The sequence below is a fragment of the Streptomyces sp. NPDC005423 genome (assembly GCF_040606415.1).
In the GTDB taxonomy this organism is placed as follows: Bacteria; Actinomycetota; Actinomycetes; order Streptomycetales; family Streptomycetaceae; genus Streptomyces.
Map to the genome: position 1 here is coordinate 55,404 of NZ_JBEXET010000007.1, position 57,168 is coordinate 112,571.

Below are 57,168 nucleotides of genomic sequence, written 5' to 3' on the forward strand. Positions count from 1 at the left end.
GCTGACGTCCACGCCCTCGGTGCGGGTGGCCGCGGCGGCGCCGGGGGAGCGGCTCTCGCCGTCGTGGGCCAGGACGCCGATGCCCAGGTAGGCGGAGCCGCGGACGGGGACCGGGAGGGGCTCGGGGGCGGCGGAGGCCGGGAGCGCGGAGGCGGAGGAGAGGGCGAGACCGAGGGCGGCGAGCAGGACTCCGGCGGGTGACAGCCGCCGGGGCCGGCGGGATCTGCGCACGGGCATGGCGTGCCTTTCGACGGTGCGGTGGGGGGAGGGGGAGAAGCTGGGGCCGGCCGATGCTCCGCCGTCGCGGTATCGGCATGGGCATGCCAGTGAGGGGGTGGTAGAAGAAGCTACGCACGCGCCGCACCCGGTGGGAAGGGGGTCCGGGGGCCGCCGTTGGTCTAGCCCTGCGAAATACTGTCGGAGCTGCGGCGATGACGGTGGTTGGCGGAAACTTTCACGATCGGGAAAGCAGAGCATGGGTGCTGACGTGCACGAGGGCGGAAACGGCGGCGAACGCCGGACCGGACCCGGTCTGACGCCGAGTGGTGTGGACCGCGAATACCTGTCCCTGGAACGGGAGTTGACCTTCCTGCTGCGGCGCGCCCGGGCCAACCAGGGCGAGATGGCCCGCGAGGTCCACCCCGACCTGGAGTCCGCCGCGTACGGGCTGCTGGTCCGCCTGGACGAGTACGACCGGCAGCGGGCCACCGAACTGGCGGCCTACATCGGCGTCGGCAAGGCCACCATGTCCCGCCAGTTGCGTGCCCTGGAGGAGCTGGGCCTGGTCGCCCGCGAGCCGGACCCGGCGGACGGCCGCGCCTGGCTGGTCCACCTCACCGACGAGGGCCGTAGCCGCGTCGGCCACGTCCGCGAGGCCCGCCGTGCGCGCTACGTCAGCCAGCTCTCCCACTGGGACCGGCGCGAGGTGGCCGAACTGGCGCGCCTGCTGCACGAGTTGAACGGGGTCATGGAGAAGTAGGGAGCAGCGCACAGGTGTTGGCCCGGCGGCCCGGCGGCCCGACGGTCCAAGGCGGTTCAGAGTTCGGCGTACACGACCGTCGCGTCGTCGTGCGTCTTGCTGCGGCGCAGGAACTCCCGCCCGCTGTCGGTCCGTTCGAGTCGCCGCACCCGCTCGACCAGAGCCCGCCCGCCCTCCTCGCGGACGACACCGAAGCAGTCCGCCCAGTCGCCCTGCCGGAACGTGTCCACCCAGCGGGTCGCCCCGTCGGTCAGCGCGGCCAGGGCGCGGACCCCGGCCCGCGGGAGCGTGCCCGTCACCGCCCGCTTCGCCACCGACGGGTCGGCCGCCGCGGTGAAGAAGCCGCCCTCCCGGTTGCGCAGGGTGGCGTCGACCAGCGCGTCCGTGGCCAGGGCGGACCGGGGCAGGCGGGAGAGCCGGTCGTCCAGTACGGCGGTCACCGCGCCGGACGGCGCCTCGACCAGCAGGGCCGAGTCGGACAGCACCAGGTGCTCGACACCCTCCGGTGACCAGCGGGCCAACACCACGGTGGCCTGCGGTGTACGCGGGTGAGAAAGGTCACAGGTGCCGGCGTGGGCCTCGGAGGTCCGCAGAATCGCCCGGTACAGGATCTCCGACAGCGTCAGATCCCGGGCGGAAACGGTCAGTTCACCCAGGGCGCCGCCCAGCCGCGCGGTGAACCAGGGGACCGAATGCAGACAGCCTGTCTCTCCGCGGGGCGGTGTCACGCCGTCCAGCACCACGAGTGCGCCGCCCTGTCCCCCGGCCGGGAGCGCCACGCTCGCGAAGTCCTCGTTGGGGCGGGCGGGATCACCGGGCTCCGAAACAAGTTCCGTATGCATTCGGCCAGTCTGCACGACCCCTTCACAACGCCCACAAAGGGCTGGCGCCGCTCACCGAACCCCTGCAGCCATGCAGGTCAGGCGCCGGGTTTGGGGTGGATTGGCGGACTCCGCCGGGGCGTGACGGCGAATCCTGCCAAAGGCCGCCGCCCACGTCCAACCGGACCCCGCGCGGGGGTGTCGCACAGGCCGCCGGAACTTGCCCCTCAACTCCCCGACCCTGTTCACTCCTTCGGGTGGCGGGTCGGATGATGCGGGACCACTGCCCATCAGCACTGGGAGGGTCGGGGACCGTAACCGGGAGTGCGCGGCAGTGCGACAGCAGATGACAGAGCGTCACCCGGGTCCTTGGGTATCACGAGTCAGGAATGCGAGCACCGGTGCAGAAGAAGCGGCCTCGGCGCCCAGACAAGCGGACGGCCCCTCAGCCGGCCACCACCGGTGACGCCATGACCGGCCCCACGGGCGGGGGACGCGCCACCCACGTACGCAACCGGCTCGTCGTGGCCGTCGCCGTCGTGGCCGCCGCCATCGCGGCGGCCGGCGCCCCGGTCCTGCTCACCGCCTCCGGGCAACTGAGCGACTCCCAGGACCTGGTGACGCTCGCCGGACAGACCCAGGACGCGCTCGCGCTGGCCCACTCCCTCGCCGACGAACGCGACGAGGTCACCTCGTACATCGCCGCCGGACGTCCCAAGGAACTGGCACCCTCCGAGGACCGCAGCGCCCGGGTCGACCGCCAGGTCGAGGAGTTGCGCGCCGGCGCCGACACCCCCGCGACCCTGCGCGCGGACCTCGACGAGGTCGCCTCCGTCCGGCGCTCCGCGCTCAGCGGCAGGAACAGCGCCCTCGAAGCGCACACCGCGTACTCCGCCGCCATCACCGAACTGCACCGCATGGCCGAGGAGTTGGCCCAGCGGACCCCGCCGCGCGCGGGCTCCGGCGGCTACGCCCTCGCCGAGCTGGACACCGCCGTCCAGCAGGCCGCGGCGGCCCGCGGACTGATCCTCGCCGCCCTGAACGTGCCGACGAGCACCCGGACGGTGATCAGCCCCACCACCGGCCTGCCCGTCACCGCGACCACCTCCTCGGACGCCGACACCAAGCGGCGCGACGCGCTCAGCGCCGCCGCCCAGCAGGCCCGGCTCCGCTCCGACGCGGCCCTCTCCGACTTCCGGGACACCGCGCCGAAGAGCGCCGTCGCGGGGTACGACTCCACCGTCACCGGACCCGAGGTCAACTCCGCCGCGAAGTACCTCGCCACCCTCACCGACCAGCCCACGCTCTCCGACAGCGACCTGAGCGCCAGCGTCCGGAAGGCCGACGCGGCGCTCTCCTCCCGCGTCGACCTGATGCGCGGCGAGGAGTCCGCCCTCTACGCGAACCGCTCACGGGAACTCGCCGGTCTGCGCGACGACGACGTCACCGCGCTGGAGCGCCGCGTCGCCGCCCTCGGTGTCCTCATGCTGCTCGCCGTCGGCATCACCACCGCGATGGCCCGCAGTCTCACCCGGCCGCTCTCCGTGCTGCGCCGCGGTTCCGCCCGGCTGGCCGGCGCCGGGGACCCCGCGGCCGAGGAGCCGATCACGTTCACCGGCCGCAACGACGAGTTCGCGCAGGTGGTCCGCTCGGTCAACACCCTGCACGCGCACGCCGTGGCCCTGCACGAACGCGTCGCCACCCTGGAGGCCGACCGCAAGCACCTCGTCGGCCAGCGGCAGAAGATGGCCGACGCCCGCGAGGAGCTGCGCTCCGAACTCAGCGACTCCGCCGCCCAGTTGGAGCGGCTGCGGACCAGCATCGGCTCCACCTTCGTCAACCTCGCGCTGCGCACCCTGGGCCTGGTCGAGCGGCAACTCGCCGTCATCGAGGGCCTGGAGGAGCGCGAGCAGGACCCCGAGCGGCTCTCCACCCTCTTCAAGCTCGACCACTTCGCCACGGTCATGCGTCGGCACAGCGAGAACCTCCTCGTCCTCGCCGGCACCGAACACGTCCAGCAGCACGCGGGCCAGGTCCCGCTCGTCGACGTGGTCCGGGCGGCCGTCAGCGAGATCGAACGCTACGAGCGCGTCCGTATCGCCGCGCTCCCGCCGCACGCCCACGTGGCCGGCTTCGCCGCCGACGACCTGAGCCACCTGCTGGCCGAACTCATGGAGAACGCCAGCTCGTTCTCCCCGCCGGACCTGCCCGTCGAGGTCTCCGGCTGGCTCCTGGAGAGCGGCGAGGTGATGCTCTCCGTCCAGGACGAGGGCATCGGCATGACCGAGGAGCGGATGACCCGGCTCAACGCCCGCCTCGCCGAGTTCGACGCGGAGTCGCCGTACGACGAGGAGGGCGAGCAGGGGCTCGGCCTCGGGCTCTACGTCGTCGCCCGCCTCGCCCACCGCCACGGCGTCCGGGTCCAGCTGCGCGAGCAGAAGCAGGGCGGCACCGCGGCCGTCGTGGTCCTGCCCGGCCCGCTCCTCGCCGCCTCCCCGAGCTCGGCCGCCCCGGCCGCCGCGCCGGTCTCCGGGGGCGCCCACGCGTACTCCCTGCCCGGCGCCGACGCCGAGGTCAACTCCAATGTCCTGCACGGCCGTTCGCCGGCCGACGGCGACCCGCTGGTCGCCCTCGCGGAGCAGGCCGTACGCGAGCACACGGAGCCGGAGCCGGAGCGGGAACCGCACACGGAGCCGGACCCCCGGCCCGACGCCGAGCCGCGGGTACGCGTCGCCGAGACGACGATGGAGCTGCTGCTGCCCACGGCCGACGACGAGGCCGTGCACGAGCGCCCCGCCGACGACGAGGCCGTGCACCAGAGCCCCGCCGATGACGAGGACCCCGTCACGGACAAGGGCCTCCCCAAGCGCACCCCCAAGATCACCCAACGGGCCCAGGCCCCGCGGCAGCGGAGCGGCGCACTGGACGCGGACGCCCTCCGCCGCCGGCTCGGCGGCTTCCGTCAGGGCGCACAGGCCGGCTACCGCGACGTCGAGGCGGAGATCGCCGAGCGGACGGGGCAGAACCCGGTACCGGCGACGGCGCCGGAAACAGCACGTGCCGAGGAATCCACGGGGGGCACTGTCGAGGAGGCAAGCAGTTGACCGCGCCCAGTACCTTCGGACTGAGCAGTGAAGCCCGCAACCTGCACTGGCTGCTGACCAATCTCGTCGAGGAGGTGCCAGGCATCCAGTCGGTCGCGGTCGTCTCCTCCGACGGTCTGCTGCTGCTCTCCTCCGACCCGGGGCGGAACGCGGAGGCCAGAGAGGCCCGCGAAGGCAGGCGCGCCGGCCCGCGCGGCTCCGCCGCCGACCTCGCCACCATCGTCTCCGGCATCGGCAGCCTCACCATCGGGACCGCCAAGCTGATGGAGTACGGCACGGTGAAGCACACCATGGTCGCGATGGAGGAGGGCAGCCTCTTCGTGATGTCGATCAGCGACGGTTCGCTGCTCGGCGTGCACGGCTCCGCGGACTGCGACATGAGCGTCGTGTCGTACCACATGGCGCTCTTCGTCGGCCGGGCCGGTCACGTCCTCACTCCGGAACTCCGCAGCGAACTGCGGAACTCCCTGGATTCCGAGCCGACCGGGAGCGCCCGATGAGCAGTACGCCCCAACGGCTCCCCGTGCGCGGCGGCGACCGCAAACCCGCCCGTGTACGCCCCTATTCGCTCACCGGCGGCCGGACCCGCTTCGGTCACGTACTCCTGGTGGAGACCTTCGTGGCCAGCACGGCGGCGCTCGAAGCACCGGAGGAGCGACGTGAGTTGACGAACGGCTCGCTCAACACCCGGGTCATGCCGGAGATGCGGGCCATCGTCGAGATCTGCCGCCGTATGCGCACGGTGGCGGAGATCGCCGCGCTGCTGAAGATGCCGCTCGGTGTGGTCCGCGTGCTGCTGAGCGACCTCGCGGACCAGGGAAAGATCCGTGTGTACGGAACCGGAACAGGTCACGGCCCGGGCCGTCCTGACCGCGCTCTGCTGGAAAGGGTGCTGAGTGGACTCCGCCGTCTCTGACGCCGCCTACGGCGTCTCCCCGCTCCTCGACGAGGAGGAGCACCTGCGGCCCTGGCAGACGGACCGCACCCGTGCCCCCGTCGCGACGAAGATCGTGATCGCGGGCGGCTTCGGCGTCGGCAAGACCACCATGGTCACCGCCGTCTCGGAGATCGAGCCCCTCCAGACGGAGGCGCTGATGACCCAGGCCAGCGAGGAGACCGACGACCTCTCGGCCACCCCCGGCAAGCTGACCACCACCGTGGCGATGGACTTCGGCCGGCTCTCGCTCGACGACGACCTGGTGCTCTACCTCTTCGGTACGCCGGGCCAGCAGCGGTTCTGGTTCATGTGGGACGACCTGGTGCGCGGCGCGATCGGTGCCGTCGTGCTGGCCGACACCCGCCGCCTGAAGGACTGCTTCCCCGCGCTCGACTACTTCGAGAGCTGCGGACTGCCGTACGTCGTCGCGGTCAACCACTTCGACGGCAGCGACCGCTTCGACCCGCAGGACGTGCGGGAGGCGTTGACGATATCCACCGACGTACCTGTCATGATCATGGACGCGCGGCGCAGGATCTCGGCCATCGAGACCCTGCTGGCGCTCGTCGGCCACGCGCTGGACGTCACCCCCGAGTAGCAGGAGAACAGCACCCGTATGCGGAAGATACTCGTCGTCGGAGCCGGTCAGGCCGGTCTCCAGCTAGCCCTCGGACTCCAGTCGCACGGGTACGAGGTCACCCTGATGTCCAACCGGACCGCCGACGAGATCCGCACCGGGCGGGTCATGTCGACGCAGTGCATGTTCGCCACCGCGCTGCGGCACGAGCGCGAGCTCCAGCTGAACTTCTGGGAGTCCCAGGCCCCGAAGATCGAGGGACTCGGCGTCTCGGTCGCCGCCCCCGGCTCGCACGACCCGGGGCCGGCGCAGCGCGTGATCGACTGGGTGGGCAGGCTCGACGGGTTCGCGCAGTCGGTCGACCAGCGGGTGAAGATGGCCGGCTGGATGGAGACGTTCGCCCAGCGCGGCGGGCAGCTCGTCATCCACGGCGCGGCGGTGGGCGACCTCGACTACTTCTCCCGCGCCTACGACCTGGTCCTCGTCTCGGCCGGCAAGGGCGAACTGGTGTCGCTCTTCGCCCGCGACGCCGAGCGCTCCCCGTACAGCCAGCCGCAGCGCGCCCTCGCCGTGGCGTACGTCCACGGCCTCGCTCCGCGTCCGGAGCACCCGGAGTTCGACGCGGTCCGCTGCAACCTGGTGCCGGGCGTGGGCGAGTTGTTCGTCATGCCGACGCTGACCACCTCCGGGCGCGCGGACATCCTGTTCTGGGAGGGCATACCCGGCGGCCCGCTGGACGTCTTCACCGGCGTCAAGGACCCGGCCGAGCACCTCTCCCTGACCCTGGAACTCATGGAGAAGTTCACGCCGTGGGAGTACGCGCGGGCGACCGACGTCGAACTCACCGACGCCGGGGGCACGTTGGCCGGCCGGTACGCGCCCACGGTCCGCGAGCCGGTGGGCCGGCTGCCCGGCGGCGGACTGGTCCTCGGCGTCGCCGACGTCGTCGTCACCAACGACCCGATCACCGGTCAGGGCTCCAACTCCGCCGCCAAGTGCGCCGCTTCGTACCTCGCCTCGATCCTGGAGAACGGCGAGAAGGAGTTCGACGAGGCGTGGATGCGGAACACCTTCGAGCAGTACTGGGGTACCGCGCGGCACGTCACCAAGTGGACCAACGCGATGCTGGGCCCGCCGCCGGAGCATGTGCTCGACCTCATCGGCGCGGCCGGTCGACTCCAGCCGGTGGCGGACCGGTTCGCCAACGCCTTCGACGACCCGGCCGACTTCGAGGACTTCTTCTACGAGCCGGAGAAGACCGGCGCGTACCTGGACTCGGTGACCGGAGCCTGACGGCGGCCGGCCCCGGGCGAGCCCGGGGCCGCGCGGGCGGGGTCTCAAATGCCCTGCGCCTCAGGCGTGTTGGTCCTGGCCCGGTTGATCCGGTTGATCCGGTGCCGGCAGGTCCGGGCGTACGGCTCCCAGGATCGGGTACGCCGCGATCGGGGAGACCTGGATCTTCTCGCCGGTGCGGGGGGCCTGGATGACCTCGCCGTTGCCCAGGTACATCGCCACGTGGGTGGCCTCAGGGAAGTAGACGACCAGGTCGCCCGGGCGCAGCTGGTCCAGCCCGACCTTCGGCAGCCGGGCCCACTGTTCCTGGCTGGTGCGCGGGATCGGGGTGCCCGCCCGGTCCCAGGCCGCGGAGGTGAGGCCGGAGCAGTCGTAGGAGTCCGGGCCCTCCGCCCCCCACTCGTAGGGCCGGCCGAGCTGGAGCCGGGCCCACCGCACCGCGCGGGCGCCCTGTGCGGTGGGCCGGCGCTCGGCGCCCAGGGCGCCGGAGGTGACGAGGTGGCGCTGCGCCGTGTCGACGCCGCTCCGCTCGGCCCGCGCGAGCGCGGTGAGTCGGCCGGCGGAGAGGGAGGCGAGGAGTCTGTCGACGTCGTCGAGGCGGGCGCGGACGGCGTCGCGGTCCTTCTTCCGCCGTGCGGTGAGCGTGAGTTGGCCGTCGAGCGCCTTGCGGGCGGCGCGGGCCAGCTCGTCGCTGCGCTTCTCGCGGCCGGCCAGCCGGCCCACCGTCTTCGCCCGGTCCCTCGCCAACTCCCCGATGAGATGGCCCTCGTCGAGCGCGTGCTGCGGATCGCGGGCGAGCAGCAGGCGTACGTAGGGGGAGAGGCCGGTGCTGCCCTGGTACTGCTGACGGGCCAGCCGGCCGGCCGCGCCCCGGCTGTCGGCGAGCGAGAGCCGGGCCCGGGCGAGCGCGGTGTCGAGGCGGGCGACCTCGGCGCGCCGCTCGCGCAGTCTCTCCTCGGTGGCGTCGTACGTCTCGGTGGCCCGTTCGGCGTCCCGGTACAGCCCCTGAAGGTCCGTCAGCAGTTCGGCCACCGAGCGCTGTCCGGGCTCCGGCGGCCGAGGCGCGGCGCTCGCGGGCAGCGGCGCGAGGGCGGTGCCGGCCGCCGTCGCCGCCACGCAGACCAGACGGAGAAGCCTTCCTGACACGTCATCACCTCCGGTACGGAGCGCGGTCCTTCCGCTCCCCACCGCGAGCATCGGACGCCCGTGCCGGGACCGCGCGCGGGGTGCGCGGTTCGGCGCAACCCGGTCACCCGTCGGTGTCCTCCGGCTTGCCGCCCGGCGTGGCGTCCGGCGCGGTGCCGGATCCGGCGGCCGGCCTGGACCAGGGCCACCTGGGGCCGGCGCTCCGCGCGCCCTCGGGGTCGTAGGCGTACTTCCAGCCTCTGGGCAGACCCAGCCGCCTGCTGTGACCCCGGGGGACCCGCCGGTAGACGAGGACGGTGGGCGGGCCGCCGGCCGCGTCGGGGACCGGGATGCGGTACGTCTTGGGCGGGGTGCCGGTGGTCCCGAGCAGTACGGGCAGCACGCGCCCGTCCATGGGGCCGCCCTCGAACGGGGTGTCTTCGCTCTTCACGCCCCCAGTGTCAGCCATCCGCCGCGAGGCCCCGCACCAGCGCGGCGGTCTGCGGGTCGCGGGCGGCGGTCACCGTGAGCACGGCCACGAACTGCTCCACCAGCCAGTCCCGCAACTCCTCGGCCGGCGGCTGCTTCTCCTCGTCCAGCCAGATGAGGGAGGCCGCCTCCACCGCCGTGATCCACATCCGTACGGTCATCCGGAGGCGGGGGCCGGGCTCCGTGACGCCGAGATGGCTGAGGATGTGCGCGGCGGCGGCCCGGCGAACACCGTCCACGATGGCCGTCGTACGGGACGTCTCGACGACGCTGCCGCCCTGGAGCAGCGCGCTGAACCCGGCGTCGTGCTGGTCGACGAAGCCGAGGTAGCGGTCGAGGGCGCGGGAGAGGCGGCGGAGCGGGGGGCCCTGGCGGGGCTCGTCGAAGCACTGCCGGAGCTCCTCGGCGGCGGACCGCAGGGCGGCCTCGTACAACTGCTGCTTGCCGCCCGGGAAGTACCGGTAGACCAGCGGACGCGAGACCCCGGCCGCCTCCGCCACGTCGTCGAGGGAGACCTCGTCGGGCGCGCGGTGCGCGAAGAGGGTCAGCGCCGCCGCGAGCAGTTGGCTGCGCCGCTCCTCGACACTGAGCCGGCGGTAGGCGGGGGTGGGAGCCTGCGGGGTCATTCCCGCAGCGTAACCGCTCCGCCCCGGCCGGCCCGGGGCCCTGCTCAGGCGAGGAGTCCCGACGCCTTCCACAGCCGGCGGCCCGCACCCCGCAGCACACCGATGTCGTCCAGGAAGTCCGTCAGACGCTTCGCTCCCGTCCGCATGACCTCCCGGCGGTGGCCGCTGGCCTGCGCCTGGGCGACGGCCTCGCGCTTGTCCAGGCCGACGTTGGTGTAGACGTCGGGGTTGACGAAGGCGACCGAGAAGACCCGGGCGAACTCGCCGGAGGTGATCCGGGTGAACTCCTGTGACCAGCGCGGCGCGGTGATCATCTGGCGGCGCAGTTCCTCACGGGCGTACCGGACGTGGCGGGCCTCCTCCACGACGTGGATGCGGGTCACGCCGCGGACCAGGGACTGGACCCGCTCGTCGGGGAAGGTGAGCCGCTGCATCCAGTCCAGGACCTCCTCGCCGAGCAGCGTGGCGGTGAAGGAACCGGGCGTGGTGGAGATGGTCTTGAAGAGGCGGCCGAGGTTCTGGTGGGCGCGGCTGACCGGGTACCAGGGCGTGCCGCCGCGCGAGATCAGCCGGGCGAACATCTTCGAGTGCCGGCACTCGTCCTCGATCTCGGTCAGCGCGTACCGCACGTGCGCGCTGGTCGCCGCCTTGTCGTAGACGTGCCGGACGAGCAGCTGCATCAGGATCAGCTCGAACCAGATGCCGAGCGAGGCGAGCGCGGCGGCCTCGTGCTGGGACAGCAGGATCCGCTGCTCCTCGCCCATCCGCTTCCACAGCGGGGTGTCGTAGAGCGAGACCAGCTCCGGCGGCCAGAACCACTTGCCCTCCTCGAAGGGCGCGTCCCAGTCCAGTTCCTTGTCCGGGTCGAAGGAGTGCTTGGCGGACGAGGCGAGCAGCCGCTCGGCCACCTGCTCGCGGTCCTTCAGCAGCCCGAGCGCGTCACGCAGTCCGTCGAGCGCGTCCGCTTCCGTGAGGGGAGTCATGGTCTTATGAGACTGCCTGTCAGCAAGCTCGTCAACCCTCTCGCGGGACTTGTTGACTCGATGTCTACCGCGGTCCCCTAGACCTCGCAGCCCAGTCCTTCCGGCAGGGCCACCGGTGCCACCGGCTCCGCGCCGGTCGCCCGGAACGACGTACGGAGGGTGAAGGCGTACGGGGCCGGGCCGTGGGCGCGCAGATGGAGCAGACGGTCCTCCGCCTCGGCCACCGTGGGGCGGTGGCCCGCCGGAACCCACCACAGCACCCCCGTCGCCTCCCGCAGCCGCTCGAACCACTCGCGGCGGCGGGCGAGGAGCTCCCGGTGCCGCCCCTGGTACATGAAGGCCGTCAGGGCGTCGGTGTCCCGCCACACCGACATGTTGACGATCAGCCACTCGTCCCCGAGGACCGGCACTCCCCCAGCCTTCGGCCGGGGGGACCCCCACGTCGCGTTGCCGGAGTCGCTCTGCAGCCGCCAGCGGAAGCCGTCCGAGGTGTCGGCGACCGCGTTCACCGGGTCGAGGGCGTCGACGAAGTCCCTGAGTTCGGCGGAGTCCAGCGGAAAGGCGAGGCGGGCGACATTGACCTGGGCGAGTTCGTACGACACGGCAGTCGGCTCAGTCATGACCGCACGCTAGGCCCCGGATGGTGACCCCCGGTACCCCCCCCCGCCTCACGGAGCGAGCACCGCCTCCATCACCGCCTTGGCGATCGGGGCAGCGTCCCCGCCGCCGCTGATCTCCCCGCGGTGCGCCGACGCGTCCTCCACCACCACCGCGACCGCCACCTTCGGCCCGGCGTCCCGCTCGCCCTGCGCCCAGGAGACGAACCAGGCATACGGGGTACCGGAGTTGCCGATCCCGTGCTGCGCGGTGCCGGTCTTGCCGCCGACGGTCGCGCCGGGGATCGCCGCGTTGGCGCCGGTCCCCTCGGTCACCACGCCGGTCATGAGCTCCCGCATCCGCGCGGCCGTCGCCGGGCTCATCGCCTGGCGGACCGGGTGCGAACCGGCCGTGAAGACCGTGCCGCCGCCCGACCGGACCGTCCGCTCCACCAGGTACGGCGACCGCAGCAGGCCGCCGTCGGCGACCGCCGCCGCGACCATCGCCATCTGCAACGGCGTGGCCCGCGTGTTGTACTGGCCGATCGACGACAGGGCGAGCTGCGCCCTGTCCACCGAGGTGTCGAAGGTGCTGGCGGAGACCGCGAACGGCACCCGCAGCGCGGTGTCGTTGAAGCCGAGGGCCGTCGCCGTGGCCCGCATGTGCTTCAGCCCCACGTCCACGCCGAGTTTCGCGAACACCGTGTTGCACGACCACTCGAAGGCGGACCGCAGCGGCGCGTCGGCACACCCGTCGGCCTCGTTCGTCAGCTTCGTCGAAGTGCCGGGCAGCGTGAACGGGTCCGGTGACCTGGTCGCCGCGTCCAGGTCCGTGACGACCCCCGCGTCCAGCGCCGCCGCCGCGGTGACCACCTTGAACGTCGAACCCGGCGGATACGTCTGGCGCACCGCCCGGTTGAGCATCGGCCTGTCCGGGTCGCGGTTGAGCCGCGCCCAGGCGCGCCGCGCCACCGGGCCGTTGCCCGACAGCGGCCCGGGGTCGTAGGACGGGGTGGAGACCAGGGCGAGGATGCGGCCGGTCGACGGTTCGATCGCGGCCACCGCGCCCGTGCGCCGGCCGAGCCCCTGGTACGCCGCTCGCTGCGCCGCCGCGTCGATCGTCGTGACGACGCTCCCGCCGGGGTTCCGGGCGCGGGTCAGCTCGTTCCACAGCGGGAGCGGCGCGAGCACCGGGTCGGTGCCGGAGAGCACCCCGTCCTCGGAGTGCTCCAGGAGCGTCGTGCCGTACTGCTGCGAGGCGAAGCCGGTCACGGGCGCGTACAACGGGCCGTCCCGGTACGTCCGTTCGTAGCGGAGCTGCTCGCCGGAGTCCCGGGAGCCGGTGACCGGCCGGCCGCCGACCAGGATGGCGCCGCGCGGCTGGTGGTAACGGGCGATGGACGGGCGGCGGTTGGCGGGATTGTCATCGTAGGAGCGGGCCTGGAGGAGCTGGACGCGGGCGGCGTTCACCAGGAGGGCGGCCAGGAGCAGCGCGCAGAAGACGGCCGCGTGCCGGACGCAGCGGGTCATGCGGAGACCTCGGCCCGGTCGGCGCGGGGGGTGCGGGCCGCGTCACTGACGCGGATCAGCAGCGCCACGATCGTCCAGTTGGTGACGACCGAGGAGCCGCCCTGGGCGAGGAACGGCATGGCCATGCCCGTCAGCGGGATCAGCCCGGTCACCCCGCCCGCGATCACGAAGACCTGGAGGGCCACGATCGACGCGAGCCCGGCCGCGAGCAGCCGGCCGAAGGGATCGCGGAGCGAGGGCGTGACCGCGCCCGGCGGATGCGGCGGCCCCGGCTCGAAGCGGCGGGCGGGCTCCATGCCGGCCCGGTAGCCGCGCTCCACGAGCAGGCCGTAGAGGAGGATGATCGCGCAGAGGCCGGCCAGGCCCAGTTCCTCGCCCGCCGTGGCCAGGATGAAGTCCGACTTGGCGGCGAAGCCGATGAGGACGGAGTGGCCCCGGCCCAGGCCCGTGCCGAGCAGGCCGCCCGCCGCGAACGCGAACAGGGACTGGGCGAGCTGGTTGGGGCCCTGGCCCGCCTCGATCGACGCGAACGGGTGCAGCCAGTCCTCGACCCTGCTGTGCACGTGGGGTTCGAGCCGGCCCACGGCGACCGCGCCGAGCGAGGCGAGCAGCAGACCGACCACGATCCAGCCGGTGCGGCCGGTGGCGACGTAGAGGAGGACCACGAAGAGGCCGAAGAAGAGGAGGGAGGTGCCCAGGTCGCGTTCGAGGACCAGGACGCCGACGCTCAGCAGCCAGACCGCCACGAGCGGGCCGAGCACCCGGCCGGTGGGCAGGCGCAGGAACCAGACCCGGCGGCCCGCGTAGGCCAGCGCGTTGCGGTTGGCCGCCAGGTACGCGGCGAAGAAGACCGCCAGCAGTACCTTCGCGAACTCGCCCGGCTGGAGGGAGAATCCGGCGATCCGGATCCAGATCCGGGCGCCGTTCACCGCCGGGAAGAAGACCGGCAGGGTGAGCAGGGCCAGCGCGGTGACCACGCTCACGTAGGCGTAGCGCTGGAGGACCCGGTGGTCGCGCAGGGCGAGGACCACCGCGATGAAGAGCGCCACGCCCAGCGTGGACCAGACGAGCTGGGCGGGCGCCGCCCGGTCGCCCGGTGTCTCCAGGTCGAGCCGGTAGATCAGGACCAGGCCGAGGCCGTTGAGGAGCACGCCGATCGGCAGCAGCAGCGGGTCGGCGTGGGGGGCGCGCAGCCGGACCGCGAGGTGCGCGAGGAGGGCGAGCACGCCGAGCCCGGCGCCGTAGCCGGTGGCGCCGGGCGGGACGGTGCCGTTCCTGGCCAGGCCGACAGCGCAGTAGCCGTACACGGAGAGGAGTACGGCCACGACGATGAGGCCGAGTTCGGTGCCACGGCGCCGGGGGAGGCGTACAGCGGGCGTGGGAGGGTCCGCTGTGACGGCGGTTCCGGCCTGAATCATGTCCGGAACTTACCGAAATGGTGCTTCTTGTGACGTATGCGCACCGGGTGTGCCGTGTGTGTCTCCGCCCCCGGGGCCGGCGGCGGGGTCAGCACCAGCGCGGCGCGGCTCCGATGTTGTCGATGTAGCGCGCCGAACCCCAGGCCCAGGTGCCGTCCGTGAGGAGGTACCAGAGCGGGTTGCCACGCACGGAGTCGCCGCCGGTCTTGCAGAAGATCGAGACCCGCTGACCGCGGTGGACGTACCGGATGACCCGGCTGCCGCGGTCCGGCCGGGAGCGCAGGGCCAGCGAGTCGGCGGTGACGACGCCCCGGTAGAGGCGCGGGTCGCGGTCGTGGTCGCCGCGCCCGTCGGAGTCGCCCCGGTGGCCGGAGTCCCCGTCGCCCCGGCTCCAGTTGTCGTCCTGGCGGCTGACGCCCGGGTCGTCGTCGCCCCAGCCGTCGTCGGCCGCGGCGGGGGTGACGGCGGCGGCGGTGACGAGGGCACCGGCGGCGGCCGCTATGGCGAGGCGGTTGAGGGAGGAGCGCAGGGACATGGGGGATACCTCCACGAATGGGGCGAAGCTGACTAAGCGCCACATTAGGAGGAGTCGGCGGGAGCCGCCCGTCACACTGGGCCATCGGGGACGGCCGCCCCGGGCAGCGTCAGTGTCGCCAGCGCCCCGCCACCGGCCGCGTCGGTGAACTCCAGCCGCGCGCCCAGCACTTCGGCCTGGCCGAGCGCGATGGTCAGCCCCAGCCCGTGGCCGCGCGCGCCGCCCTCCGTACGGAACCGCTGCGGCCCGTGCTCCAACAGATAGTCCGGATACCCGTCCCCGTGGTCCCGCACGGTCACCACCGGCCCGTCCACCGTCAGCTCCACCGGCGCCCGCCCGTGCTTGTGCGCGTTGGCGAGGAGATTGCCCAGCACCCGTTCCAGCCGCCGCCGGTCCGTCTCCACCCACGCGTCCCGTACGACCCGCACCTCCGTGCCGCTGCCCGGCCCCCCGGCCACCCGCTCGGCCAGCGCGCCAAGCCGCTCGGTGTCCAGCTCCAGCCGCTCCCGCCGGGTGTCGAGCCGGGAGATCTCCAGCAGGTCCTCGGTGAGCGTGCGCAGCGCCGCCACCCGGTCCCGCACCAGTTCGGTCGGGCGGCCCGGCGGCAGCAGCTCCGCCGCCGCGTGCAGCCCGGTCAGCGGAGTGCGCAGCTCGTGCGCCACGTCGGCGGTGAACCGCTGCTCGCTCAGCAGCTTGCCCTGGAGCGAGGCGGCCATCGAGTCCAGCGCCGCCGCCACCGCGCCCACCTCGTCCCGCGACCGGGCCGGGTCCTTGCTGCGCGGATCGCCGACCCGCGCGTCCAGATCGCCGGCGCTGATCCGCCGGGCCACCTGGGCCGTCCCGTGCAGCCGCCGCGTCACCCGGGCCACCGCGAACGCGCCGACCAGCAGGGTCGCCCCGATCGCCAGCGCCGACGACCAGACGATCGCCCGGTCCAGACCGTCGATCGTGCGCGCGCCCAGCGAGTAGTCCACCGCCACCGCGAGCACCCGCCCCCCGTCGGCCGGGCCCGCCGCCCACATCGTGGGGCGCCCCCGGCGCGTGGCGACCATCGTGCCCCGGTCCCCCTCCGCCGCCAGCCGGCGCAGCGGCCCCGGCAGCTCCGCGGAGTCGACGCTCGCGCCGCGCCCGAGCGAGTCCCCCGCCTCGTACGCAGAGGTCGCCTCCGTCAGCCGCGCCAGCGCCAGGTCCCGGGCCTGCCCCACGGTCTGGTCGGTCACCGAGACATGCACCAGCACCCCGAGCAGCGCGGCCAGCGCGCAGCACATGACGGTGATGAACACCGCGGCCTTCATGGCCAGCGTCCCCGCCCACCGGGGCCGCGCGAACCTCATCGCCCGCTCGCCGAGGGCGTCGGGACCGGCGAGCGGTGTCCCCGGTGCTTGCCGCGCGGCCCGGTCCGCAGGAACTCGTCGTGGGTGAGCAGCATCGCCTTCTGCTGCGCGTCCCAGGTCCACTGGACGCGGTACTCGTACCCGGCCAGCTCCGACGGCGAGCGGATGATGACCGAGCGGCCGGCCAGTTCGACCCCGCTCACCGCGTCGTCGTTCGCCATCACCCGCACGAGCCGGTGGTGCTCCACCGTGTAGACGCGCACCGCCGTCATCCGGGTCGGCAGCAGCCGGAAACCCAGCGTGAGGTCGTCGCGCCCGTCGCCGGTCAGGTCCCGGTAGTAGGGCTTGAGCACGGGACACCCGCTCCGCTCCGCGTCCTTCGCGCAGTCGCCCATCCGCGCGGTGGTCCCCCGGTACGGAGCCTTGGCGCCGGAGTAGTCGCGGGGATGCGCCGCGATCTCGGCCCGTACGACCGTCACCGGGTCCACCCCGCGGACGTCGTCCCCGGGGACGGTGACGCCCTTCACGGTCTCGGTGTCGGCCTCGTCGAAGTCGTAGGCGGGGGAGGAGGCGGGTGACAGGCCGGGCCAGAGCTTCGCCGGGCTGGTGGCCGTCGGGGTCGGGCCCGCGCCGCGCAGGGCGCCGGTGTCGCCGCAGGCCGCCGCGGTCGCCAGCAGCGGGGCGACGAGGAGGGCCGTGACGACGGCGCGCGCGGGTCTCCGTGGCGGCGCGGGGCGGCTGGCGGGCACTGTTCTCCTGCGTCGGAAGGGGCGGGAGGGGCGGGAGGGACGGGACGGGTGTGAGGGGCGTGGGGCTGCGACAGGGGCGCCGGTGCGATGCCCCGCACACCTTATTCGTAGGGAAGTCCTCTTTGTTCGTCCCGGCCGCGGGGCGGCGGGACTCCGCACGGGCCGGGCGCGGACACGGCGGACCCGCACACCGGCCGGGGAGGCGACTACTCGGCCAGCTCCTCCAGCAGCCGGGCCGTGGGCAGACCGGCCCGCAAGTACTCGACGAAGAGTTCGTTGTGCAGGGCCCAGGGCGAGCGGCGGGTGCGGATCAGACGTATCGCCTCGTCGGCGGAGCGGCCCCGGCGGACGAGGGCGTGGGCGACGACAAGCCCCGAGCGGTTGTAGCCGTGGTAGCAGCGGACCAGGACGGTCCGGCCCTGGTCCAGCGCCTCGCACGCGGCCCGCGCCAGCCGCATCACACCGGTCAGCTGCGTCCCGTCCAGCGGTCCGTCGGGGATCGGCCACACATGGTGCTCCACACCCGGGTCCGGCCCGTGCCCCGGCAGCCGCAACAGGGTCAGCACCAGCCCGAACTCATCGCGCACCACGGCGAGTTCACGCTCCCCAGAGCTGCCGGTGAACTCGTGCCCGCCCATCCACAGACCGGGCACGATCTCGCTCCACGGGCTCTCCGGAGCGGGTACGTCGGGTTGCTTCCTGCGGGTCCGCAACGGCGCCTCCCCAAGCCCCTGCACCTCGTCCCAAAGGTAACCGGGTTCTTGCCCCCGAGCACCCCGCCTGTTCCCATGGTCGGGAGGTGATGGTGCATGACCGGACTGCGCGTCGTACCGACCCGGCGCCATGGACAGGAGCGGCTCTACGTCTGTCTCGGCGACGGACGGAACCTCGCCTGGTACGACCGTGAGGCGGCCCGCGTCAACCTGCTCAGCGAGGCGAGCCGGGACGCGGTGCTGGAGGCGCTCGGCCCCTTCCTCACCGGCCCGGTGACGGTGGGCCCGCCCCCGGTGCCGACCCCGGCGGAGCTGGCCCGCCTCACCCTCCCGCCCGACGACGACCTCGCGCCCAACCGTCCCGGCGAGGCGCTGCACCTCGCCCTCGACCGCGACCCGGCCCCCGCGTACCGGCTGCGCCCCGACCCGCGGCGCCGCGCGCTCGCCGCCGAACAGGCGGTCGGTGAGGCGCTCGACCGGCTCGACGGCGCGGGCTGGCACACCCTCCACTCGATCCCGCTGCCCGGCGGCGACCGGCTGCACCACCTGGCGATCGGCCCCGCAGGTCTCTTCGCCCTCCACACCGTCCATGCCCGCAAGCAACGGGTCACCGTCACCGACCCCATGGTCGCCGTGGGCCGCCACGAACCCGACCCGCTGCTCCGCCGGGTCCGCGCCGACGCCGACCGCGCGTCCCACGCCCTCACCGCCGAGGTCCACCCGGTCCTCGCCCTCGTCGGTCCGGCGGACGTCCGCGTGACGGCCCCGCTCCGCTCCGTCCGGGTCCTCCAGGACACGGACCTGCCGGACCTGGCCCGCGTGGGCGGAGTCCTGAAACCGGCCGACATCGAGGCCCTGCACGCGGCGGCCCGCGACCGGCGGACGTGGGGGAGGGGGTGAGGGGCGGGAGCGGTGGGGTGCGGTCCGTTTCGGGGCGTGGGCCGGCGTCATCCAGCCCGTCCGGCGTTCGACGACGAGGCCCGTGCGGGGCCGAAGCGGGGGTGCGGGGGCAGCAGCCCCGGAAACGGGGTGAGCGACGCCGGAGCACCCGCGACGCCGCACGCCCACCCCCGGCGTGACAGCTACCGCACCCGTCCCGCCCCCTCCGGGTCGAGCAACGGCGCCATGAGATCCCCGACCTCGCTCAGCCGCTGCGCCATCTCCGGTGCCAGGAAGCCGAGTTGACCACCCGCACGACCCGACTCCACCTCCTCCCACGTCACCGGCGCCGACACCCCCGGCTCCCGCCGGGCCCGTACCGTGTACGGCGCGGCGGTCGTCTTCCGCGCGGCGTTCTGGCTCCAGTCCACGAACACCTTCCCCGGGCGCAGACTCCGCGTCATCCGGTGCACGACCAGCTCCGGCATGACGGCCTCCGCCTCGACGGCCAGCGACTTCGCGTACGACGTCGCCCGCGCCGAGGGCACCGGTTCCACCGCCGCCAGCACATGGAGCCCCTTCGCTCCGGAGGTCTTCGGGTACGCCGCGATCCCGTCCGCCGCCAGCCGCTCCCGCAGCCACAGCGCGACCTCCGCGCACTCGACGACCGTCGCCGGCGCCCCGGGATCGAGGTCGAAGACCAGCCGGTCGGCCAGCTCCGGCGCCCCGATCACCCACTGCGGGGTGTGGAACTCGGTGACGAGGTTCGCCGCCCACATCAGCGACGCCAGGTCCTGCACCAGCACCATCCGGGCCGGGCCCGCCGACCGGGGCACCTCCGCGGTGGTGACCCAGTCGGGCGTACCGGGCGGCACGTTCTTGGCGAAGAAGAGCTGCCCGTCGGGGCCGTCCGGGTAGCGCAGGAAGGAGACCGGCCGGTCCCGCAGATGGGGCAGCAGGACCCCGGCGGCGGTGGCGTAGTAGTGCAGGACCTCGCCCTTGGTGAAGCCGGTCGCCGGGTACAGCACCTTCTCCAGGTTGCTGAGCGCGACTCTCCGCCCCTCCACCTCTGTGATCGGCGTCATACGATGAGAATCCCACGAAACCATGACAGACCGGCGGGGTGAACCGGTGGGAAAGGCAGGTGCTGCACGTGCGCTCCATCTGGAACGGCGCCATCTCCTTCGGCCTGGTCAGCATCCCGATCAAGCTGGTCAACGCGACGGAGAGCCACTCGATCTCCTTCCGGCAGATCCACACCGAGGACGGCGGCCGCATCCGCTACCGCAAGGTCTGCGAACTGGAGGACCGCGAGGTCACCCAGGCGGAGATCGGCAAGGCGTACGAGGACGCGGACGGCTCGGTCATCCCGATCACCGACGAGGACCTGGCCGAGCTGCCGATCCCGACGACCCGGACGATCGAGATCGTCTCCTTCGTGCCGGCCGACCGGATCGATCCGCTCCAGATGGACGCGGCGTACTACCTCTCCGCCAACGGCGTCCCCGCAGCCAAGCCGTACACGCTGCTGCGGGAGGCCCTCAAGCGGAGCCACAAGGTCGCCATCGCGAAGTTCGCCCTGCGGGGCCGCGAACGGCTGGGCATGCTGCGGGTCGTCGACGACGTGATCGCCATGCACGGACTGCTCTGGCCGGACGAGATCCGGGCCCCCCAGGGCGTCGCCCCCGACACCGACGTGACCGTACGGGACAAGGAACTCGACCTCGCGGACGCCCTGATGGACACCCTCGGCGAGGTCGACCTCGCCGATCTGCACGACGACTACCGCGAGGCCGTGGAGGAGATGATCGCGGCCAAGGCGACCGGTGAACGGCCCGCCGAGCCCGCGGCCCGCGCGTCGAGCGCCAAGGTGCTCGACCTCATGGCGGCCCTGGAGAAGAGCGTCCGCGACGCCAAGGAGTCCCGGGGCGAGCCGACGGGGGAGAAGGCCGACGTCCGGTCGCTGCCGTCGCGCACCACCCCGAAAGCGTCTGGCGGCAAGAAGTCGACGGCCACGGCGAAGAAGGCGGCGGCGAAGCGGACAGTGCCGTCGGCGTCCCCCTCGGGCCGGGCCACGGCGTCGGGCGCGGGCGCGGGCTCGGACTCGGCGAAGAAGTCGACGCGGTCGACGCAGCCGGCGAAGAGGGCGGCGAAGAAGACGGCGACCGCGAAGTCCACGGCCAAGAAGACCCCGGCGAAGAAGGCGGCCCCCCGCAAACGCTCGGCGTGAACGCGCCCGCACCCCATCGACAAAGGGCGGTTCGTGCGGATCTGCCCGGTGACGTGCCCCGGACACCGGCCGGCGCGGACCCCGCGGCCGGATCGTACGGGGCGGGGCGGCTCCGGCCCGCGCGCCCCGTCGTGCATGCTTGGGTGCGTCATCAGGTGACGGGGGCTCAGAAAAGTGACGTCCTGGGGAATGGCTGACCAGAATTGCCTGTTCGATCTGACGTTCGGCAATTCGGCGGCTACTGTCCAGGACCGTGGAGGTAAGTGGAATGAGTTTCCTCCGGTTCTCCCTGCTGGGACCGCTGCGTGCCTGGCGGGGAACGGTGGAACTGGCGCTCGGCTCACCGCAGCAGCGCGCCGTACTGGCGATCCTGCTGCTGCGCCGGGGGCAGGCCGTCGGTGTGTCCGAACTCATCGACGGGGTCTGGGGCACCCGGCCTCCCTCGGGCGCCGTCGCGATGGTGCGGACCTACATATCCCGCCTCCGCAAACTCCTCGAACCCGACCGGCCCTCGGGCCGGCCGTCCGCGCTGCTGGTCTCCATCGGCGACGGCTACGCCCTGCGCACCGACACGTTCACCAGCGACCTGGCCGAGTTCGACGAGGCCGTCGCCGAGGCGGAGCGCCGCCGCGCGAGCGGCGATCCGGCCGCCGCCGTACGGCAGTTGCGCGCCGTGCTGGCCGCCGGACCGGGCTCCGCGCTCGCCGGGGTGCCCGGCCCGCACGCCGACGTCGCCCGCGCCGACCTCGCCGAACGGCGCCTGGGCGCCCTGGAGTTCACGCTCCGCACCGAACTTGAACTGGGCCGGCACGAAGCCGTCGTACCGGAGTTGATCGCGCTGCGGGACGCGCATCCGCTGCGGGAGGCCGTGAGCGAACTGCTGCTGACCGCCCTCTACCGGTGCGGGCGGCAGGCCGAGGCGCTGGATGCCTACGCGCGCACCCGCCGCACCCTCGTCGACGAACTCGGCATCGAACCCGGCCCGTCCCTGCGCGCCGTGCACGCGCGGCTGCTGGCCGGCGACTCCGGACTCGCCCCGCGCACCCCCCGCCGGGCCCCCGCGGAGACCCGGCCGGCGGAGAACCCGGCCCCGACTCCCCGGCACAAGCCGGACGTTCCCGCACCGGCCCGCCGCGGCGGTGCCGTACGGCCCTCACAACTCCCCGCCGATCTGGCCCTGTTCACCGGCCGCAGGGGCGAACTCGACTGGTCTGACGCCCTGTTGCCCGAGGGTGAGGGGCCGCCCGGCACCGCCGTCATCGTGGTGGTCGACGGCATGGCCGGCACCGGCAAGACCGCCCTCGCCGTGCACTGGGCCCACCGGGTCGCCCACCGCTTCCCCGACGGCAGCCTCTACGTCAACCTGCGCGGCTACGACCGCGGCGGCTCCCGGATGGCACCCGGCGACGCGCTCCAGATGTTCCTGGTGGCGCTCGGCTTGGCCCCGCAGGCGGTCCCCGAGGGGCTCGACGCGCAGGCGGCCCTCTTCCGCAGCGTCCTCGCCGACCGGCGGGTCCTGATCGTGCTGGACAACGCCCGCGACAGCGAGCAGGTACGGCCGCTGCTGCCCGGCACCCCCGGCAGCCTCGTCCTCGTCACCAGCCGCAGCCGGCTCAGCGGGCTGGTGGCAGGACACGGCGCCCACCCGCTCACCCTGAACGTGCTGACCGGCGAGGAGTCGCTGGAGCTGCTCACCCGCCGGCTGGGCGCGGCCCGGGTCGAGGCCGAACCGGAGGCCGCCGCCGCCATCGTCGCGCTCTGCGCCCGGCTGCCGCTGGCCCTGTCCATCGTGGCGGCCCGCGCCGCCCACCACCCCGGTTTCCGGCTCGCCGACATCGTCGCGGAGGTCCGGGGCGACCACGGCAGCCTCGACGCGTTCGTCGTCGGCGACGACAGCGGCACCGACGCCCGCGCCGTCTTCTCCTGGTCCTACCAGGCCCTGGCGCCCGAGGCGGCCACGCTCTTCCGCCGGCTCGCCCTGCACCCCGGCCCCGACATCAGCACCGCCGCGGCCACCGCGCTGGCCGGCGCGAGACCGCGCCAGGTCCGCGCCCTGCTCACCGAACTGACCGGTGCGAGCCTGCTCCTGGAACGGCTGCCGGGCCGCTTCGCCTTCCACGACCTGCTGCGCACCTACGCGGCCGAGCTGACCGAGACGGAGGACACGGAGGCCGTCCGCGCCGCGGCGCTGCTGAGACTGCACGACCACTATCTGCACACCGCCCACAACGCCTCCTCGGTCCTCGACCCGCTGCGCGAGACCATCCCGCTGCCACCGGGTTCGACGGGCAGCGAGCCGCTCCGGTTCAACGACCGGGCCAGGGCGACCGCCTGGCTGCGCGCGGAGCGCTACGTGCTGCGCGCGATCGTGGAACACGCGGCGGCGCGGGGCTACGACGAACACGCCTGGCGCACCGCCTGGGCCCTGGACGTCTACTTCAACCGGCTCGGCTACTTCCACGACGTACTGGAGATCAACAGCGCGGCCCTGCGAGCGGCCCGCAAGCTCGGCGACCTCATCGGCCAGGCCTACTCCCTGTGCGGATTGGGCGTGGCGCACTCCCAGCTCGGCCACGCGCAGCCCGCGCTGCGGCATCTGGAGCGCGCGCTCGACCTGTTCCGGGACGCCGACGACGCGCCGGGGCAGGCCCGGGCCCATCGGGGTCTCGCCTATCTCGCCAACCGGGTGGAGCGTCGTACCGACGCCCTTGACCACTATGTCCAGGCGCGCGCGCTGTACCGGGCGGAGGGTGACCTCAACGGCGAGGCCGGGGTGCTCAACCAGGTCGCCTGGACGTACATCCTGATCGGCGACCACGAGAAGGCCCTCGACTGCTCGGGGGAGGCGCTGCTGCTCTACGAGGAGATGGGCGACCCCTACGGAGGGGCCTCGACGGAGGACACCATCGGGTACGCCCTGCATCATCTGGGCCGGTACGCGGAGGCGATCGAGCACTTCGAGCTGTCGGCCCGGCAGTTCCGGGGGATCGGTGACCGCTATCTGGAATCCGAGGTGCTACGTCATCTCGGCGCCGCCCATCAGGCCATCGGCGACCTGGACGCGGCGCGTACGGCGCTCCGGTCGGCGCTCGTCCTGCTGGAGGAGGGCGGCCACACGGAGGCGGACGACGTACGGCGGGCGCTGCGTGAGATGGACTCGCCGGAGCGGCCGTCCGTCACGCGGTGACCGGCCGCCGGCCGGTCGGGGGGCGGCTCAGCGGCCGACGACCTGGCCCAGCTCCATGCCGCGCTCGCGCAGCGCCGCCTTCAGGCTGCGCAGGGCGTAGTACACCCGGGACTTGACGGTGCCCCGGGGGATGCCCAGGTCGTCGGCGGCCTGCTGGGTGGTCCGGTCGGCGAAGAACGTCGCCTGGAGCACCTCGCGGTGGGCCGGCGTCAGCGCCTCCAGGGCGTCGTGCAGCACCATGGAGGAGAGCATCCGGTCGATGTCGTCCACCTCGGCGCACATGTCGCCCAGCCAGCTGGTGTGGCTGACCTCCTGCGGGCGGGCCATCCGGGTCCGGTGCGCGTCGATCACGAGGTTGCGGGCGACCCGGAACATCCAGGGGCGCACGGCCATCCCCTCGCTGTCGGTCAGGTTCCGCTTGTTCCAGCAGCGCAGCAGCGTCTCCTGGATGACGTCCTCGGCCCGGTACGAGTCCCCGTCCAGCAGCCGAAGCACGTACGAGTAGAGGGCCGGGCCGTGCTCCAGGTACAGGTCGCGCAGGGCACGCTCGTCGGGGGAGGTCGCGGTGGCCGATCCGATGGCTGTCACGTTCATGGCTGTGCTCCTGATCCTCGGTTGTCCGGCCCGGCCGACTTGCGCCGGGCCCGGTGCCTCCTTGTGATCCGAAGCTTTCCGAAGAGCGGTCCACGTTCGTTTGACGGCCGTTGTACGAGCCGATGTACGAGCCGATCGACGCGTTGATCAGCGCCGTTGACCAGGGATTTCTTGCTGGTGAACGCTTCGACGGATGCCGCGTCGACGCTCGCGGAGAGGTCAGACGTACGCCCCGTCCAGCGCGTCCACCTGCCGGCGGACCTGGTCGGCGAGTTCCGTGTAGCCGGGCGGCAGCATGCCCCGGTGCTCCAACATGTCCCACATGTGCAGCAGTTCGCGGCCGTGGGCGATGATGGCCCGGTCGTCCTGGAGCTGCTGCCAGACCGCGGCGGCCCGCGCCACGTCCTCCGCCCCCCGCCCGTCCCCGTTGCCGCACCGGATCCGCGCCACCGCCAGCGCCAGCACGATGGCCTCCCGGTGATCCCCGCGCAGATACGCGAGATACGCCTCCACGGCCCGTGCCTCCACGGCGTGCGGATGCGTCGCGCCCAGCGAGCCGGTCAGGCTCTCGCGCAGCGCCCGCGCGCCGGTGAAGGCCTCGTCGAGCCGGCCGACGTTCGCCAACGCGTTGATGTAGTCGATGTGCTGGGTGAGTTCGGCGGGCGGCAGGTCGACGGGGGCGGGTGCGGGGGTGCGGGCGGCGGCCGTGGCGCGGGCGCGGGCGCGGGCCACCGCGGTGGCGATGGCGGACGTCGTGGTGGTGACGGTGACGGCGGCGGGGGGAGCGACGTAGACGGCCGGCTCGGGTGCCGGCTCCGGCCGCGCTGCCTGCTCCGGCGCGTACTCCCACTCCGGCTCCGGCGCGAACACCCCCCGCTCGATATCCGGCTCCAACTCGTCTTCGTACATGACCACTTCCTCCTCGTACTCCGACACCTCATCGGCCTCCGCATCGTAGGCGAGGACGTGGCTGGAGCCGTCCGGCAGGACCTGGAGGACGAAGTGGGCGCCGCCGGGGCCGTCGTTCACGGTCGCCTCGACGGCCGTGTCGCGCGCCTCGGCGTACCGGTGCAGCTGGTCGAGCACGGCCTCGTGCACGGACTGGTCCGGGGCGGGCACGAGCGGGTCGCCGTCGATCTCGGCGAGGCCCTCGTCGGAGATGTACACCTTGAAGTGGTCCATGGCTGTTCTCCTGGTTCGGCAGGTCGGGGGAGTCGGGGGTCAGGAGCCGGAGGACGCCGTCGCCGTCGGTGTGACGCCGGGGGTGGCGCCCGAGGGGGGCGCGGCGACGCCCTGGTACTTGGCGAACTGGGCGCGGATGGCCAGGACATAGCTCAGCGCGTCGTTCGACTGCGAGACGCCCTTCGCCGCCTTCACGGCGTCCATCCCGATGGCGTAGCCGCCCAGGGCGAGGTCCAGGACGCTGTTGGTGGTGTTGCCGTCCTTGTCGGTGGTCTTCACGACCGTGCCGTTGTCGAGCAACGTCTGTCCCTGGCTCGCCAGATCGCACATGTAGCGGGCCAGGGCCATGATCGAGTCCTTGTTGTCCGTCGCCTGCGTCTTGCCGTTGCCGTCGTCGTCCTTGCCGTACTTGGTGAAGATGTCCGGCGTCAGCTGCGAGATGCCCGTCTCGCCGTGCGGTCCGACCAGCGTCGAGTTGAAGCCGGACGCCTTCTCCAGTTGGGAGGCGATGACGATCGGGCCGATCGCGTCGCACTGCTCGCCGGCCTTCTGGATGGGGTCCGCCAGGTCCGAGGGGACGGTGGCGGTGTCCAGCTTTCCCTTCCCGTCGCCCTGGAGGATGGTCATCATCTGGTTCGCGGTGTTGTTGTCGCTGTTGTAGTTGTCGGCGCTGCCGCCGCCTCCCCCGAAGAACAGGATCAGCGCGATGAGCGGGGCCAGCAGGACCCCGAGCCCGCCGAAGATGATGATCAGCGGCACGGCGCCCGCCACGGTCAGCGGGATCATCACGCAACCGCCCACGCCGGCGCCGGCCACGCCGTACATGACGGCCTTCGAGCCTGCTCCCTCTTCGCCTTCTCCGGCACCCATCCGCGTCCTCCGCCTTCTTCAACTCGTCTTGAACCGCTGTGCCCACATGGCCCGTTGTGCTGTCCGACGGACTCGGTAGATCGAAACGGGCCCCGCAGCGAAGAAGTTCAAAACAGTGGAAACCGGATGAGCCAGAACAGCGGAAGCACGAGCCAAGAGGGGGGCGGGAAAAACATCATGGGCACTCCTGCGGCACCACCGCCGGGCCCGCAGTCATGGGTACGGGGCCCCAAGCCCGCACAGGCCCCACAGCCGGCACCCCCGGCGACGGACAGCGGCGCCGCCGCACCCGTCGGACAGCCCACACCGACCGGATACCAGGCCCCCGTCGGGCGGACGGCGTACTCCCCGCACCAGGGCTTCGGCGGCGGGCTGCCGTCCGCACCCGTACGGCAGGGAGCACCGGCGCCGCAGCCGCAGGGCGTCGTACAGCCCGCCCCGCGGCCCGTCGCTCCGGCCGCTCCCCGGCCCGCGGCACCCGTCGCACGGCAGACCGCCGCCCCCCGGACCAAGGCGCCCGCCCCGCGGCAGGCCGCCCCCCGGTCCAACGCCCCCGCCCGCAGGGCCACTTCGGCCCGTCCGGCGGAGCAGGGCTGGGATCAGCCGAAGCGGCCCAGGGCGGCGGCGCGGGGCAGGTCGCGGGAGGACGTCGGGTGGGTCAAGGCGCACGGCGGCTCCGGCGCGACCTCGCTCGTCGAGGCACTCGGCGGCGTGGACGTGGGCGCCCGCTGGCCGGAGCCCGCGCGGGGCGAGCCGTACCGGATCGTCCTGGTCGGCCGGACCAGCGCGAGCGGCCTGCGGTCCGTGTCCCGGGCGCTCGGCGCGCTCAAGGACGGCAACGCCCCGCAGGGCCTCGAACTGCTGGCCGTGGTCCTCGTCGCCGACGCCCCCGGACGGCTGCCGCTCAGTCTGCTGCGCCGCATCCGGGTCCTGCGCTCCGTGGCCCGCGTGCACCGTGTGCCGTGGATCCCCGCGTGGCGCACGGACGGCCAGCTGAAGTACATCCCCAGGCAACTCGTCACCCTCGCCAAGCTGGTGGGCGCCGACATCTACGGCGAGGGAGCCGCGTCGTGAGCCAACTCCACTCCACCGCCCAGTACTTGGCGGCCTGGGACCCGGGCGCCGACGGCAAGACGATCCTCAACACCCTCTGCTGGTGCGCCTCGGCCTGTGGCGTCGCCGGACTGATCATCGTCGGCATGCAGATGGCCCTCCAGCTGCGCCGCGGCGACCCGGGCGAGGGCGGCGAGCACTTCCGCGGTGTCTTCTTCGTGGTCCTCGCCTGTGTGATCGCCAGCACGGCCGGTCCGCTCGTCCAGTTCCTCGGCGCGCTGACCCTGCAAGGCCCGTAGGGCCGACCGCTTTTCCCGCACTGCCAGTTCACCCTCCCGCCCACCGCTCAGGCCGGGCGCCCGATCCTCGGAGAATCCTCATGTCCGCAACGCTCTTCGAAGCCTCCAACTTCCTCGCCTCGACCGTTCCCCAGCCGACGAGCAACGCTCCCACCGAACTGACCGGCAAGGTCAACCTCGTCCTCGGCATCCTCGCCTGGGCCGGCACCGCCGCCGGTGTCTGCGGCGTGCTGGTCACCGGCGCGATGATGGCCATCTCCGTCAAGCGGGGTGAGAGCTCGGAGCACATGAGCCGCCTCGGCATGGTGCTCGGCGGCTGCGTCCTGGTGGCCACGGCGGGCCCGCTCGTCACGTTCGTCTTCAAGTAGAGAGCGCGGGACAGTGGGCATTTTCAAGCGCGGAGAAGAGCGGTCCGAGGAGTCCGGTCCGTACTGGAAACAGCGCAGTTGGCAGGCTTCGGCGGGGTTCCTCGCGCTGGTCGTCGTCATGGGCGTGATCACCGCGCTGACGTCCGGCTCGGGCACCGACAACCGTGTCAAGGCGCCGGCGTCCAAAGGCCCGCTGTCCGGCACCGTCGCCAAGAAGGACGGCCGCCCCGGCGGCTGCCGTACCGACGACAGCGCGGGCGACACGATACCCACGTCCGTGCCGAAGGACATCAGCTGGCACACGCTCAGCTTCGGGCGTGTGCCGGTCTCCGCCTCGGCGGGGCCGACGAAGATCCAGGGCGCCGTGTGGTGGTGCTTCGCGCACACACCCATGGGCGCCGTGCTGGCGGCCACCGTGATCCCCACCCAGATGAGCGGATCCCAGTGGCGCACCGTCACCGACCAGCAGGTGGTCGCCGGCCAGGGACGCCGCATGTTCGTGTTCCAGCGCACCGCCGTGCCGGACACGGACGCTACGAACGCCGCCCCGGCCACCTCGTCGTACGCCGGATTCCGGGTGACCTCGTACACGAGCAGGGCGGCGAGCGTCACGCTGTTGATCAAGAGCGACCAGGGCTATGCCACGACCACCGTCTACGTGCGGTGGAGCGGTGGCGACTGGAAGATCCAGCCCGACGGAAGCGGCGGCCTGTACTCGCAGATGGCCTCCGAGCAGAGCGCCGTCGGCTACACACTTTGGGGGGTTTGACGTGGCGGCCTGTAGCAACGGGAATCCGCTGGCGAACGCGATCACCGGGTTCTTCAGCTTTCTCGGCGACCCCGTCGGGACGGTCGTCGGTCTGATCGCGAAGACGATCCTCGCCGCCGCGATCGCGGTCTTCGCAGGGCTGGCCGAGAGTGTCCCGACCCTGGAGGACACCACCACCTCGCACGATCTCAGCGACAAGACCTCGTGGATCGTGGTCTATCTCGCCGTCGGCTCGCTGGTGTTCGCGGCCGGCAAGATGGCGATCGAGCGCAGGGGCACAGCCGGTGTCACCGCGCTGAAGGGCATCATGCGCGTCGTCCTCGTCTCGGGCGCCGCCACCACCATCTGCCTGGCCGCCGCCAGGATCGCGGACAACTACTCCACCTACCTGTTCGACAACTCCGTGCAGAACGCGCTGAACAACATCGGCGCCTGCGGCGACAACAGCAACATCCAGTCCTTCCTGCTGCTGATCCTCGCCTTCCTGCTGCTGCTCGCGGGCATCCTGCACACGATCCTGATGTACATCCGGCTCGGCGTCATGATGATCATGCTCGGTACCCTTCCGATGGCCGCCGCGGCCTCGATGACGGACTGGGGTGCCGGCTGGTGGCGCAAGCACATCGGCTGGATGATCTCCTGGCTGCTCTACAAGCCCGCGGTCGCGCTCGTGCTGAACGCCGGCATGGCGATGATCACGCAGGGCCAGAACAGCAAGACGGGCGCCGACGTCAACACCCGCATCGCCGGTATCGGCGTGATGCTGTTGTCCGCCATCGCGCTCCCCGCGCTGCTGAAACTCGTCGTACCCGCCGCCGCGGCCATGGGCACCGGCAACCCGATGTCCTCCATGGGCCAGGCGGGCAGCCAGTTCGCGACCGGCGCCGTGCAGGTCGGCGCCATGAGCGGCGGTTCCGGCGGTGGCGGCGGCGCACAGCAGGGCCCCAGCGGAGCGAGCGGCACCGGTGGTTCCAGCGGCTCGTCCGGAGCGGGTGGTTCGTCCGGTTCCAGTGGCTCGGACGGTGCCGGCGGTTCCTCGGGTTCTTCGGGATCCTCCGGCTCGGACGGTGCGAGCGGTGCGAGCAAGGCCGCGAGCGGTGCGGGCAAGGAAGCCGCAGCGATGGGCGGACCGGCCGGTATCGCGGTCCTCGCGGCGGTGGCCGCCGCCCAGACCGCCAGCTCGACCGTCTCCGGCGCCGTCGAAGGCGCCGACGGAGAACTCGGCAACAACAAGTGAGCCCGGGGGAGTCCATGACGCCCAGGCCGTACGCCCGTACCTCCTGCCGGCGTCGTCTCCCCTGACGAACGGCCGCCGGGCCCCCTTCCCCCAGGGCGCCCGGCGGCCACCCCACCACCCCCAACTCGCTCCGCACGCCCAGCACTTCACGAAAGGACCGGTCTCATGTCCATGGAAGCCGCCACCCAACCGACCTACGGGAACTGGCGCAGGCCACGGCGGGCCGGACTCGGGCCGCTCGGGCTCGTCGGAACCTTCGTGGTCTTCGGCGGACTCATCGCCACCCTGCTGGCGTCGCTGATCTCCCTGTACGCGGCGATCATCGTGTTCATACCGGTCGCCCTCTTCCTCATCCCGCTCACCATCCGCACCCAGGACGGCCGCAACGTCTACCAGCTCTTCGCCCTGCGCGTCGGCTGGTGGCGCCGGAAGGCCGCGGGCGCCCACCTCTACGTCTCCGGCCCGCTCTCCGCGCGGCCGGGCGGCCGGTTCCGCCCGCCGGGGCTGCTCAACAAGGTCACCGCGACCGAGGGCCGTGACGCCTACGACCGGCCCTTCGGCGTCCTGCACCACCCGCAGCGCGACCTGTACACCATCGTCCTGGGCTGCGACCCCGACGGCGGTTCGCTGATCGACCCGGACCAGGTCGACGTGTGGGTCGCGCTGTGGGGTGAGTGGCTGGCCCGGCTCTCCCACGAACCCGGCCTGAAGGGCGCCACCGTGATCGTGGAGACCGCCCCCGACTCCGGCACCCGGCTCGCCCACGAGGTGCTGCCCCGCATCCACCCGGACGCGCCGGCCGCGGCCCGCGCCGTGATGGAGGAGGTCGTCGACCGCTACCCGAGCGCCTCCTCCGAGATGCACACCTACGTCACCCTCACCTACGGCAACCCGGCGGGCCAGAAGCGCAGGAAGGAGGACGTCATCACCGAACTCTCCATCCGCATCCCGGGCCTGCTCAGCGGGCTCGTCGCGGCCGGCGGCGGTGCCGCCTACCCCCTGTCGGCCGAGCGGATCGCCGAGGTCGTCCGGGTCGCCTACGACCCCGCCGTCGCCGCCGACGTCCTCAACGCCCGTGCCGAGGACGGCGGAACGGGCCTGGAGTGGGACGACGCCGGACCCGCCGCGGCCGTCGAGACGGTGAGCGCCTACCAGCACGACTCCGGTGTCTCCCGGACCTGGATGCTGACCCTGGCGCCGCGCGGCACGATCCGCTCCTCGGTGCTGCGGGGCATGCTGGAGGCCGCCCCCGGCACCCGCCGCAAGCGGGTCGCCCTGGTCTACCGGGCCATCGACCCCGCCACCTCGGCCCGGATCGTCGAGGCGGACCGGCGCAGCGCCCAGTTCATGGCCACGTCCGGCAAGGGCATGGTCCAGGCGCGCGCGGCCTCCGAGGTGCGGGCGGCCGAACAGACCGCCGCCGAGGAGGCGGCCGGCGCCGGCCTCGTGGAGTTCTCCCTGATGCTGACGGTCACCGTCGACACCATGGAGGAACTGGCCGACGCCAGCGTCACCGTACGCAACCTGACCGCGGCTTCCCGGGTGCTGATGCGCCCCGCCGACCGGATGCAGGCAGCGGCGTTCAGCTGCACCCTGCCGGCCGGAATCCTTCCGTGGGAACAGACCCTCGTCCCGCACGAACTGCAGGAGGCGCTGTGAGCCGCCGTAGCGAAGAGAAGCTGGCCGAGCGGCAGGACCGCATGGCCGAGGAGCAGGCGTTCCGGGACCTGGCCGCGGGCGGGTCCGGGCTGATCGGCCTGGACGGACCGCAGGCCGCGAGCTCCGGCAAGAAGTCCGCGAAGGCCACCTCCGACGCCAAGCGCGGCGGCAAGCAGAAGGCCCCGGCCAAGCCCAGGGAGCTGTACATCCCGGCCCGCGGCTGGCAGGGCGCCGGCGGCGGACGCGTCGGTTACATGGACCCGCCCACCATGTGGCGTGCCACCACCGTGCAGGCCTGCGGCATGTGGCCGTTCGCCGCCGGTTCGGGCTCGCCCATGACCGGAGTCCCGCTCGGCCAGCACCTGTTCACCGGCGCCACGGTCTGCGGCGACCCGCTGAACTGGTTCACCCGGGCCCGCTACATCTCCAACCCCTCGCTGTTCATGCTCGGCATGCCGGGCCTCGGCAAGTCGACCCTCATCAACCGGATGCTGATCGGGCTCGCCGCCACCGGCGTCGTCCCGCTGGTCCTCGGCGACCTCAAGCCGGACTACGCCGACACCGTCCGCGCGCTCGGCGGCCAGGTCATCTCCATCGGGCGCGGCCGGGGCGGCATCAACGTCCTCGACCCGGGCGCCATGGGCCAGGCCGCCGCGAAGATCGGCGGCGAGGCCGGCGAGGTCCTCAAGGCCGAGGCCCACGGCCGGGTGCTGAACATGGTCGCCGCCCTCATCACCATCGTGCGCAGCCGGCCCATGGACGACCACGAGCAGTCCGTGCTCTCCGCCGTCCTGCACCACCTGCGCGAACGCACCCTGCCCGGCCGGACCGTGCTCCTGCCCGACGTGCTGCGGGTGCTCACCGAGGGCCCCGACCGGGTCCGCGCGGTCACCCTCGACCGCGGCGACGACACCCGCTACCGGGACGCCGTCGACCCGCTGCACCGCTCCCTCCTCGGCATCCTCGACGGCCCGCTCGGCGACACCTTCGCCTCCGAGACGTCCACCCGGATCGACCCGAACGCGCCCGCCGTCTGCATCGACATCTCCGGCATCGGCGAGGCCGACACCCAGCTCACCGCCGCCGCGATGCTCGCCGCCTGGTCCGACGGGCTCGGCACGGTCGCCGCGTCGCACGCCCTCGCGGACGCCGGACTGGCGCCCCGGCGCTGGTTCTTCACCGTCCTCGACGAGCTGTGGCGCCCACTGCGCGCCGCCTCCGGCATCGTCGACCGCATCGACGCGCTCACCCGGCTCAACCGCTCCCTCGGCCTCGGCGACGCCAAGATCACCCACACCCTCAAGGACGCCGAGGCCCTCGGCAGCGACGCCGACCGCGCCAAGGCGCGCGGCTTCGTCGAGCGCGCCGGCATGGTCGTCTGCGCCGGCCTGCCGAAGACCGAGATGGAGGACCTCGGCAAGGTGGTCGGGCTCTCCCGCCGCGAGATCGAACTCGTGTCGTCCTGGTCCTCGCCGCCCGGCTGGGGCGTCCGGGGCGAGGACGAGGAGCCTCCGGGCCGTGGCCGTTTCCTCATCAAGGTCGGTGGCCGCCCCGGCATCCCGATCAAGGTCGCCATCACCGACGCGGAGCGCGAGCTGCACAACACCAACACCCGCTGGACGACGAACGAGGCGGCCATCGAGCAGGTCGCCGCCCGCGCCGCCCAGGAGGTCGCACGGCTCTCGCAGGACGGGCCGCTGCCGCTGGCCTTCCCGGGCGACCCGGCCCCCCTCGCCCTCCCCGGCGACCCGGGATTCCCCGCCATCGAGGCGTCTGCCGGGGGGTGGACCGCATGAGCGGACCCCGCAGCACCGGCCTGGGCGACCAGATGCAGTGGGCGATCGCCGCGATCGCCGCCACCGCCCTCCTGGCGTTCTCCCTCGTCTGGGCCGGCGGCACCTTCGGCGCCGGCCTCTCCGGCGACGGCTGGGACGCCCCGCCGTTCGCCATGTCCACCATCGCCACCCTGGCCTCCGGCGGACCGACCGCGCTGTGGCCGGGCACCCCGGCCGCCGTGCTCTACGCGGGCATGTTCGGCCTGCTGGCGCTGATCGCGGTGCCCGCCGCACTCGTCGTCAACTTCGTCATGGACCGCGGCAAGGCCCCCCAGGGTCTCGCCGGGAAGCGCGAACTCGCCGCCATGTGCCCCAAGGGCATCGAGGCCCGCGCCCGCGAGCTGCGCCCCACCCTCAAGGGCCGCCAGGAGGTCCACCCGGACGAGACCGGCAACCTCCTCGGCGACCTCGACCCCAAGGGCCCCGAACTGCGCAGCAGTTACGAGGACGTCGAGCTGGACCTGATGGCGCCCCGCGCCGGCAAGTCCACCGGCATCGCCGTCCCCCGGGTGCTGCGCGCCCAGGGCGCGGTCCTGCTGACCTCCAACAAGTCCGACGTGTACGCCGTCACCCGCGCCCAGCGCGAGAAGGTGGGCATGGTCTGGACGTTCGATCCGCAGGGCATCGCGCACGCCCCGCGCGCCATGTGGTGGAACATCCTCGGCGAGTGCCACACCATCGAGGGCGCCCGCCGGATGGCCGGCCACTTCGTGGCGTCCGTCAACGACGACACCGCGAAGAAGGACTTCTGGATCTCGGCCGCCCAGAACACCCTGACCGCCCTCTTCCTCGCCGCCGCGCGCGGCGGCGCCCCGCTGACGGAACTCCTCGCCTGGCTCGCCGACCCGGCCGACCGCACCCCGATCGACCTGCTCCGCGAGGTCGGACTCGTCGCGATGGCCGAGCAGTTGCAGGGCACGGTGCGCGGCGCGGTGGAGACCCGGGACGGCATCTACGAGACCGCCCGCCAGACCGCGTCCTGCCTGCTGGACCCCGAGATCCTCGCGTGGGTCACCCCCGACCCCGGGGTCCCGGAGTTCCGCCCGGACCTGCACGTCCTCGGCACCGACACCCTCTACCTGCTGTCCAAGGACGGCGGTGGTTCGGCGGCGGGCGTCATCGCGGGTCTCGCCGACGCGACGATGCGGGCGGGCGTCGTGGCCGCGGAACGCATGGGCGGCCGGCTCGACCCGCCGCTGACCGCGGTCCTCGACGAGGCCGCGAACGTGTGCCGCATCTCCGACCTCCCCGACCTCTACTCGCACTTCGGCTCGCGTGGCATCAACGTCGTGACGCTGCTCCAGAGTTACCGCCAGGGCGCCCGCGTCTGGGGCGACGTCGGGATGGACGCGCTGTGGAGCGCGGCGACCATCAAGCTCCTCGGCGCGGGCCTGGACGACGCCGACTTCGTGCAGAAGATCTCCACGCTGGTCGGCCAGCACGACGTGAAGACCCCGAGCATCTCCCGTGGCAAGGAGGGCACTTCACGCTCGTACTCCTACCGGCAGGAGTCCGTGCTGCCGCCCGACAAGATCCGTGCCCTGCCCAAGGGCACCGCGCTGCTCCTCGCCACCGGTGTCAAGCCGGCCCTGATCCGGCTGCGTCCCTGGTACAAGGAGCCCGGCGCCGGCGAGATCTCTGCGGCGGCGAAGGCGGAGACGGCGGCGATCACGGAACGCGCAGCGGCTCGTCTGCTGCCGGGTCTTGGCCTGAGTCTGGACAAGGAGCCCGCCGTGGAGAGCTACCGGGACGCCGCCCGAGCGTGACGGTCCGCAGCACCAGTTCGACCGGTGCGTACCTGACTCGCCCCATCAGGCTTACGCCGAGGGCGAGTTGGGCGCCGTACAGCACCAGGCACCCGGCGAGGACGACGGCCGTGCCGACGCGGTCGTAGAGGCCGAGGCCGTAGCCGGTGAAGACGAGGGCGAGCACCAGCGACTGGGAGAGGTAGTGGGTGAGGGCCATGCGCCCGGAGGCGGCGAGGACGGCCGCCACCGGGCGCATGGCGTCGAGCAGCAGGAGCAGCCCGCAGGCGTACGACGCGGTGAGGGCCGGCGCGGTCAGCACCGCCACGGCATGGCCCACCATGAACCACCGGCTGTCCAGCGGCCAGTCGCAGCACACCGCGGTGACGACACCGCCCGCGAGGCCGACCGGCAGCCACCGTACGACGACCTTCCGCAGCCACACCCGGTCCCGGCCCCGCCGCTCGACCAGACGGCCGCGGCCCGCCGCCAGGCCCGCCAGGAACGCGGCGAGCAGGTCGGGGGAGAACAGCAGATCGGCGCCGAGCTGGGCCGGCAGGTCACGCAGATGGGCACCGAGCACCGACCGGAACCCGCCCCGGTAGGCGTCGACGGTGCGGGCGGCGAGGGGCGCGTACTGCTGGGCCGTCACCGGCCGGCCGTAGGCCACGGTCAACAGCCCGTACCCGAGCAGCACCACCGCCAGCACCACCACCAGACAGGCCGCGACGCGCAGGGCGGTGCGCGGAGCGAGGCCGCGCAGACCGTAGAGCACCAGCGCCAGCACGGCGTACGTCATCAGGATGTCGCCGGGGTAGAGCAGCACGGCGTGCGCGAGCCCGAGCCCGAACAGCCCCGCCGTACGCCGGAGATGACGCGGCGCGAACGCGGCGCCCGCCCGCCGGGCCGACCGCTCCTGGATCACGAAGCTGTAGCCGAACAGGAAGGAGAACAGCAGATAGAACTTGGTGGTGACCAGCGCCGTCATCGCCCAGGCGGCACCCCGGTCCAGGGCCGAGGAGTCGGGGCCGCCGACGAACGCGCCGTAAGGGCCCATCATCATGCGCGCGTTGACGAACAGGATGCCCAACAGGGCGAATCCGCGCAGCACATCGAGTTCGAGAACCCGGCCGCTCCCGCCCGACGGCCTCACCGCGACACCCGCAGGGCGGCACCGAACACGAGGGTCGACGACAGGAACCAGCCGAACGCCGGCGACAGCAGATAGCGCGGGGTCCAGAGCCGGGCCGCCGTGGGCCGCTTGCGCGGATAGACCACGGGCACCGTCTTGCCGGCCGGTGGCAGTCCGCGCAGCGGCCCGTACGCCCCCGGGTCGAGGACGACGGTCCGCCCCAGGTGGTCGGTGAACGTCACGAGCCCGCTCCGGCGGCGGTCGCCCGCGATACGCGGGATCACGGTGCCCGTCACGAGCACTCCGCGCACCCACAGCCGCGCCACGGTCACCAACTGCCGTACGGCGAGCGAGAGAAACCCGAGACCCACCCCCACGCACAGGGCGAGCAGCAGCAACTTGGCGTCCATACGGTCCCCTTCACCGGAAGTCACACTTCTTCTCGCGTACAACGGCTGCCGTGCGTCCCGGGTTCACGCCGCCACCCGCCCACGGGTGCCCGCCTTCGCCCGCCACGCACGCACGCCCTCACCTCCGATGAACCGCCGGACGTGCGGCCCCCGTTGTGTGGGCGAACCCCCTCCACCCCTCGTCACGAAGGGAGCTTCGGCCCAGATGAGACGGCCCCTGCGCACTCACGGATACCGGGCGGCGGCAGCCGTCGCCCTGGCCTGTGCCCTGACGGCAGCGTCCCAGCAGGGCGCCCAGGCCGACCCCCAGACCCTCACCGAGGTACAGGCCAAGCTGGAGAGCCTGTACCACCAGGCGGAGGTCGCGACGGACAAGTACAACGCGGTCGACGGCAAGGTGACCGCCCAGAAGAAACGTGTCGGCGCGCTCAACGCACAGATCCGCACCACCGAGGCGAAACTGACCCGCCTCACCGCACTCGCCGGCGCCACGGCCCGCGCCCAGTACCGCAGCGGAGGAGTCCCCGCCGAGATGCAGTTCGCCCTCGCCAGCGACCCCGGACAGGCCCTGAACAACGCGGGGTTGGCGCTCCAGGCCCAGCAGAACACGCAGAACCTGCTGACCGACCTGACGACGACCCGCACGGCCCTGCACACCCGCACGGAGAAGGCCGCCACCGAACTGAAGCACCTGGTGAGCAACCGCCGCGCGATGGCCAAGGAACGCAAGACGATCGAGCAGCACATCGCCGAGGCCAAGACGCTGGAGTCCTCGCTCGCGGCGAAGGAACGCCAACGCCTCGCCGACCTGGAGAAGAAGGAGGAGGACAAGGCCCAGGCGAAGTGGGAGAGCACGGGCATCCTCAAGAAGGTCGGCACCGACGCGACGACCGCCGGCCAGAAGGCCATCGCCTTCGCCGCGAAGCAGATCGGCAAGCCCTACGTCTGGGGCGCCGAGGGCCCCAACTCCTACGACTGCTCCGGCCTCACGAGCCAGGCGTGGCTGGCGGCCGGCGTCACCATCCCCCGCACGTCGGAGATGCAGTGGGCCCAGCTGAAGCACGTCCCGATCGAGGACATGCGCCCCGGCGACCTCATCATCTACTTCGCCGACGCCAGCCACGTCGCCATCTACGTCGGCGACGGAAACATCATCTCGGCCCCCCGGCCCGGACGGTACGTGTACGAGTCGAAGGCGGCCTCGATGCAGATCCTCGGGGTGGTGCGACCGGACGCGTGAACCTCCGCCGCGCCCCCGTCGTCCCCTGCGCCCCGGCGACGCGGCACATCGACCGAAGCCGAGCCACCGAGCCATCAACAGGAGTGCCATGTCAACGACGCAGACGGAGCGGCCCGGGGCTGCCGGACGACCCCGTGGGAACACGCCCGCGGGGGAGAGGCCCGCGGGGGAGAGGCCCGGCGCCGGGAAGGCCGACGCGGCCCCGCAGGAGAAGCCCCCGTCACCACCGCAGTTCATCCTCTACCTGGAAGGGCAGGAGTACGCGAACTCGCTGCGCCAGCTGACCCTGTGGACGCACCACGTGCTGCTCCCGGTCTACGGCAGGGAAGTCACCTCCGCGGCGCCCTGGTGCGGCCGCTGGTGGGAACATCCCGAAGCGGTCGCCCAACTCCACGCCCTGTGGCTCGCCTGGGGCGAACTGACGGGCCCCGGCTCCGCGGTGATCGGCCCCGCCAGCTGGCACCGTGACTACCTGACGACCGTCATGGCCGCCCTGCGGGACCCTCAGGGCCCCTTCGCGGGGTGCAAGCCGGGCATGCACCGCCCGAAGGAGAGGCCCGGCGTCGACGCCATGGACCCGTTCGGGCCGCCCCCGCCGCCTCCTCCGCCGCCTCCGCCGGCCCCGGCCACCGCCTGACCGGAACGAAGGCCGGGTTCGAACCACCTGGTCAGTGCGGGAATTCGGCGCACTGTCGGCAGGGCGGAAAAAAAGGTGACTCGAAAGGTGAAAGGAGGTGAACCGAGGCCCCTGTAGAAGCGTTGTGATGGTCGAGCGGAGCACGAATCAGAGAGGTCGCACGAATACGGGGCCCTACGGGAACCGTAATAAGCGACCGCCACTGGGAAAGAAGGGGAACATGCCAGGTCCAGGTTCCACGGGATCCAACGACTCCAACGCCAGTTCCATTCACTCTGTCAGGATCACTGACAGGGGGAAGGGGAAAGCCCCCGCCATAGCCTCGTCAAGCAAGGCGGTCCCGGAAGCCACCGCACCCGTGATCTTCCAGGGAGCCGTCGGCGTGTACGACCAGACCAGCAAGAGTTACTACGCGGTTACCCCCGACAACCCCTCCGCGACACAGGTCGCACGCTGGGACGGGGTGAAGGACTGGGTCTACCAGAACAGGAGCAAGCTGACGAAGGCTCTGGTCGAGATGGTGCCGACCCTGGTCCAGGGCGCTGCCGGCCTGATGTCGGAGGGCAAGGCGAAGACGATCACCACCGCGGTGGGAGTCGGTACGCAGGGGATCGCGGTCGGGCACGAGGTCTACCACGCCTATAAGAACAACCGGGCCGGTGAGCCCGTCGACGGGTATGCGGCGACGGCGACCGCGTCCCGGGTCGCCGCCTTCGGGAACAACCTCGCCAGCGCCTTGCTCCCTACGGGCAGCGTCTCCGCCACGGTGACGAACAACGTGGGAACGTACTCGAACGCCCTCGCGACCGGGATCAACCTGGTGCACGACCCGCAGGCCGGCCGGGGTGGCCCGATGTACATGCACACCGACGCGACCCTCGGATACGAGATGGGCAATATCCGGCCCGGGTATTACCAGACGCCCACAAGCCAGTCGTCCAACTCGTCCGGGCCCAACGTCAACTATTCGCAGTACCCGCAGTACTCGCAGCCGTCCGCCAGCACGTCGGGCTACCAGGCCGGAGACTACACCTACCAGCCGACGCACGACCCGGCTCAGTACCGCCAGCACGGGAGTGACCCCGGTGCTTCGTCCTCGAATGATGTGCACTACCAGGCGCACCAGGGGCAGCCGCACGGTCGCTGACCGACGCGTCCCACCAGCCTGACCCACAACGGCCGCACCCCCAGGGTGCGGCCGTTGTGTTGAACCCTCGGGCAGGAGCGATCCGTTGTGCTTTTCGAAGCGATGTCGGCGAGCGGCCGACCCATTCAGGCCGACGGATTACGGAGGTACGGACATGTCCGCCACCCACGCACGGCGATTCGCGTCACAGGGACTGCTGGAGCGGCGCCGGTTCGCGGCGGAGGCGAACGGCCCCTACTCCCGGCAGGTTTCCTCCCGGCCGGCGGGAAACGTCCCGCGCCTCGTGCATTTCCCGCCGGTTGCCGAACTGCCGCCGCTGCCGCCCGGGTTCGAGCTGCACACCGTTTAGACCGGCGCGCGGCCCGGTAAAGAGGCCGGTATTGAACCGCCGTTCGCCGCACGCCCGTTGTCCCCTCGTCAGCGCCACCGATCCGAAAGAGGGGCACCGTGGCATTCGACGATCCGGCTTCTCCCAGCCCGAACCGGCTACGGAGGCGGCAGCCCGCGCCGCCCACGTTGGCAGAGTCCCTGCTCGCCACCGAGTACGAACTGAGGAACTTCCACCGCCGCGCAGGCGTGGGCAGGGCCCCGGGCGTCTGGGGAGGCATGTCGGACGCGTTCCGCCGCCTGGCGGATCGCCTCATGGGCAGGTCTCGATCGGCGCGGAACGGTGGTGCCGCCACGCCGGAGGTCCGGGACCCCGCACCGGGCGGGCCGGACCACGCGCAGAACCGCGGGAGCCGCACCTTCGGCCGTGACGATGTCATCGGCTACTACGCGCCGGACCGTGAGAACTACGCACCGGACGAACGGAGTTACCCGGCCGTCGGCGGTCAGGAGGCCGGACGGTACGGCCGACCCTCCACGCCGGGCGGGGATGAGCGCGCTCAGGCGCCGACGGCTGATCCGCCGTGGATGTCCTCGTCGGAAGAGGCCGCGTTCGAGCGGATGGCGAAACTGCAGAGCGAGATGCAGAAGCTCTCACCAGCTGAACGCGCTGCCTCCGAGGACAGAATTCTGCACATGGTCCGCGAGGACCCCAAGTGGAAGAGAGTGCACGACAAGTACCCGGAACGCATGCCGGTCATCATGACGTACGCCAACAACGCCTATGCGCGGGAGCTCGGGGTGGCGCCGCCCCCGGCACCGGACACCCCGCGGCCGGACACCCCGCCCCTCGATACCCGAGCGGAGCGGTGGGAACGGGATCCGCCGCGGGCCGAGGTGCCGTGGCCGCCATCGTTCGTGGTGAGAGACCTCGAAGCGGCCGCCGAGAGGATCGAGACGGAAGCACGGGGGCGCTGGGAGCGCGAGGCGCCCCGTTCGAAGTCGGTCGCGCCGAGTGAGGTCTCCTCCTCGTACCCCGCCCCGGGCGACATGAGCGACGGCGTCGCCTTCACCCATGTATGGCGGGAGCAGGAGCGGCTGAGCAACAATCCCCCGCCTGCTTCTCGCAGCCCTGAGCAGTACCCGGTGTCCCCCCTGGTCGAGCACGCGTCCCCGGCCTGGTCCGAGATCCCGCCGCCCTTGATCGGTGATGCGGGGCGGGAGGTCCTCGGCAGCCAGGCGGCTTCGGTGCACCAAGCCGCGGACCATTCCAGTAACCCCGCGAACCGGAATTTCTCCCACCCATCGGTCACTCAGTCCCCCGCCCCCCGGATGTCCCGCTGACAAGAACGATCGTGATCAGCTGAACCATCCGCCACAGCCCATCCGTCGTGCCTGTGCGAGTGAATCAAGTCCCCACCCCCACAAGCCCCATGGAGAGGCCCTTTCTATGCGCACGTTGCGCTCCATGCGCAGACGCACCTCATTCCTCTTGGCCCTGCTCCTGGTCATCGCCGGTGTCTCGGGCACCGCCGTACTGGTCCAGACCCAACGCTCCCACGACACCAAGATCAACGGCACGCCGGCCGCCGACGTCGCCGACCACACCGTCTCCTTCCAGAACCGGACGAACAGCCGTATCTGGGTGGGCAGCGAGGTCAACGCGGACGGTTCGACCGCGATCGCCGGGCTGCCGGCGCTCGACCCGGGTCAGTCCGCCACGATCACGGTCCCCGAGCACGAGGGCGCCGGGCACTGGCGCGGTACCTTCTTCGCCCGGCAGGGGTGCAGCGGTGACAGCGGCAGTACGTTCCACTGCGCCGTCGGCGACTGCGGACCGTACGCCGACCGCTGCACGCTCGGCCAACAGCCCACAGGGCTGGCCGAGTTCAACTTCGACCCGGTCGACGCCGCGGCACCCTGGTACGACGTCAGCTACGTCGACGCCGTCGCCGCGGCCGTCACGATCACGCCGAACGACGTGACGCCGCCCGCGAGCGGCGAGTGCGCGGTGGCCGGCTGTGCCGAGGACCTGCTCTCCGCCTGCCCGGCCGAGGACCTGACCAAGGACCCGGCCACCGGCGCGTCGCTGGTCTGCGTCAACCCCAACCGGGACGCGAAGACGTCGTACAGCGACACGATCAACCAGAAGTGCCCCACCGCGTACGCGTGGTCCAAGCAGGACGCCGAGCCGGGCAACAAGGTCGTGTACCAGTGCACCAAGTGCAGCGGTCTGACCGTCGCGTTCGGCACCGGCAGCGCGACCACCACCACGACCAACCCGGTCACCCAGCCCGCTCCCGTCGCGGCCTCGGCCCGCAAGGGCGTCAGCCTCAACCCCGTGGACGGTGCCTCCCAGGCGCTCGCCGAGTCCGGCGCGTCCTGGTACTTCAACTGGGCGACCTCCACCGGCGCGGTCACCAAGCCGGACGGCGTCGACTACGTCCCGATGATCTGGGGCCCCGGCTCGGTCACCGACGCCGAACTGGGCGCGTCCGTCCAGAACGGCACGAAGGAGCTGCTCGGCTTCAACGAGCCGGACAACCCGGGTCAGTCCAACATGACGCCCGAGCAGGCCCTCGACCTGTGGCCCCGGCTCCAGTCCACCGGGCTGCGGCTGGGCGCGCCCGCCGTGATGGCCGGCGCCGACGTGGCCGGCGGCTGGCTGGACCGCTTCATGACCGGAGCGAGCCAGCGCGGACTGCGCGTCGACTTCATCCCCGTGCACTGGTACGGCGCCGACTTCGGCCCCGACGCTGCCAACCAGCTGCGTGGCTACCTCCAGGCCATCCACGACCGCTACCACAAGCCGATCTGGCTGACCGAGTACGGCCTCATCGACTTCTCCCAGCCCACCCCCCGCTACCCGAGCGAGCAGGAGCAGACCGCCTTCATCACGTCGTCCACCCAGATGCTGGACGGCCTGGACTACGTCGAGCGCTACGCCTGGTTCACGCTCTCCACGCAGACCAGCCCGACCGGCCTCTACGACGGTACGACCGCCAACGCCAGCGGCCGTGCCTACCAGGGCGCGAGCTGAGAGCCGAGCCGCACCTGTCAGACGGTCCGTTCGGGTGCGGCCCCCTGGGCCGGTGCCTCGGGCGGGCCGTCCGTCTGTCCGGCGAGCCGGGCCCGTATCTTCTCGGCGTCCGGATGGTCGAACTCCACGAAGATCGCCAGTGCCCGCCGCCAGCTGCCCCGCGCGGACTCGGCTTCCCCGGCGGCGAGTTGGGCGTCGCCGAGGTTGCCCAGGGTGTGTCCCTCACCCCAGCGGTTGCCGACGTCCTGGTGCGTCCTGAGCGCCTGGTGGTAGTAGGCGACGGCGTCGTCGTAGCGGTGGAGGCGGCGGTGGACCGTGCCGAGGATGTCGAGGGTGACGCCCTCGACCCAGGGGTTGTCGTTGGCGCGCAGCACGGTCAGCGCCTCCTCCAGGCGGTCGACGGCGTCGTCGAACCGGCCGAGACGCTGGTAGGCGTCGCCGAGGTTGCTGAGCGCGATGCCCTCGCCCCAGGCGCTGCCGAGGGCCCGGTCGACGGCCAGCCCCCGGCGGATGTACTCGACGGCCTTGCGGAGCTGCCCGGCCTGGAGATACGCGTCGCCCAGGTTGGCCACGGCCGATCCCCTGCTGTCCACGTCCCCCAACTCCCGGTAGCGCACCATCGCTTGGTGCAGATGGTCGATGGCCTCGTCGAGCCGGCCCGCACTGCGCAGCGCCGCCGCCAGGTCCGCGAGCCCCTGCGCCTCACCCCACAGGTCGTGGGCACGGCGCGCGGCGGCCAGTCCGGCGCGGGCCGTGTCCAGCCAGTCGTAGAGATGACTGCGCAGGTAGAAGAAGCCCCACAGCACGGCGGGCAGCCGCCAGGCGATGCCCGGCTGTCCGCACTCGGCGGCCTGATGGACGACGGTGACCAGGTTGGCCCGCTCGGTCTCGCACCAGTCCAGGGCTTGATCGAGGGTGCTGAACTCCAGCGGTACGCACGCCTCGGGCAGCGGTTCCAGGGCGACCCGCCGCCGCCGGGGCGTGATGTGCGGGTACGCCGCGTCGGCGGTGTGCAGATACCAGGCGAGCAGCCGCTCGACGGCCCGGTCCCGCTCCTGGGGCGCCTCCTCGACGCGGACGCGCTCGGTGGCGTAGACGCGCAGCAGGTCGTGCAGGGTGTAGCGGCCGGGGAAGTGCTCGGTGAGCAGGTGCGCGCGGGTCAGTTCGACGAGCAGGCCGCGCGTCTCGCGCAACGGCAGCCCGGCGAGCCCGGCCGCGGCGGGCGCGGAGACGTCCGGCCCGGAGTGCAGGCCCAGCAGCCGGAAGAGCCGGGCCGCCGGTGCGGAGAGCGCCTTGTACGACCAGGAGAAGACGGCCCGTACGTCGGTGGTGATGTCGCCGCCCGCGAACGCGTCGAGACTGCCGTGGCTGTCGCGCAGTTCCTCGGCGATGGCGCTGAGCGGGAACCCGGGGTGGGCCGCCGCGTGGGCGGCGACCATGGCGAGCGCCAGCGGCAGCCGCGCACACCGCGTGATGATCTCGTCCGCCGCCTGAGGTTCCGCCGCCAGCCGTCCGGTGCCGAGCCGGCGGGCCAGCAGGTCGTGCGCCTCGGCGGACGTCAGCTCGTCCAATGTCAGCGGGTGGGCCCCCTCGCCCGCGACCAGGCCGGGGAGCTGGTTGCGGCTGGTGACGATGACCACGCAGCCGGGGGAGCCCGGGAGCAGTGGGCGCACCTGGTCGGTGTCCCGGGCGTTGTCGAGGAGGATCAGCACCCGCCGCTGCGCCAGCATGCTGCGGTACAGCGCCGCCTGGGCGTCCAGACCGGCGGGAATCCGCAGCGGGGGCACCCCGAAGGCGTCCAGGAAGGTACGGATGGCCTCCTCCGGTGTCACCACCGAGCCCGTCGGGTCGAAGCCGCGCAGATTGATGTAAAGCTGTCCGTCGGGGAACCGGCCCGCTATCTCATGGGCCCAGCGCACGGCGAGGGTGGTCTTGCCGATGCCGGCCATACCGCCGATCGCGCTGATCAGCACCGTGCCCGGAGCCCGGCCGCCCTCGTTTAACAGGGCGTGCGCCCGGTCGAGTTCGCCCCCTCGGCCCGCGAACGTCGGCAGGTCGGCGGGGAGTTGGGCGGGGCGGGTGGTCGGCGCGGGCGGGGCGGCCGACGGGGGAGAGTGCTCGTCGAACTCCTCCCAGTCCTCCGGTTCTTCCGGATCCGCCTGTCCTCCTTGTCCTCCTTGTCCTTCCTGTTCTTCCTGTTCATCTTGTTCGTCCTGATGGTCGAACGGCCGCAGCCCCTGCGGGAATCGGGGCTCGGCCGGCGGCTCCGAGGAGCCGTACAGCGGCGGCGGTTCCGAGCCGAGGGAGGTGTCGGCCGCGAGGATGCGCTCGTGCAGCTCGCGCAGGGCCGCGCCGGGTTGGATGCCGAGTTCGGCCGCCAGGGTCGCCCGTGTCCGGCCGTAGGCCGCCAGCGCCTCGGCCTGCCGCCCGGAGCGGTACAGCGCCAGCATGAGCAGACGGCACAGCGGCTCCCGCAGCGGGTGGGCACCGACCAGCGTGAGGAGTTCGGCGATCACCTCGCCGTGCCGGCCGAGCTCCACATCGAGCTCCAGCCGGAGTTCGAGCGTGTCCAGCCGCTCCTCGTTGAGCCGGAAGCTCTCGGACTCGGCCAGGGGGCCGGGCAGTCCGGACAGTGCGGCCCCCTGCCAGCCGGCGAGGGCGGTGTGCAGCAGCTCCGCGGCGGCGGTCGACTCCCCGTCCGCGCGCAACCGCCGCGCCGCCACCACCCGCCGCTCGAACTCGGTGAGGTCGAGCGTGTCGTCCTCCCGCAGCCACAGGGCGTACCCGTCGTCGAACGAGACGAGCGTCCGGGGTGTCTCGGCCGCGTCCCGCCCCGGCTCCAGCACCTTGCGGAGGCGCGACACATACGTCCGCAGGACCGACACCGCGGTCGCCGGCCGCTCCTCGCCCCAGACCGACTGGACGAGTTCGCCGATCGTGACGGGGCGTTCCCGCCGCAGCAACAGGGCTGCCAGCACCGCCCGTTGCTGCGGCGAGCCGAGGTCCAGTTCCTGTTCACCGCGCCATGCCCGGACCGGTCCCAGGACGGTGAAACGCACGGGTTCTTCGTAGGCGTTCACTCCTGGCACTGTACTGAACACCCGCCCCACGACTGCCCCGGACCCGGTCGAAGGCTGCCCTTCGATACGAATCGGGGTTGCCCTTTCGGGCAACCCCGGACGCGGGCCGGAGCGAACGTCGGAGCCCGTCGCGAACAGACGTACCATCACTGGTGGTTTCGGCCGGCCGAGGCATTGAACCGTTTGTGCGCGCGGCCCGTTGCGATACCCGGGGACTGTCGCGACGGACCCGACCGGGCCGTTGGGCCGGGAAAGTCAGGAAGGAATGGCCATGAGCCGGGGTGAAGAGACGGACGAACCGATCATGGGGGACGACCACGAGCAGTCCAGGGAGGGGGAGGGAGAGCCGGTGCGGCTCGGCAAGCCGGAACCCGGGGGTGGCGGGGCACCGTCCGAGCCGGGCCTCCGTTGCGCGGTGGTGATCTCCGGCGACGGCTCGGCAGCCATCGACGGCGAGCCGGTGCCGGTCCCGGAGGGGATGACGGTCGACGCGGCGATCCTCGACATGCTGCACGGACACGCCCGCGACCAGGACACCGTGGTCACCGCGAGCATCTCCGACCCCGCCGCGGGTTATGTGGCGTACGTAGAGGTGGCGCCCGACGGTTCCAGCACCCTGCTGGACCAGCGGGAGGAGCCGCCCGCACCGCCCGCACCGCCCGCACCGCCTGCGATGCCCGCGGCACCCGCACCGCCCGAGAGCCCCGCCGGGATCATGCCGGTACCGGGGCCGCCGCCGGTGATGAACGCGGGCCAGCAACTGCCGCCCCTCCCACCGCAGTTCGAGCCGGCCGACCCGCCGCCGCCACCGGCGCTCGCGGACCCGGCCGCCGCACCTCCGCCCCCGCCTCCGGGGTTCGCCCTGCCGCCGCTGCGGGCCGAGGACGTGCACGGGGCGCCGGCACCGACCGGACCCGGACTGGTGAAGGACACCGGGCCGTACGGACCGGACGACGCCGACGCTGACGCTGACGCTGACGCCGACGCTGACGCCGACGCTGACGCCGACGCCGACGCCGACGCCGACGGTCACTACGCAGCTGACGCCGATGCCGACGGTCACTACGCAGCTGACGCCGATGCCGACGGTTTCTACGCAGCTGACGCCGCCGACGGAGACGTACACGTGGCAGCTGACGCCGCCGACGAGGACGTTCACGACGCCGCCGACGAGGACGACGCCGACGATTACGACGCCCACGGCGGAGATGTCTACGCCGCGGCTGACGCCGCCGACGTGGACGACGCGGACGACCCGGACGCCGTAGACGACGACGCGGATGCCGAGCTGGACGGCGACTACGACGATGACGATGTCGACGACGTGCACCACGGCGTGGACCAAAGCGGCTACGACGACGAGTACCCGGAGACCGGGCTCAGCCACGACGGCCACCGTGACGGCGCCTACGGCGACGACGACTTCGACATCGACTACACGCCGGACGGACTGCGCCAGCCGGCGGGACCGCCGATCCCGCTGCCGTCGGGCCCTGCCCCGGCCGCTCCGGTCGCCGCGGCCGTCTCCCGGCCGGGTCTGAGCGCCGTACGCCCGAAGGGAACCCGGCAGTCGGACGACGCCTACCAGTCGCCCGGTCTGCTGCACAAGCCGCTGGTCGTCGGACCGGTGGCCCTCGGTGTGGCCGCGCTCGTCATCGTGCCGCTGGTGATCCTGGGCAGCGGTGGCTCGGGCGACGGCGGTCGGCAGACCCAGGCCGCCCGGTCGACGGACGAGTCGAGCAAGACCCACGCCGGCAAGTCGCCGAACCCCTCCCCGTCCTTCACCACGGAGTCGCCGTCGCCCAGTGCGTCGCCCTCCGAGTCGAAGAAGCCGAAGAAGCCGAAGAAGTCGACGAGCCCGAAGAGCGGCGGTGCCGTCGGCGGACTCCCCGGCGGAGTCACCGTCACCGTGACCGCCAAGCCGCCGCGCGCCACCGTGACGGCGAAGCCCCCGGCGGACACGGCCGCCACCGCCGTCAACCGGCTCGCCAAGAACGACCCGCAGGGACGGCACATCTGCTACCGCGCCTACGTGTCGGGGCAGGGCTGGCAGAAGCCGGTGTGCGACGGCACGATCGCCGGCACCACGGGTCAGGGCCACGCGATCAAGGCGATCAACATCGCGGTCTCCGGGGCCGGCGGCTCGGCTGCCAACGCCTTCGTCCACGACCCCAAGTCGACCACCGGCAACGGCAAATGGGAGCCGCAGTGGACGGCGATCATCGGCGACGGCAAGAACAACTACATCGGCAGCACAAAGTCCGGCGCCCCGAACATGTCGGGCTTCGCCATCAACATCGGCAGCGGCCAGGTCTGCCAGACCGCCAAGGTCGGCGGCGCCGCCTGGGGCGGCCGGGGCTGCGCCGACCCGCGCCCCGACTTCGTCTTCGGCGGCACCCTCGACAACAAGCGCTACCTCGAAGCCGTGACGTTCACGGTGTGATCCGGGGCCCTGGGTAGGGAAGGGGGCTGCGAGGCGGACGATTCCGCCTCGCAGCCCCTTTCCTTTGCCCGTTACCGTGCCTGCGTGCCTGCGTGCCTGCGTGCCTGCGTGCCTGCGTGCCTGCGTGCCTGCGTGCCTGCCCATCCGATCGCTCTGCCGGTCGCAGCCCCCTCCTGCTGGGCGCGCTCCTGGACGATCTTCGTGACGCCCGCCCGATTGAACTGCCGTCCACCTGCGCCGCGTTGTACCCGGGAGCCTATCCGGCCGCCGTGTCGTGGTGGCTGGACAGCGCGGGAGCGACGACGGCCGAGGTGGCCAGGGCGCTGGCCGCGCTGGGCGACGTACAGGGAGGAATACCGGTGGCAACGGCGGCAGCGGGACCCGGGGATGTGGATGCCCAACTGCTTGCGGACATGGCCGACTTGGCGGCCATGTCGGATCTGGCCGACGCGGGCGGCGCCGACGGCATGGCGGGTGTCGACCCGGCCCGGGTACGGGGCTGGCTCACCGCCATGACCCGGCTGGGGCTGCTGCGCCCCGACGCCGACGGACGGCTGCACTACGCGCATCCGCTGCTGCGGGACGCGGTGGCGAGCGGCTGGTCGGCGGCCCGGCGGCAGGCCGCGCACCGGGTGGCGGCCGAGACGATGATGCGGCGCGGTGAACAAGTCAACGCGGTGGCAGCGCAGTTGCTGCGGTCCGGACCGGTCGGCGAGCCGTGGGCGACCAGCGTGCTGCGGGACGCCGCCGACGACGCCGTCCGCGACGGCCGTCCCGCGGACGCCCTGCCCTTCCTGCGCCGGGCCCTGGACGAGCAGCTCCCCGACGAGCTGCGCCAACGCCTCCTGACCGAACTGGGCTCGCTGGAGTACTCCGTGGCGCGGTCCACCGCAGGGATACCGCGCCTCACCGAGGCGACCCGGCTGACGGGCGTACCGCAGGACCGGGTGCGCGCCGCCGTGGCGCTCGGCACCGCGCTGGCCCGGCACGGCGAGGCACGGGCGGGCGTCGACGTACTGCGCGGCCTGGACAGCCAGTTGACCGACCATCCCGACCTGGCCCAGGCCGTGCGGGCCGCTTGCGCGCTGCTCTCCGACCACGATCTGGTGATCCGGCGCGGGGTCTACGACCGGCTGCGCGAGACCGCCGAACGCTCCCCGGACGTGCTCGGCCCGGCCGCCCGCGCACTGCTCGTACGGTACGAGGCGACGGCCGGTCTCACCTCCGCCGACGTGGCGATGAAGCAGATCCGCGAACTGCTCACGGAGCCCGCCGACCCCCTCACGGAGCCCTATCTGCTGGGCACGGCCGCCGCCGTAGCGCAGTGGGCGGACGAACTCGACGAGGCGGAACGGCTCGTGGACCGCGGCCTCACCGGACAGCACGCCGCCCTGCTGCATCCGATGCACACGGCGTTGCTCGATGTACGGGCCGACATCGCCGCCGCGCGCGGCGACCACGCGTCGCTGCTCGCGCCCCCCGCGACCGGGCGACTCGGGGCCCCGGACGGTGACACCCGGTCCGGTCCCGCCAACACCACGGCACACGTCCTGCTCGCGCTGGTCGAGACCGGCCGCCTCCGCGAGGCCGCCTTGCTCGCCGACCGCTTCACCCTGGGGGAGGCGGCGGACTCCTGGGAGCTGAACCGATTCCTGTACGCCCGGGGGACGTTGCGGGCGGCCACCGGTCATCCGGCGGGCGCGCTCGACGACTTCCTGGAGTGCGGGCGGCGCCAGACCGCACGCGAGGTGGTCAGTCCGGTCGTCACACCGTGGCGGCCGGCCGCCGTCGACTGCTACCTCGCGCTCGGCCGGCCGCGCGAGGCGCTCCTGTTGGCCGAGGAGGAGATGAGTCTCGCCTCGGTCTGGAACACCCCACGCCTGCGCGGCCGTTCACTGCGCGCGCTCGGTACGGCGACGGGCGGCCGGCGGGGTCTTGAGCTGGCCGAGGAGGCCGTACGGGTCCTGCGCGCGGGCGGGGTCGTCACCGAACTCGGCCCCGCCCTGGTCGCGCAGGCCCGCGGACTCGCCACCGCCGGGGAACGCGCCCGCGCCCGCGCCTGTCTGCGCGAAGCCGCCGAGCATGCCGAACGGCTGGGCGCGCTCCGGCTGCGCGCCACCGCCGAGGCGGCGTTGCGCGAGACCGGCGGCCGCCGCACCGGCACGGCCCGTACCGGCCCGGCGGCGCTCACCGACAGCGAGCGCCGCATCGCGCTGCTGGCCGCCGACGGCCGCACGAACACGGAGATAGCGGAGCTGCTGCACCTCGCCCGCCGTACGGTCGAAACCCATCTGACCAGCACCTACCGCAAGTTGGGCATACGACGCCGGACCGAGCTCGGCCCATCGCTCGACTCGACGCGCTGACGGGCCTGCCTCGGGCGGTCGAGCTGACGGTCCGTCAGCTGGCGGGCATCAACACGGTGTCGATGATGTAGACGGTGGCGTTGGCCGTCTTGACGTTGCCGCAGACGACCTTGGCGGAGTCGTTCACGGTGTAGGACCGACCGGAGCCGGAGGTGGTCAGCTTCGACTTCTCCAGCGTGGCGAAGGAGCCCTTCTCCAGGTCCTTCGGCGTGAGCTTCTGGCCGACGACGTGGTACGTGAGGATCTTCGTCAACTGGGCCTTGTCGTTGAGGACCTTGTCGAGGGTCGCCTTCGGGATCTTGGCGAAGGCCTCGTTGGTGGGCGCGAACACGGTGATGTTCTGGGCGTTGTTGAGGGTGTCGACCAGTCCGGCCTTCTTCACCGCGGCGACCAGTGTCGACAGGGCCGGGTTGTTGGACGCGGCGGTGGCCACCGGGTCCTGGGCCATGCCGTCGAACGAACCGGCACCGCTCTTCGGGACCCCCGCACACCCCGTACCGAAGGGCTTGTCGGATGTCGTGGCACCGGCCCCGCTCATGCTGTCGCCGTTGGCGGTCGCGGTCGCGGTGGTGGACGCCTTGTCGGAGGTGTCGGACTTCGCGGAGCCGCCGTCACCGCTGGAGCAGGCGCTGAGAGCCAGCGGCAGCACGGCGGACGCGGCGAGGACGACGGCGGTACGACGGACACGGGTGTTCATGGGGATTCTCCTGCTTGTTGATTGGTTGATTGGTGGGTGGGTGGGTGGACAGGCCGGTTGGTTGGTTGGCCGGCCGGGGCGCTGTGGTTGCCGGGGGCTCAGCCGACGGTCACGACGACGGAGTGCCGGCCGCTCGCGCCGTCGGGGATGGTGCGGGTGCGCCGTTCGGTCTGCACGGCGCCGGTGCGGTCGGTGGCGCGCACGGTGAGGGTGTGGGTGCCCTTGGCGGCCTGCCAGGCGAAGGACCACTGCCGCCAGGTGTCCCGGGTGTCCTCGGCGGCGAGCCGGGCCTCGCGCCAGGGGCCGTCATCGACACGGACCTCGACCTTGTCGATACCGCGGTGCTGGGCCCAGGCGACACCGGCCACCATCACCGCCCCGGGGGCCGGCCGCGCGAACGGCTTCGGTGTGTCGATCCTGGACTCCGTCCGCACCGGCGCCCGGCGGGCCCAGCCGCGCCTGACCCAGTACGGGTCGTAGGCGTCGAACGTGGTCAGCTCGATGTCCTCGATCCACTTGCAGGCGGAGACGAAGCCGTACAGGCCGGGCACGACCATGCGGACCGGGAAACCGTGGGCGAAGGGCAGCGGCTCGCCGTTCATGCCGACGGCGAGCAGCGCGTCCCGGCCGTCCATGACGTCCTCGACTGGGCTGCCGATCGTCATCCCGTCCACCGACCGCGCCACCAACTGGTCCGCCGCACCGCCCCGGGACGGAGGCCGCACCCCGCACCCGGCCAGCAGTTCCGCCAGCCGTACGCCGATCCAGCGGGCGTTGCCGACGTACGGGCCGCCGACCTCGTTGGAGACACAGGTGAGGGTGATGTCCCGCTCGATCAACTCCCGCCGCAGCAGGTCGTCGAAGGTGAGGGTGAGCGGCCGACGAACCCCGGTGCCGTGGATGCGCAACCGCCAGGCCGTCGCGTCCACCTTCGGCGTCACCAGGGCGGTGTCGACCCGGTAGAACGCCGAGTTCGGCGTGATGAAGGGACTGATCCCGCGCAGTCTCAGCCCGGCGCCCCTGGGGACGGGACGGGCGGGCGAGCCGGGCGCCGGCAGGGCGACCCTCGCACGGGAGGCGACCGCGCCCCGGCCGCTCGCCCCGTTCAGGGCCCGGCCCAGCACCCCGGCCCCGGCGGAGGCCACCGCGGCGGTCGACGCCGCGAACACGAACCCACGCCGGTCCCAGCCCCCGCCGCCGGCGACCGGCCCGTCCGCCGCACCGGCGACCGGTACCGACGTAGGCTCCGGCACCATCGTCGGCTCCGGTTCCGGCGCCAACTCCGGCCCCAGATCCGGCCCCAACTCCGATTCCGGCTGCGGTCGTTGCGGTCGCAGGAGACGGCCCACGAGGACGTACAGCAGTACGGCCCCCACGAGCGCCCCCGCGACGGACGGCAGGGCGTCGGCGACACCGGTCGAATCGGGGCGCCCGGTGGCCGCCCCCGCCCCGACAACTCCGAACAACAGCACACCTGCCGCACCGGTACGCCGAAATCGCAGCGCGAGAATTCCCAGCCCAAGTGCGAACATTCCCAGCACGACGAGAATCCCGAGCTGGAGAACGATTTTGTCGTCGGTGCCGAAATGCCGGATCGCCCAGTCCTTCACGGCGGCCGGTGTGCGGTCGATCGCGGCCCCGCCGACCGCGACCACCGGCCCGGCCTGTGGGCGTACCGCCGCCGACACCAACTCCGCGACGGCAAGCGCGGCGAAGCCCGCCAGAGCGCCGCTGAGCGCACCCAGCGTGCGGGGGAATCGAGGTGTCGTGTCGTCTGCGGTCACGTGGGGAATCCGGTCCCGCGAGGGGCGGCGGATTGGTCGGTCGCCCGAATTGATGAAGTTTCCGCCGGGACCAATCCGGCCTTCCGTCGGCTACGGAGAAATGCAGAGAAGGGGGCGGGGAATTCGCGCTGATACCCGAAGAGAGGGGAAGCGGAAAAGGTTGCTGCCGGCTGAAGTCGCTGGTGCTCTCGCTCGTGCTCGACGGGGCTCCGCATCCGGGAGTCGCCCGCATCCGGAAGTCCTCCCCATCCGGAAGTCGCCCCTGACAGAACTCCCTCGCCGAGGTGCCCCGAAGGCACAACCGAACGAGGGCGAGCCCCCGGGACAGGGCCGGACGAGGGCGAGCTCCAGGCCAGAGCCGGCCGAGGGACGAGTCCCGAGGGCCGAACCGGCCGACGACGAGAGGAGCCGCCCAGTGGCGACCGCCCGCAGTGCGCAAGCCCCACCGGACTCGGACGCCGAGGACGAGACCGACGCCGTACGAGGAGTGTCTGTCGGCGCGGCGTCGGTCGCCCGAGTCGGACGTCCAGGTGGTCGAGGAGGTCGCCAGGGCCGCGGAGAGCGTCCCGGGCGTGGCCTTCCTCCAGCCTGGCCGCGCGGCACGGCCATACTCGGCGCTGTCGCCGCCGCCCGAGCCAAGTGCCGTACCAGATACGGGCGTTCACCCGGGCGTACGGATGACGCGACCTGACGGCACCGGCCCCTGGCACGTCGAGGTCCAGGTCGTCGCGGACCCCCAGGCCGGTGCCCTCGACGTGGCACGGGCCGCCTGTGCCAGCGTCGAGGATCGCCTGACTGCCCTGTACCCGACACAGACCGCGCCGCATGTGACGGTGTCGGTGACGGGGGTCGTGGGGGAGGGAGAGGAGCGACCTGAGCGTCGGGAGTGACTGAAGTGACTGAGGCGACCGGGATGGCGATGGAAGTCGCCTGAGAGGTGAGATGCGAGAGGTGAGAGGTGAGATGCGAGAGGGCTGGGGCGGGCGGTACCGGCCGGCGAGTTGGCGTGCGGCGCGGTGGGGGGTCAGGCGGGCAGGTTCATGAGGGCAACCGGAGCGGTGGTCGGCTGCTTGGAGCCTCCCGCGGGTTCGACGGTGACGCCCATGCCGGAGGCCGCGCCGACAGCACCGCTCATCAACACGGTCTGGGTGCCCCGGTCCGGGTCCAGCAGCCCAGCGGAACGCATCGTGCCGCCGTCGTCGAACCACAGCTGGTACACCTTGCCGCCGGGCGGACGCGTCAGCCCCGACACCACGAACACGGCCCTGTCCCGGCCGCGCGAGACGACGACGCTGCCGGTGGCACCGTCGCCCAGCGCGGCGGCCTTGGTCCGGGCGTCCGGGGCCGTGAGTACGGCGCCGATCTCGGCCGTCCGCTGTTCGGCGCGGTGCGCCTGACCGACGGCGTCCTCGGCCCGCTGGTGCTGCCACACCGCCGTACCGCCGAGCGCGGCGGCAGCGGCGAGACAGGCGGCCAGCGCCCACCGGGACAGCAGCCGCGCCGCTGGCCGGACCGGGCTCGGGCGGACCGCCGCCCCGCCCGGTGTCTGCTGACGGACGCTGGTGATCCGGCGCAGCACGCGTTCGCGTAGCACCGGGGGCGGCAGCACGGACATGGCGAGCCCCAACCGGGCGGCGGTGGCGCAGAGTTCGGCGGCCTCCTGGGCGCACGGCGCACAGTCCGGGAGGTGCCGCTCGAACGCCTCGCGTTCGTCGTCGGACAGGGCGTGCAGGGCGTAGGCCCCGGTCAGACGGTGCAGTTCGGCGGTGGTCACACCGTCACCCCCAGGCAGTCACGAAGTCGGATGAGTCCGTCCCGAAGGCGGGTCTTGACGGTGCCGAGCGGCAGCGCGAGCGCCTCGGCGACCTGGCGGTAGGTCAGCCCCCGGTAGTAGGCGAGGGTGACGGCCTGGCGCTGGATCTCGGTCAGCGTGCGCAGACAGCGCCGTACCTGTTCCCGTTCGAGCCGGGTCTCCACCTGCTCGGTCACCTCGTCGTACTCGGGCGTACGGTCCAGCAGCGCGGCCCGGTGGTCACGGGCGGCGGCGGCCTCCACCGAGCGGACCCGGTCGACCGCGCGGCGGTGGGCGAGGGTGAGGATCCAGTTGAGGGCCGTGCCGCGGTCGGGGCGGTAGCGGGGCGCGGTACGCCACACCTCCACCAGCACTTCCTGCGCCACCTCCTCCGACTGCGCGTGGTCACGCAGAACGGCCCGGACGACCCCCAGAACCGGATTCACGACGACATCGAAGACACCGGCGAACGCCTTCTCGTCACCCAGAGCCACCCGGCCCACCAACTCCTGCAGATCCGGTCCCGCCGAGGGGTTGGCGCCGATGTGCACGGCTTCTTTCACGGGGTCCTCCGTCGTAGGGACATCTCCGGACGTAATCCGATCCTGCCCCGCCCGCGGATTGGCCCGCACGCCGACAAAAACCCAGATGGTGTCGGAAAGTGGATGGGGAGGTGACGGGCGTGACCGGACGTGGAGCACGTATGACCGACAGCGACGGTGGAAGACTTCTCACCAGCCGTGGACACCGTACGAACGGGCTTGGAGCGCAGATGACAGGACGGCAGCCATGACCGAACACGACCAGGCACTCACCCCCGAGGCCCCAACAGGCGCCCCACCCCCAGCCGCCCCCACCGCCGTCCCGGGTTCCTCACCCGCAGCCCTGCTCCCGCGCCGCGTCCCCCCGACACCCCGTGCCGCCGTTCTGTTCCTGCACGGCGGCACGGAGCACAGCCGGGCGCCCTCCCGCCCCTGGCATCTGGCGGCCGTACGGATGCGCCCTTTCCTACGGGCCGTCGCCGCCACGACACCGAAGACCGCCGGCGGTGTCCTCCTCGCCGAGGTGCGGTACCGCGTCCGCGGCTGGAACGGCGCCGACGCCGACCCCCTCCAGGACACCCACCATGCGCTGGCCGAACTCGCCTGCCGCTACGGCGACTTGCCCACCATCCTCGTAGGCCACTCGATGGGCGGTCGCACGGCCCTGCGCGCCGCCGCCGCACCGCAGGTACGGGCGGTCGTGGCGCTGGCGCCGTGGTGCCCCGAAGGCGAACCGGTGGCGCACCTGTCGGGCAAGGACGTCGTCATTTTCCACGGAGACCACGACCGGGTCACCGATCCGCACGCGTCAGGGG

Annotated in this window: 50 protein-coding genes and 1 pseudogene (2 of these 51 running past the window's edge); 27 read left to right on the forward strand and 24 right to left on the reverse strand. The window is 72.5% G+C overall.

Features of this window, described 5'->3' with window-relative positions:
* On the reverse strand, nt 1-237 hold the beginning of the coding sequence (locus tag ABZT12_RS11300; RefSeq protein ID WP_356381016.1) for a lysozyme. It extends 600 nt beyond the left edge of the window; 237 of the gene's 837 nt are visible here — the first part of the coding sequence; the start codon lies at nt 235-237; the stop codon falls past the left edge of the window.
* 238 nt (nt 238-475) lie between these two features.
* Between ABZT12_RS11300 and ABZT12_RS11305 the strand changes: the two genes are divergently transcribed.
* The gene (locus ABZT12_RS11305; protein ID WP_356381019.1) at nt 476-979 is read left to right on the forward strand and encodes a MarR family transcriptional regulator; all 504 of its coding nucleotides are present in this window, start codon (nt 476-478) and stop codon (nt 977-979) included.
* Between the two features lie 56 nt (nt 980-1,035).
* On the opposite strand, the gene ABZT12_RS11310 is transcribed toward ABZT12_RS11305, so the two are convergent.
* Entirely contained in the window at nt 1,036-1,821 is a 786-nt protein-coding gene (locus ABZT12_RS11310) for a protein phosphatase 2C domain-containing protein (protein ID WP_356381022.1), read from the reverse strand.
* Nucleotides 1,822-2,189: 368 nt separating this feature from the next.
* Here ABZT12_RS11310 and ABZT12_RS11315 point away from each other — a divergent pair, with 368 nt between their 5' ends.
* The 5 genes from ABZT12_RS11315 to ABZT12_RS11335 are packed head-to-tail and all read left to right on the forward strand — an operon-like array spanning nt 2,190 to nt 7,711.
* Nucleotides 2,190-4,904 carry a nitrate- and nitrite sensing domain-containing protein gene (locus ABZT12_RS11315; protein ID WP_356381025.1) on the forward strand — a complete coding sequence of 905 codons (2,715 nt, stop codon included), beginning with the start codon at nt 2,190-2,192 and terminating at the stop codon, nt 4,902-4,904.
* Nucleotides 4,901-5,404, forward strand: a complete 504-nt coding sequence (locus ABZT12_RS11320; protein WP_356381028.1) for a roadblock/LC7 domain-containing protein — start codon at nt 4,901-4,903, stop codon at nt 5,402-5,404. Before ABZT12_RS11315 ends, ABZT12_RS11320 begins: the two co-directional genes overlap by 4 nt.
* Nucleotides 5,401-5,820 carry a DUF742 domain-containing protein gene (locus ABZT12_RS11325; RefSeq protein WP_356381031.1) on the forward strand — a complete coding sequence of 140 codons (420 nt, stop codon included), beginning with the start codon at nt 5,401-5,403 and terminating at the stop codon, nt 5,818-5,820. Before ABZT12_RS11320 ends, ABZT12_RS11325 begins: the two co-directional genes overlap by 4 nt.
* Nucleotides 5,801-6,439, forward strand: a complete 639-nt coding sequence (locus tag ABZT12_RS11330) for an ATP/GTP-binding protein (RefSeq protein WP_356381034.1) — start codon at nt 5,801-5,803, stop codon at nt 6,437-6,439. Before ABZT12_RS11325 ends, ABZT12_RS11330 begins: the two co-directional genes overlap by 20 nt.
* An 18-nt stretch (nt 6,440-6,457) precedes the next feature.
* Complete coding sequence (locus ABZT12_RS11335) at nt 6,458-7,711, forward strand: styrene monooxygenase/indole monooxygenase family protein (RefSeq protein WP_356381037.1); 1,254 nt, start codon at nt 6,458-6,460, stop codon at nt 7,709-7,711.
* Nucleotides 7,712-7,771: 60 nt separating this feature from the next.
* On the opposite strand, the gene ABZT12_RS11340 is transcribed toward ABZT12_RS11335, so the two are convergent.
* The 11 genes from ABZT12_RS11340 to ABZT12_RS11390 all read right to left on the reverse strand — a co-directional run bounded on the left by ABZT12_RS11340 (nt 7,772) and on the right by ABZT12_RS11390 (nt 17,809).
* Entirely contained in the window at nt 7,772-8,857 is a 1,086-nt protein-coding gene (locus ABZT12_RS11340) for a C40 family peptidase (RefSeq protein ID WP_356381040.1), read from the reverse strand.
* A gap of 103 nt (nt 8,858-8,960) precedes the next feature.
* Nucleotides 8,961-9,287: a hypothetical protein gene (locus ABZT12_RS11345; RefSeq protein WP_356381043.1), complete on the reverse strand. Its 327-nt coding sequence runs from the start codon at nt 9,285-9,287 to the stop codon at nt 8,961-8,963.
* 10 nt (nt 9,288-9,297) lie between these two features.
* A complete protein-coding gene (locus ABZT12_RS11350) occupies nt 9,298-9,951 on the reverse strand; it encodes a TetR/AcrR family transcriptional regulator (protein ID WP_356381046.1) in 654 nt (217 codons plus the stop codon).
* Between the two features lie 44 nt (nt 9,952-9,995).
* A complete protein-coding gene (locus ABZT12_RS11355; RefSeq protein ID WP_356381048.1) occupies nt 9,996-10,934 on the reverse strand; it encodes a diiron oxygenase in 939 nt (312 codons plus the stop codon).
* A gap of 77 nt (nt 10,935-11,011) precedes the next feature.
* Nucleotides 11,012-11,554, reverse strand: a complete 543-nt coding sequence (locus ABZT12_RS11360) for a DUF3291 domain-containing protein (RefSeq protein ID WP_356381051.1) — start codon at nt 11,552-11,554, stop codon at nt 11,012-11,014.
* Nucleotides 11,555-11,602: 48 nt separating this feature from the next.
* Nucleotides 11,603-13,060 (reverse strand): penicillin-binding transpeptidase domain-containing protein, encoded by a 1,458-nt coding sequence (locus tag ABZT12_RS11365; RefSeq protein ID WP_356381054.1) that lies wholly within the window; start codon nt 13,058-13,060, stop codon nt 11,603-11,605.
* The gene (locus tag ABZT12_RS11370) at nt 13,057-14,478 is read right to left on the reverse strand and encodes an FtsW/RodA/SpoVE family cell cycle protein (RefSeq protein ID WP_356381057.1); all 1,422 of its coding nucleotides are present in this window, start codon (nt 14,476-14,478) and stop codon (nt 13,057-13,059) included. The genes ABZT12_RS11365 and ABZT12_RS11370 overlap by 4 nt, the downstream gene beginning before the upstream one ends.
* An 88-nt stretch (nt 14,479-14,566) precedes the next feature.
* Nucleotides 14,567-15,013 (reverse strand): SH3 domain-containing protein, encoded by a 447-nt coding sequence (locus ABZT12_RS11375; protein WP_356381060.1) that lies wholly within the window; start codon nt 15,011-15,013, stop codon nt 14,567-14,569.
* A gap of 71 nt (nt 15,014-15,084) precedes the next feature.
* On the reverse strand, nt 15,085-16,347 hold the full coding sequence (locus ABZT12_RS11380; protein WP_356381063.1) for an ATP-binding protein: 1,263 nt from the start codon (nt 16,345-16,347) through the stop codon (nt 15,085-15,087).
* The gene (locus ABZT12_RS11385) at nt 16,344-17,024 is read right to left on the reverse strand and encodes a hypothetical protein (protein ID WP_356381378.1); all 681 of its coding nucleotides are present in this window, start codon (nt 17,022-17,024) and stop codon (nt 16,344-16,346) included. The genes ABZT12_RS11380 and ABZT12_RS11385 overlap by 4 nt, the downstream gene beginning before the upstream one ends.
* 278 nt (nt 17,025-17,302) lie before the next feature.
* On the reverse strand, nt 17,303-17,809 hold the full coding sequence (locus ABZT12_RS11390) for a dual specificity protein phosphatase family protein (protein WP_356381066.1): 507 nt from the start codon (nt 17,807-17,809) through the stop codon (nt 17,303-17,305).
* Between the two features lie 96 nt (nt 17,810-17,905).
* Here ABZT12_RS11390 and ABZT12_RS11395 point away from each other — a divergent pair, with 96 nt between their 5' ends.
* Entirely contained in the window at nt 17,906-18,709 is an 804-nt protein-coding gene (locus ABZT12_RS11395; protein WP_356381069.1) for an NERD domain-containing protein, read from the forward strand.
* Between the two features lie 182 nt (nt 18,710-18,891).
* Here ABZT12_RS11395 and ligD read toward each other — a convergent pair whose 3' ends face one another.
* Nucleotides 18,892-19,773, reverse strand: a complete 882-nt coding sequence (ligD, locus tag ABZT12_RS11400) for a non-homologous end-joining DNA ligase (protein WP_356381072.1) — start codon at nt 19,771-19,773, stop codon at nt 18,892-18,894.
* A 59-nt stretch (nt 19,774-19,832) separates the two neighbouring features.
* On the opposite strand from ligD, the gene ABZT12_RS11405 reads away from it, so the two are divergent.
* Nucleotides 19,833-20,918 (forward strand): Ku protein, encoded by a 1,086-nt coding sequence (locus ABZT12_RS11405; protein WP_356381075.1) that lies wholly within the window; start codon nt 19,833-19,835, stop codon nt 20,916-20,918.
* 268 nt (nt 20,919-21,186) lie between these two features.
* Nucleotides 21,187-24,105: a BTAD domain-containing putative transcriptional regulator gene (locus ABZT12_RS11410; protein ID WP_356381078.1), complete on the forward strand. Its 2,919-nt coding sequence runs from the start codon at nt 21,187-21,189 to the stop codon at nt 24,103-24,105.
* Nucleotides 24,106-24,132: 27 nt separating this feature from the next.
* Here the strand turns inward: ABZT12_RS11410 and ABZT12_RS11415 are convergent, their stop codons facing one another.
* From ABZT12_RS11415 to ABZT12_RS11425, 3 genes are all read right to left on the reverse strand, one after another.
* Entirely contained in the window at nt 24,133-24,699 is a 567-nt protein-coding gene (locus tag ABZT12_RS11415) for a sigma-70 family RNA polymerase sigma factor (RefSeq protein ID WP_356381081.1), read from the reverse strand.
* A gap of 219 nt (nt 24,700-24,918) precedes the next feature.
* Complete coding sequence (locus ABZT12_RS11420) at nt 24,919-25,881, reverse strand: hypothetical protein (protein WP_356381084.1); 963 nt, start codon at nt 25,879-25,881, stop codon at nt 24,919-24,921.
* Nucleotides 25,882-25,920: 39 nt separating this feature from the next.
* Complete coding sequence (locus ABZT12_RS11425) at nt 25,921-26,751, reverse strand: transglycosylase SLT domain-containing protein (RefSeq protein ID WP_356381086.1); 831 nt, start codon at nt 26,749-26,751, stop codon at nt 25,921-25,923.
* 177 nt (nt 26,752-26,928) lie between these two features.
* Here ABZT12_RS11425 and ABZT12_RS11430 point away from each other — a divergent pair, with 177 nt between their 5' ends.
* The 8 genes from ABZT12_RS11430 (at nt 26,929) to ABZT12_RS11465 (ending at nt 35,737) form a co-directional block, all read left to right on the forward strand.
* Nucleotides 26,929-27,825 carry a hypothetical protein gene (locus tag ABZT12_RS11430; RefSeq protein ID WP_356381089.1) on the forward strand — a complete coding sequence of 299 codons (897 nt, stop codon included), beginning with the start codon at nt 26,929-26,931 and terminating at the stop codon, nt 27,823-27,825.
* Nucleotides 27,822-28,103: a hypothetical protein gene (locus tag ABZT12_RS11435; RefSeq protein ID WP_356381091.1), complete on the forward strand. Its 282-nt coding sequence runs from the start codon at nt 27,822-27,824 to the stop codon at nt 28,101-28,103. Before ABZT12_RS11430 ends, ABZT12_RS11435 begins: the two co-directional genes overlap by 4 nt.
* An 80-nt stretch (nt 28,104-28,183) precedes the next feature.
* On the forward strand, nt 28,184-28,471 hold the full coding sequence (locus ABZT12_RS11440) for a hypothetical protein (RefSeq protein WP_356381094.1): 288 nt from the start codon (nt 28,184-28,186) through the stop codon (nt 28,469-28,471).
* A 13-nt stretch (nt 28,472-28,484) separates the two neighbouring features.
* A complete protein-coding gene (locus tag ABZT12_RS11445) occupies nt 28,485-29,240 on the forward strand; it encodes a hypothetical protein (protein ID WP_356381097.1) in 756 nt (251 codons plus the stop codon).
* A gap of 1 nt (nt 29,241) precedes the next feature.
* Entirely contained in the window at nt 29,242-30,477 is a 1,236-nt protein-coding gene (locus tag ABZT12_RS11450) for a hypothetical protein (protein WP_356381100.1), read from the forward strand.
* Between the two features lie 165 nt (nt 30,478-30,642).
* The gene (locus ABZT12_RS11455) at nt 30,643-32,136 is read left to right on the forward strand and encodes an SCO6880 family protein (RefSeq protein ID WP_356381103.1); all 1,494 of its coding nucleotides are present in this window, start codon (nt 30,643-30,645) and stop codon (nt 32,134-32,136) included.
* Nucleotides 32,133-33,932, forward strand: coding sequence for an ATP/GTP-binding protein (locus tag ABZT12_RS11460; protein ID WP_356381106.1), 1,800 nt, complete (start codon nt 32,133-32,135; stop codon nt 33,930-33,932). Before ABZT12_RS11455 ends, ABZT12_RS11460 begins: the two co-directional genes overlap by 4 nt.
* Nucleotides 33,929-35,737, forward strand: coding sequence for a TraM recognition domain-containing protein (locus ABZT12_RS11465; RefSeq protein ID WP_356381109.1), 1,809 nt, complete (start codon nt 33,929-33,931; stop codon nt 35,735-35,737). Before ABZT12_RS11460 ends, ABZT12_RS11465 begins: the two co-directional genes overlap by 4 nt.
* Here the strand turns inward: ABZT12_RS11465 and ABZT12_RS11470 are convergent.
* Together ABZT12_RS11470 and ABZT12_RS11475 are read right to left on the reverse strand one after the other, a co-directional pair.
* Complete coding sequence (locus ABZT12_RS11470) at nt 35,640-36,869, reverse strand: DUF418 domain-containing protein (protein ID WP_356381112.1); 1,230 nt, start codon at nt 36,867-36,869, stop codon at nt 35,640-35,642. The two genes, ABZT12_RS11465 and ABZT12_RS11470, sit on opposite strands and share 98 nt — an antisense overlap.
* Entirely contained in the window at nt 36,866-37,258 is a 393-nt protein-coding gene (locus ABZT12_RS11475) for a DUF3592 domain-containing protein (RefSeq protein WP_356381115.1), read from the reverse strand. The genes ABZT12_RS11470 and ABZT12_RS11475 overlap by 4 nt, the downstream gene beginning before the upstream one ends.
* 205 nt (nt 37,259-37,463) lie before the next feature.
* Between ABZT12_RS11475 and ABZT12_RS11480 the strand changes: the two genes are divergently transcribed.
* The 6 genes from ABZT12_RS11480 to ABZT12_RS11505 all read left to right on the forward strand — a co-directional run bounded on the left by ABZT12_RS11480 (nt 37,464) and on the right by ABZT12_RS11505 (nt 43,649).
* Nucleotides 37,464-38,498, forward strand: coding sequence for an NlpC/P60 family protein (locus ABZT12_RS11480; protein ID WP_356381117.1), 1,035 nt, complete (start codon nt 37,464-37,466; stop codon nt 38,496-38,498).
* 235 nt (nt 38,499-38,733) lie between these two features.
* Nucleotides 38,734-39,135 carry a DUF4913 domain-containing protein gene (locus ABZT12_RS11485; RefSeq protein WP_356381381.1) on the forward strand — a complete coding sequence of 134 codons (402 nt, stop codon included), beginning with the start codon at nt 38,734-38,736 and terminating at the stop codon, nt 39,133-39,135.
* A gap of 382 nt (nt 39,136-39,517) precedes the next feature.
* Nucleotides 39,518-40,282, forward strand: coding sequence for a hypothetical protein (locus tag ABZT12_RS11490; RefSeq protein WP_356381119.1), 765 nt, complete (start codon nt 39,518-39,520; stop codon nt 40,280-40,282).
* A 154-nt stretch (nt 40,283-40,436) separates the two neighbouring features.
* The gene (locus ABZT12_RS11495) at nt 40,437-40,631 is read left to right on the forward strand and encodes a hypothetical protein (RefSeq protein ID WP_356381122.1); all 195 of its coding nucleotides are present in this window, start codon (nt 40,437-40,439) and stop codon (nt 40,629-40,631) included.
* 257 nt (nt 40,632-40,888) lie between these two features.
* A complete protein-coding gene (locus ABZT12_RS11500) occupies nt 40,889-41,953 on the forward strand; it encodes a hypothetical protein (protein WP_356381125.1) in 1,065 nt (354 codons plus the stop codon).
* A 124-nt stretch (nt 41,954-42,077) separates the two neighbouring features.
* On the forward strand, nt 42,078-43,649 hold the full coding sequence (locus ABZT12_RS11505; RefSeq protein WP_356381128.1) for a glycosyl hydrolase: 1,572 nt from the start codon (nt 42,078-42,080) through the stop codon (nt 43,647-43,649).
* 17 nt (nt 43,650-43,666) lie between these two features.
* Here the strand turns inward: ABZT12_RS11505 and ABZT12_RS11510 are convergent, their stop codons facing one another.
* Nucleotides 43,667-46,729 (reverse strand): BTAD domain-containing putative transcriptional regulator, encoded by a 3,063-nt coding sequence (locus tag ABZT12_RS11510; RefSeq protein ID WP_356381131.1) that lies wholly within the window; start codon nt 46,727-46,729, stop codon nt 43,667-43,669.
* Nucleotides 46,730-47,000: 271 nt separating this feature from the next.
* On the opposite strand from ABZT12_RS11510, the gene ABZT12_RS11515 reads away from it, so the two are divergent.
* Together ABZT12_RS11515 and ABZT12_RS11520 are read left to right on the forward strand one after the other, a co-directional pair.
* A complete protein-coding gene (locus tag ABZT12_RS11515; RefSeq protein ID WP_356381134.1) occupies nt 47,001-49,172 on the forward strand; it encodes a hypothetical protein in 2,172 nt (723 codons plus the stop codon).
* 155 nt (nt 49,173-49,327) lie between these two features.
* Nucleotides 49,328-51,538: pseudogene (locus tag ABZT12_RS11520) on the forward strand (LuxR C-terminal-related transcriptional regulator); the annotation flags it as partial.
* Between the two features lie 34 nt (nt 51,539-51,572).
* On the opposite strand, the gene ABZT12_RS11525 reads toward ABZT12_RS11520, so the two are convergent.
* Both ABZT12_RS11525 and ABZT12_RS11530 read right to left on the reverse strand, forming a co-directional pair.
* The gene (locus ABZT12_RS11525; protein WP_356381137.1) at nt 51,573-52,235 is read right to left on the reverse strand and encodes a fasciclin domain-containing protein; all 663 of its coding nucleotides are present in this window, start codon (nt 52,233-52,235) and stop codon (nt 51,573-51,575) included.
* A 98-nt stretch (nt 52,236-52,333) separates the two neighbouring features.
* Complete coding sequence (locus ABZT12_RS11530; protein ID WP_356381140.1) at nt 52,334-54,019, reverse strand: molybdopterin-dependent oxidoreductase; 1,686 nt, start codon at nt 54,017-54,019, stop codon at nt 52,334-52,336.
* Nucleotides 54,020-54,696: 677 nt separating this feature from the next.
* Between ABZT12_RS11530 and ABZT12_RS11535 the strand changes: the two genes are divergently transcribed.
* Nucleotides 54,697-54,909, forward strand: a complete 213-nt coding sequence (locus ABZT12_RS11535; RefSeq protein ID WP_356381143.1) for a hypothetical protein — start codon at nt 54,697-54,699, stop codon at nt 54,907-54,909.
* 134 nt (nt 54,910-55,043) lie between these two features.
* Here the strand turns inward: ABZT12_RS11535 and ABZT12_RS11540 are convergent, their stop codons facing one another.
* Together ABZT12_RS11540 and sigK are read right to left on the reverse strand one after the other, a co-directional pair.
* Nucleotides 55,044-55,793 carry an anti-sigma factor gene (locus ABZT12_RS11540; RefSeq protein WP_356381146.1) on the reverse strand — a complete coding sequence of 250 codons (750 nt, stop codon included), beginning with the start codon at nt 55,791-55,793 and terminating at the stop codon, nt 55,044-55,046.
* On the reverse strand, nt 55,790-56,374 hold the full coding sequence (gene sigK / locus ABZT12_RS11545; protein WP_356381149.1) for an ECF RNA polymerase sigma factor SigK: 585 nt from the start codon (nt 56,372-56,374) through the stop codon (nt 55,790-55,792). The genes ABZT12_RS11540 and sigK overlap by 4 nt, the downstream gene beginning before the upstream one ends.
* Before the next feature lie 226 nt (nt 56,375-56,600).
* On the opposite strand from sigK, the gene ABZT12_RS11550 reads away from it, so the two are divergent.
* Nucleotides 56,601-57,168, forward strand: partial view of an alpha/beta fold hydrolase gene (locus ABZT12_RS11550; protein ID WP_356381152.1) — the 5' portion only. The gene runs 200 nt beyond the window's last position; the window shows 568 of its 768 coding nt (coding positions 1-568); the start codon lies at nt 56,601-56,603; its stop codon lies beyond the right edge, outside the window.

What these genes read in the sequence shown, in the direction of transcription:
- ABZT12_RS11495 (WP_356381122.1), top strand. Translation starts at nt 40,437, where the DNA reads ATGTCCGCCACCCACGCACGGCGATTCGCGTCACAGGGACTGCTGGAG.
- ABZT12_RS11360 (WP_356381051.1), bottom strand. Translation starts at nt 11,554, where the DNA reads ATGACTGAGCCGACTGCCGTGTCGTACGAACTCGCCCAGGTCAATGTC.
- ABZT12_RS11475 (WP_356381115.1), bottom strand. Translation starts at nt 37,258, where the DNA reads ATGGACGCCAAGTTGCTGCTGCTCGCCCTGTGCGTGGGGGTGGGTCTC.
- ABZT12_RS11355 (WP_356381048.1), bottom strand. Translation starts at nt 10,934, where the DNA reads ATGACTCCCCTCACGGAAGCGGACGCGCTCGACGGACTGCGTGACGCG.
- ligD (WP_356381072.1), bottom strand. Translation starts at nt 19,773, where the DNA reads ATGACGCCGATCACAGAGGTGGAGGGGCGGAGAGTCGCGCTCAGCAAC.
- ABZT12_RS11370 (WP_356381057.1), bottom strand. Translation starts at nt 14,478, where the DNA reads ATGATTCAGGCCGGAACCGCCGTCACAGCGGACCCTCCCACGCCCGCT.
- ABZT12_RS11465 (WP_356381109.1), top strand. Translation starts at nt 33,929, where the DNA reads ATGAGCGGACCCCGCAGCACCGGCCTGGGCGACCAGATGCAGTGGGCG.
- ABZT12_RS11500 (WP_356381125.1), top strand. Translation starts at nt 40,889, where the DNA reads ATGTCGGACGCGTTCCGCCGCCTGGCGGATCGCCTCATGGGCAGGTCT.
- ABZT12_RS11380 (WP_356381063.1), bottom strand. Translation starts at nt 16,347, where the DNA reads ATGAGGTTCGCGCGGCCCCGGTGGGCGGGGACGCTGGCCATGAAGGCC.
- ABZT12_RS11350 (WP_356381046.1), bottom strand. Translation starts at nt 9,951, where the DNA reads ATGACCCCGCAGGCTCCCACCCCCGCCTACCGCCGGCTCAGTGTCGAG.
- ABZT12_RS11375 (WP_356381060.1), bottom strand. Translation starts at nt 15,013, where the DNA reads ATGTCCCTGCGCTCCTCCCTCAACCGCCTCGCCATAGCGGCCGCCGCC.
- ABZT12_RS11395 (WP_356381069.1), top strand. Translation starts at nt 17,906, where the DNA reads ATGACCGGACTGCGCGTCGTACCGACCCGGCGCCATGGACAGGAGCGG.
- ABZT12_RS11365 (WP_356381054.1), bottom strand. Translation starts at nt 13,060, where the DNA reads ATGACCCGCTGCGTCCGGCACGCGGCCGTCTTCTGCGCGCTGCTCCTG.
- ABZT12_RS11310 (WP_356381022.1), bottom strand. Translation starts at nt 1,821, where the DNA reads ATGCATACGGAACTTGTTTCGGAGCCCGGTGATCCCGCCCGCCCCAAC.
- ABZT12_RS11415 (WP_356381081.1), bottom strand. Translation starts at nt 24,699, where the DNA reads ATGAACGTGACAGCCATCGGATCGGCCACCGCGACCTCCCCCGACGAG.
- ABZT12_RS11325 (WP_356381031.1), top strand. Translation starts at nt 5,401, where the DNA reads ATGAGCAGTACGCCCCAACGGCTCCCCGTGCGCGGCGGCGACCGCAAA.
- ABZT12_RS11305 (WP_356381019.1), top strand. Translation starts at nt 476, where the DNA reads ATGGGTGCTGACGTGCACGAGGGCGGAAACGGCGGCGAACGCCGGACC.
- ABZT12_RS11480 (WP_356381117.1), top strand. Translation starts at nt 37,464, where the DNA reads ATGAGACGGCCCCTGCGCACTCACGGATACCGGGCGGCGGCAGCCGTC.
- ABZT12_RS11420 (WP_356381084.1), bottom strand. Translation starts at nt 25,881, where the DNA reads ATGGACCACTTCAAGGTGTACATCTCCGACGAGGGCCTCGCCGAGATC.
- ABZT12_RS11335 (WP_356381037.1), top strand. Translation starts at nt 6,458, where the DNA reads ATGCGGAAGATACTCGTCGTCGGAGCCGGTCAGGCCGGTCTCCAGCTA.
- ABZT12_RS11515 (WP_356381134.1), top strand. Translation starts at nt 47,001, where the DNA reads ATGAGCCGGGGTGAAGAGACGGACGAACCGATCATGGGGGACGACCAC.
- ABZT12_RS11430 (WP_356381089.1), top strand. Translation starts at nt 26,929, where the DNA reads ATGGGCACTCCTGCGGCACCACCGCCGGGCCCGCAGTCATGGGTACGG.
- ABZT12_RS11525 (WP_356381137.1), bottom strand. Translation starts at nt 52,235, where the DNA reads ATGAACACCCGTGTCCGTCGTACCGCCGTCGTCCTCGCCGCGTCCGCC.
- ABZT12_RS11535 (WP_356381143.1), top strand. Translation starts at nt 54,697, where the DNA reads ATGACGCGACCTGACGGCACCGGCCCCTGGCACGTCGAGGTCCAGGTC.
- ABZT12_RS11505 (WP_356381128.1), top strand. Translation starts at nt 42,078, where the DNA reads ATGCGCAGACGCACCTCATTCCTCTTGGCCCTGCTCCTGGTCATCGCC.
- ABZT12_RS11440 (WP_356381094.1), top strand. Translation starts at nt 28,184, where the DNA reads ATGTCCGCAACGCTCTTCGAAGCCTCCAACTTCCTCGCCTCGACCGTT.
- ABZT12_RS11315 (WP_356381025.1), top strand. Translation starts at nt 2,190, where the DNA reads ATGCGAGCACCGGTGCAGAAGAAGCGGCCTCGGCGCCCAGACAAGCGG.
- ABZT12_RS11455 (WP_356381103.1), top strand. Translation starts at nt 30,643, where the DNA reads ATGTCCATGGAAGCCGCCACCCAACCGACCTACGGGAACTGGCGCAGG.
- ABZT12_RS11410 (WP_356381078.1), top strand. Translation starts at nt 21,187, where the DNA reads ATGAGTTTCCTCCGGTTCTCCCTGCTGGGACCGCTGCGTGCCTGGCGG.
- ABZT12_RS11425 (WP_356381086.1), bottom strand. Translation starts at nt 26,751, where the DNA reads ATGGGTGCCGGAGAAGGCGAAGAGGGAGCAGGCTCGAAGGCCGTCATG.